This window comes from Mixta tenebrionis, assembly GCF_006517625.1.
Classification (GTDB): Bacteria; Pseudomonadota; Gammaproteobacteria; order Enterobacterales; family Enterobacteriaceae; genus Mixta; species Mixta tenebrionis.
This window is the reverse complement of sequence record NZ_VHQI01000014.1, coordinates 1-56,547: the sequence shown is the minus strand read 5'-3', so window position 1 is coordinate 56,547 and position 56,547 is coordinate 1. Positions and strand designations below refer to the sequence as shown.

At 57.1% G+C, this 56,547-nt stretch carries 53 protein-coding genes and 4 tRNA genes (1 of these 57 only partly in view); 41 read left to right on the top strand and 16 right to left on the bottom strand.

The window, feature by feature from the left end:
* The 8 genes from wzxE to FKM52_RS18590 all read left to right on the top strand — a co-directional run.
* A protein-coding gene (wzxE, locus tag FKM52_RS18625; RefSeq protein WP_141177658.1) for a lipid III flippase WzxE crosses the window boundary here: on the top strand, positions 1-177 show its final stretch. It extends 1,074 nt beyond the left edge of the window; the window shows 177 of its 1,251 coding nt (coding positions 1,075-1,251); its start codon lies beyond the left edge, outside the window; its stop codon occupies positions 175-177.
* Positions 174-1,247, top strand: coding sequence for a TDP-N-acetylfucosamine:lipid II N-acetylfucosaminyltransferase (gene wecF, locus FKM52_RS18620; RefSeq protein ID WP_141177657.1), 1,074 nt, complete (start codon positions 174-176; stop codon positions 1,245-1,247). Before wzxE ends, wecF begins: the two co-directional genes overlap by 4 nt.
* Positions 1,244-2,605: an ECA oligosaccharide polymerase gene (gene wzyE / locus FKM52_RS18615; protein ID WP_141177656.1), complete on the top strand. Its 1,362-nt coding sequence runs from the start codon at positions 1,244-1,246 to the stop codon at positions 2,603-2,605. The genes wecF and wzyE overlap by 4 nt, the downstream gene beginning before the upstream one ends.
* A gap of 6 nt (positions 2,606-2,611) precedes the next feature.
* Positions 2,612-3,358 (top strand): lipopolysaccharide N-acetylmannosaminouronosyltransferase, encoded by a 747-nt coding sequence (gene wecG / locus FKM52_RS18610; RefSeq protein ID WP_244316897.1) that lies wholly within the window; start codon positions 2,612-2,614, stop codon positions 3,356-3,358.
* A gap of 178 nt (positions 3,359-3,536) precedes the next feature.
* Positions 3,537-3,613: transfer RNA gene (locus tag FKM52_RS18605), tRNA-Arg, on the top strand.
* A gap of 60 nt (positions 3,614-3,673) precedes the next feature.
* Positions 3,674-3,749 (top strand) — tRNA-His (locus FKM52_RS18600).
* 16 nt (positions 3,750-3,765) lie between these two features.
* Positions 3,766-3,852, top strand: a tRNA-Leu gene (locus FKM52_RS18595).
* Positions 3,853-3,884: 32 nt separating this feature from the next.
* Positions 3,885-3,961, top strand: a tRNA-Pro gene (locus FKM52_RS18590).
* Positions 3,962-4,666: 705 nt separating this feature from the next.
* Here FKM52_RS18590 and hemY read toward each other — a convergent pair.
* From hemY to hemC, 4 genes are read right to left on the bottom strand one after another with little or no spacing between them, the layout of a single operon-like run.
* Entirely contained in the window at positions 4,667-5,857 is a 1,191-nt protein-coding gene (gene hemY / locus FKM52_RS18585) for a protoheme IX biogenesis protein HemY (RefSeq protein ID WP_141177655.1), read from the bottom strand.
* Positions 5,858-5,859: 2 nt separating this feature from the next.
* On the bottom strand, positions 5,860-6,996 hold the full coding sequence (hemX, locus tag FKM52_RS18580) for a uroporphyrinogen-III C-methyltransferase (RefSeq protein ID WP_141177654.1): 1,137 nt from the start codon (positions 6,994-6,996) through the stop codon (positions 5,860-5,862).
* 23 nt (positions 6,997-7,019) lie between these two features.
* Entirely contained in the window at positions 7,020-7,760 is a 741-nt protein-coding gene (gene hemD / locus FKM52_RS18575; RefSeq protein ID WP_141177653.1) for a uroporphyrinogen-III synthase, read from the bottom strand.
* Positions 7,757-8,698 carry a hydroxymethylbilane synthase gene (gene hemC, locus FKM52_RS18570; RefSeq protein ID WP_141177652.1) on the bottom strand — a complete coding sequence of 314 codons (942 nt, stop codon included), beginning with the start codon at positions 8,696-8,698 and terminating at the stop codon, positions 7,757-7,759. Before hemC ends, hemD begins: the two co-directional genes overlap by 4 nt.
* A 289-nt stretch (positions 8,699-8,987) precedes the next feature.
* Between hemC and FKM52_RS18565 the strand changes: the two genes are divergently transcribed.
* Positions 8,988-11,543, top strand: coding sequence for a class I adenylate cyclase (locus FKM52_RS18565; RefSeq protein WP_141177651.1), 2,556 nt, complete (start codon positions 8,988-8,990; stop codon positions 11,541-11,543).
* Positions 11,544-11,765: 222 nt separating this feature from the next.
* Here the strand turns inward: FKM52_RS18565 and cyaY are convergent, their stop codons facing one another.
* Positions 11,766-12,086 (bottom strand): iron donor protein CyaY, encoded by a 321-nt coding sequence (cyaY, locus tag FKM52_RS18560; RefSeq protein ID WP_141177650.1) that lies wholly within the window; start codon positions 12,084-12,086, stop codon positions 11,766-11,768.
* Positions 12,087-12,253: 167 nt separating this feature from the next.
* Here cyaY and lptM point away from each other — a divergent pair, with 167 nt between their 5' ends.
* The 9 genes from lptM to FKM52_RS18520 all read left to right on the top strand — a co-directional run bounded on the left by lptM (position 12,254) and on the right by FKM52_RS18520 (position 20,362).
* Positions 12,254-12,484, top strand: a complete 231-nt coding sequence (gene lptM / locus FKM52_RS18555; RefSeq protein ID WP_141177649.1) for an LPS translocon maturation chaperone LptM — start codon at positions 12,254-12,256, stop codon at positions 12,482-12,484.
* 29 nt (positions 12,485-12,513) lie between these two features.
* Positions 12,514-13,338 (top strand): diaminopimelate epimerase, encoded by an 825-nt coding sequence (dapF, locus tag FKM52_RS18550; RefSeq protein WP_141177648.1) that lies wholly within the window; start codon positions 12,514-12,516, stop codon positions 13,336-13,338.
* Positions 13,335-14,039 carry a DUF484 domain-containing protein gene (locus FKM52_RS18545; RefSeq protein WP_141177647.1) on the top strand — a complete coding sequence of 235 codons (705 nt, stop codon included), beginning with the start codon at positions 13,335-13,337 and terminating at the stop codon, positions 14,037-14,039. Before dapF ends, FKM52_RS18545 begins: the two co-directional genes overlap by 4 nt.
* Complete coding sequence (xerC, locus tag FKM52_RS18540) at positions 14,036-14,944, top strand: tyrosine recombinase XerC (protein ID WP_141177646.1); 909 nt, start codon at positions 14,036-14,038, stop codon at positions 14,942-14,944. Before FKM52_RS18545 ends, xerC begins: the two co-directional genes overlap by 4 nt.
* Positions 14,944-15,660 (top strand): 5-amino-6-(5-phospho-D-ribitylamino)uracil phosphatase YigB, encoded by a 717-nt coding sequence (gene yigB, locus FKM52_RS18535; RefSeq protein WP_141177645.1) that lies wholly within the window; start codon positions 14,944-14,946, stop codon positions 15,658-15,660. The genes xerC and yigB overlap by 1 nt, the downstream gene beginning before the upstream one ends.
* Before the next feature lie 57 nt (positions 15,661-15,717).
* Positions 15,718-17,880 carry a DNA helicase II gene (uvrD, locus tag FKM52_RS18530; protein WP_141177644.1) on the top strand — a complete coding sequence of 721 codons (2,163 nt, stop codon included), beginning with the start codon at positions 15,718-15,720 and terminating at the stop codon, positions 17,878-17,880.
* 178 nt (positions 17,881-18,058) lie between these two features.
* Positions 18,059-18,115 (top strand): YsgD/CorL family protein, encoded by a 57-nt coding sequence (gene ysgD / locus FKM52_RS22255; protein ID WP_377091675.1) that lies wholly within the window; start codon positions 18,059-18,061, stop codon positions 18,113-18,115.
* A gap of 144 nt (positions 18,116-18,259) precedes the next feature.
* A complete protein-coding gene (corA, locus tag FKM52_RS18525) occupies positions 18,260-19,213 on the top strand; it encodes a magnesium/cobalt transporter CorA (protein ID WP_141177643.1) in 954 nt (317 codons plus the stop codon).
* A gap of 102 nt (positions 19,214-19,315) precedes the next feature.
* Positions 19,316-20,362 (top strand): AbrB family transcriptional regulator, encoded by a 1,047-nt coding sequence (locus FKM52_RS18520; protein ID WP_141177642.1) that lies wholly within the window; start codon positions 19,316-19,318, stop codon positions 20,360-20,362.
* On the opposite strand, the gene rarD is transcribed toward FKM52_RS18520, so the two are convergent.
* Together rarD and FKM52_RS18510 are read right to left on the bottom strand one after the other, a co-directional pair.
* Positions 20,342-21,241 (bottom strand): EamA family transporter RarD, encoded by a 900-nt coding sequence (gene rarD / locus FKM52_RS18515; RefSeq protein WP_141177641.1) that lies wholly within the window; start codon positions 21,239-21,241, stop codon positions 20,342-20,344. The genes FKM52_RS18520 and rarD overlap by 21 nt on opposite strands.
* A gap of 63 nt (positions 21,242-21,304) precedes the next feature.
* On the bottom strand, positions 21,305-21,775 hold the full coding sequence (locus FKM52_RS18510; protein ID WP_141177640.1) for a thioesterase family protein: 471 nt from the start codon (positions 21,773-21,775) through the stop codon (positions 21,305-21,307).
* 180 nt (positions 21,776-21,955) lie between these two features.
* Here FKM52_RS18510 and pldA point away from each other — a divergent pair, with 180 nt between their 5' ends.
* The 3 genes from pldA (at position 21,956) to rhtC (ending at position 25,508) form a co-directional block, all read left to right on the top strand.
* Positions 21,956-22,831 carry a phospholipase A gene (pldA, locus tag FKM52_RS18505; protein WP_141177639.1) on the top strand — a complete coding sequence of 292 codons (876 nt, stop codon included), beginning with the start codon at positions 21,956-21,958 and terminating at the stop codon, positions 22,829-22,831.
* Between the two features lie 102 nt (positions 22,832-22,933).
* Entirely contained in the window at positions 22,934-24,760 is a 1,827-nt protein-coding gene (recQ, locus tag FKM52_RS18500; RefSeq protein WP_141177638.1) for an ATP-dependent DNA helicase RecQ, read from the top strand.
* Positions 24,761-24,881: 121 nt separating this feature from the next.
* Positions 24,882-25,508: a threonine export protein RhtC gene (gene rhtC / locus FKM52_RS18495; RefSeq protein WP_141177637.1), complete on the top strand. Its 627-nt coding sequence runs from the start codon at positions 24,882-24,884 to the stop codon at positions 25,506-25,508.
* 343 nt (positions 25,509-25,851) lie between these two features.
* Here the strand turns inward: rhtC and rhtB are convergent, their stop codons facing one another.
* A complete protein-coding gene (gene rhtB, locus FKM52_RS18490; protein WP_141177636.1) occupies positions 25,852-26,475 on the bottom strand; it encodes a homoserine/homoserine lactone efflux protein in 624 nt (207 codons plus the stop codon).
* Between the two features lie 100 nt (positions 26,476-26,575).
* Between rhtB and pldB the strand changes: the two genes are divergently transcribed.
* The 3 genes from pldB (at position 26,576) to FKM52_RS18475 (ending at position 29,368) form a co-directional block, all read left to right on the top strand.
* The gene (gene pldB, locus FKM52_RS18485; protein WP_141177635.1) at positions 26,576-27,568 is read left to right on the top strand and encodes a lysophospholipase L2; all 993 of its coding nucleotides are present in this window, start codon (positions 26,576-26,578) and stop codon (positions 27,566-27,568) included.
* A 48-nt stretch (positions 27,569-27,616) separates the two neighbouring features.
* Positions 27,617-28,414 carry a sugar/pyridoxal phosphate phosphatase YigL gene (gene yigL, locus FKM52_RS18480; RefSeq protein ID WP_141177634.1) on the top strand — a complete coding sequence of 266 codons (798 nt, stop codon included), beginning with the start codon at positions 27,617-27,619 and terminating at the stop codon, positions 28,412-28,414.
* Between the two features lie 378 nt (positions 28,415-28,792).
* A complete protein-coding gene (locus FKM52_RS18475; protein ID WP_141177633.1) occupies positions 28,793-29,368 on the top strand; it encodes an Ail/Lom family outer membrane beta-barrel protein in 576 nt (191 codons plus the stop codon).
* Positions 29,369-29,462: 94 nt separating this feature from the next.
* Here FKM52_RS18475 and glpT read toward each other — a convergent pair whose 3' ends face one another.
* Entirely contained in the window at positions 29,463-30,803 is a 1,341-nt protein-coding gene (glpT, locus tag FKM52_RS18470; RefSeq protein ID WP_141177632.1) for a glycerol-3-phosphate transporter, read from the bottom strand.
* Positions 30,804-31,161: 358 nt separating this feature from the next.
* Between glpT and FKM52_RS18465 the strand changes: the two genes are divergently transcribed.
* The gene (locus FKM52_RS18465) at positions 31,162-32,007 is read left to right on the top strand and encodes a carboxylate/amino acid/amine transporter (RefSeq protein WP_141177631.1); all 846 of its coding nucleotides are present in this window, start codon (positions 31,162-31,164) and stop codon (positions 32,005-32,007) included.
* Between the two features lie 38 nt (positions 32,008-32,045).
* Here FKM52_RS18465 and FKM52_RS18460 read toward each other — a convergent pair whose 3' ends face one another.
* The 3 genes from FKM52_RS18460 to metR all read right to left on the bottom strand — a co-directional run bounded on the left by FKM52_RS18460 (position 32,046) and on the right by metR (position 33,807).
* On the bottom strand, positions 32,046-32,294 hold the full coding sequence (locus FKM52_RS18460) for a hypothetical protein (protein ID WP_141177630.1): 249 nt from the start codon (positions 32,292-32,294) through the stop codon (positions 32,046-32,048).
* A 139-nt stretch (positions 32,295-32,433) separates the two neighbouring features.
* Positions 32,434-32,682 carry a hypothetical protein gene (locus FKM52_RS18455; protein WP_141177629.1) on the bottom strand — a complete coding sequence of 83 codons (249 nt, stop codon included), beginning with the start codon at positions 32,680-32,682 and terminating at the stop codon, positions 32,434-32,436.
* 201 nt (positions 32,683-32,883) lie between these two features.
* Complete coding sequence (metR, locus tag FKM52_RS18450) at positions 32,884-33,807, bottom strand: HTH-type transcriptional regulator MetR (protein ID WP_141177628.1); 924 nt, start codon at positions 33,805-33,807, stop codon at positions 32,884-32,886.
* Positions 33,808-34,033: 226 nt separating this feature from the next.
* On the opposite strand from metR, the gene metE reads away from it, so the two are divergent.
* Positions 34,034-36,304, top strand: a complete 2,271-nt coding sequence (gene metE / locus FKM52_RS18445; RefSeq protein ID WP_141177627.1) for a 5-methyltetrahydropteroyltriglutamate--homocysteine S-methyltransferase — start codon at positions 34,034-34,036, stop codon at positions 36,302-36,304.
* 111 nt (positions 36,305-36,415) lie between these two features.
* Here the strand turns inward: metE and FKM52_RS18440 are convergent, their stop codons facing one another.
* Positions 36,416-37,252, bottom strand: coding sequence for a dienelactone hydrolase family protein (locus FKM52_RS18440; protein ID WP_141177626.1), 837 nt, complete (start codon positions 37,250-37,252; stop codon positions 36,416-36,418).
* A gap of 278 nt (positions 37,253-37,530) precedes the next feature.
* On the opposite strand from FKM52_RS18440, the gene udp reads away from it, so the two are divergent.
* From udp to tatD, 9 genes are all read left to right on the top strand, one after another.
* Positions 37,531-38,295 carry a uridine phosphorylase gene (gene udp / locus FKM52_RS18435; protein ID WP_141177625.1) on the top strand — a complete coding sequence of 255 codons (765 nt, stop codon included), beginning with the start codon at positions 37,531-37,533 and terminating at the stop codon, positions 38,293-38,295.
* A 97-nt stretch (positions 38,296-38,392) separates the two neighbouring features.
* Complete coding sequence (gene rmuC, locus FKM52_RS18430; RefSeq protein ID WP_141177624.1) at positions 38,393-39,940, top strand: DNA recombination protein RmuC; 1,548 nt, start codon at positions 38,393-38,395, stop codon at positions 39,938-39,940.
* Positions 39,941-40,015: 75 nt separating this feature from the next.
* The gene (ubiE, locus tag FKM52_RS18425) at positions 40,016-40,771 is read left to right on the top strand and encodes a bifunctional demethylmenaquinone methyltransferase/2-methoxy-6-polyprenyl-1,4-benzoquinol methylase UbiE (RefSeq protein ID WP_141177623.1); all 756 of its coding nucleotides are present in this window, start codon (positions 40,016-40,018) and stop codon (positions 40,769-40,771) included.
* 12 nt (positions 40,772-40,783) lie between these two features.
* Entirely contained in the window at positions 40,784-41,389 is a 606-nt protein-coding gene (gene ubiJ / locus FKM52_RS18420; protein ID WP_141177622.1) for a ubiquinone biosynthesis protein UbiJ, read from the top strand.
* Positions 41,386-43,023, top strand: coding sequence for a ubiquinone biosynthesis regulatory protein kinase UbiB (gene ubiB, locus FKM52_RS18415; RefSeq protein WP_141177621.1), 1,638 nt, complete (start codon positions 41,386-41,388; stop codon positions 43,021-43,023). Before ubiJ ends, ubiB begins: the two co-directional genes overlap by 4 nt.
* A gap of 123 nt (positions 43,024-43,146) precedes the next feature.
* Positions 43,147-43,398 (top strand): Sec-independent protein translocase subunit TatA, encoded by a 252-nt coding sequence (gene tatA / locus FKM52_RS18410; RefSeq protein ID WP_141177620.1) that lies wholly within the window; start codon positions 43,147-43,149, stop codon positions 43,396-43,398.
* Positions 43,399-43,401: 3 nt separating this feature from the next.
* Complete coding sequence (gene tatB / locus FKM52_RS18405; protein WP_141177619.1) at positions 43,402-44,013, top strand: Sec-independent protein translocase protein TatB; 612 nt, start codon at positions 43,402-43,404, stop codon at positions 44,011-44,013.
* Positions 44,003-44,761: a Sec-independent protein translocase subunit TatC gene (gene tatC / locus FKM52_RS18400; protein WP_141177618.1), complete on the top strand. Its 759-nt coding sequence runs from the start codon at positions 44,003-44,005 to the stop codon at positions 44,759-44,761. The genes tatB and tatC overlap by 11 nt, the downstream gene beginning before the upstream one ends.
* Before the next feature lie 83 nt (positions 44,762-44,844).
* The gene (gene tatD / locus FKM52_RS18395) at positions 44,845-45,624 is read left to right on the top strand and encodes a 3'-5' ssDNA/RNA exonuclease TatD (protein ID WP_141177617.1); all 780 of its coding nucleotides are present in this window, start codon (positions 44,845-44,847) and stop codon (positions 45,622-45,624) included.
* Positions 45,625-45,682: 58 nt separating this feature from the next.
* Here the strand turns inward: tatD and rfaH are convergent, their stop codons facing one another.
* Positions 45,683-46,171, bottom strand: a complete 489-nt coding sequence (gene rfaH / locus FKM52_RS18390) for a transcription/translation regulatory transformer protein RfaH (protein WP_141177616.1) — start codon at positions 46,169-46,171, stop codon at positions 45,683-45,685.
* Positions 46,172-46,522: 351 nt separating this feature from the next.
* Between rfaH and ubiD the strand changes: the two genes are divergently transcribed.
* Positions 46,523-48,016, top strand: a complete 1,494-nt coding sequence (gene ubiD, locus FKM52_RS18385) for a 4-hydroxy-3-polyprenylbenzoate decarboxylase (RefSeq protein WP_141177615.1) — start codon at positions 46,523-46,525, stop codon at positions 48,014-48,016.
* 38 nt (positions 48,017-48,054) lie between these two features.
* Positions 48,055-48,756 carry an NAD(P)H-flavin reductase gene (gene fre, locus FKM52_RS18380; protein WP_141177614.1) on the top strand — a complete coding sequence of 234 codons (702 nt, stop codon included), beginning with the start codon at positions 48,055-48,057 and terminating at the stop codon, positions 48,754-48,756.
* A 65-nt stretch (positions 48,757-48,821) separates the two neighbouring features.
* On the opposite strand, the gene fadA is transcribed toward fre, so the two are convergent.
* Together fadA and fadB are read right to left on the bottom strand one after the other, a co-directional pair.
* Positions 48,822-49,985 (bottom strand): acetyl-CoA C-acyltransferase FadA, encoded by a 1,164-nt coding sequence (fadA, locus tag FKM52_RS18375; protein ID WP_141177613.1) that lies wholly within the window; start codon positions 49,983-49,985, stop codon positions 48,822-48,824.
* 11 nt (positions 49,986-49,996) lie between these two features.
* Positions 49,997-52,183: a fatty acid oxidation complex subunit alpha FadB gene (gene fadB / locus FKM52_RS18370; RefSeq protein WP_141177612.1), complete on the bottom strand. Its 2,187-nt coding sequence runs from the start codon at positions 52,181-52,183 to the stop codon at positions 49,997-49,999.
* Positions 52,184-52,369: 186 nt separating this feature from the next.
* Here fadB and pepQ point away from each other — a divergent pair, with 186 nt between their 5' ends.
* Genes pepQ through hemG form a run of 4 tightly spaced genes read left to right on the top strand, consistent with a single transcriptional unit; the run spans position 52,370 to position 56,345 of the window.
* Entirely contained in the window at positions 52,370-53,701 is a 1,332-nt protein-coding gene (gene pepQ, locus FKM52_RS18365) for a Xaa-Pro dipeptidase (RefSeq protein ID WP_141177611.1), read from the top strand.
* On the top strand, positions 53,701-54,318 hold the full coding sequence (locus FKM52_RS18360) for an IMPACT family protein (RefSeq protein ID WP_141177683.1): 618 nt from the start codon (positions 53,701-53,703) through the stop codon (positions 54,316-54,318). The genes pepQ and FKM52_RS18360 overlap by 1 nt, the downstream gene beginning before the upstream one ends.
* Before the next feature lie 24 nt (positions 54,319-54,342).
* A complete protein-coding gene (trkH, locus tag FKM52_RS18355) occupies positions 54,343-55,794 on the top strand; it encodes a Trk system potassium transporter TrkH (RefSeq protein ID WP_141177610.1) in 1,452 nt (483 codons plus the stop codon).
* Positions 55,795-55,808: 14 nt separating this feature from the next.
* Entirely contained in the window at positions 55,809-56,345 is a 537-nt protein-coding gene (gene hemG, locus FKM52_RS18350) for a menaquinone-dependent protoporphyrinogen IX dehydrogenase (protein ID WP_141177609.1), read from the top strand.
* Positions 56,346-56,547: the final 202 nt, after the last annotated feature.

Sequence of the window (56,547 nt, the reverse complement as noted above, 5' to 3'; positions counted from 1 at the left end):
TCGCTGCGTTTTTATATTGCCGCCGAGCTTAGCCAGTTTATTTTACTGACCGCTTTTTCTCGCTGGCTGATCCCGCTTTCCGGCGCCGCCGGGGCGGCGCAGGCCTATATGGCGACCTATATTGTCTATTTTGCGCTCTGTTTGTTTGCCTTTTTGATTTATTGCCGAAGAGTATGACGACATTGATTCATGTACTGGGCTCAGACATCCCGCATCACAATCACACGGTGCTGCGCTTTTTTAACGAGGCGCTGCACGAGGCGCAGCCCACGCGCACACCGCGCCGGTTTATGGTCGTAAGCCGCGAGGCCGCGCTGCAAAGCCGCTATCCGGGGTTACAAATCGAGGTTTTTGCCGGTAAAAAAGCGCTGGCGCAGGCGGTGCTGAAGCTGGCGCGCGATCGTCAGACGCGTTTTTTTCTCCACGGCCAGTTTAATCCCTGGCTCTGGCTGGCGCTGTTGAGCGGCGGGCTGCGTCGCCGTCAGGTTTACTGGCACGTCTGGGGCGCCGATCTCTATGAAGAGTCGCGGCGCCTTAAATTTCGCCTGTTTTATCTGCTGCGCCGGCTGGCGCAGGGAAAAGTGGCGCATCTGTTCGCCACGCGCGGCGATATCAGCCATTATCAGCAGCGCCACCGTCGCGTGCCCGCCTCGCTGCTCTATTTCCCGACGCGCATGCACCAGAAGATGCCGGCACGGCAGCGACAGGATCGGGTTTTTACCCTGTTGCTGGGCAATTCCGGCGATGCCAGCAACCGTCATATCCCGGCGCTGCAGGCGATACGCCGGCAGTTTGGCGAAGAGGTGCGGATTATCGTACCTATGGGCTACCCGGCGCATAATCAGGACTATATCAGCCAGGTGCGCGCCGCCGCGCAGTCGCTGTTTACCGCCGGTCAGGTTGAGCTGCTGACGGATAACCTGGCCTTTGACGATTACCTCCAGCTTATCGCCGACTGCGATCTCGGCTACTTTGTTTTTGAACGGCAGCAGGGTATTGGTACGCTCTGTTTGCTGATACAGGCCAATGTGCCGGTGGTGCTGAATCGCAAAAATCCCTTCTGGCAGGATATGGTTGAGCAGCAGCTGCCGGTGCTGTTTGCTACCGACGCGCTGAATCAGCAGGTTGTCGCGCAGGCGCGTCAGCAGCTGACGGGTATCGATAAAAGCAGCATCGCCTTTTTCGATCCCGCCTTTATCAGCGGCTGGCGTCAGGCGCTGACGCTGGCAGAAGGAGAAACGGCATGAGCCTGACCGAGTTCGGCGGCCTGCTGCTGGTGTGGCTGATTTCGCTGGCCTTTATCCTGACGCTGACGTGGCGCGAGTTCCGTCGGGTACGCTTTAACTTCAACGTTTTTTTCTCGCTGCTGTTTTTGCTGACCTTCTATTTTGGCTTTCCGCTCACCTGCCTGCTGGTATTTCGCTTCGATGTCGCGGTGGTGCCGCCTGCGTATTTGCTACAGGCGCAGCTGGCCGCCGCCAGCTTTTACGCGATCTATTATGTCAGCTACAAAACGCGCCTGCGCGCGCGCCGGAATAGCCAGGAGCGCAGCCTGTTTAGCATAAACCGCGTAGAGGCGCATCTGATCTGGGGGATTCTGGCGCTGCTGGCGCTGGCGACGGTGGCCATCTTTTTTATGCGCAACGGTTTTCTGCTGTTTCGCCTGCACGCCTACAGCGAAATTTTTTCCAGCGAGGTTTCCGGCGTGGCGTTGAAGCGATTCTTCTATTTCTTTATTCCGGCGATGCTGGTGGTTTACTTTCTGCAGCCGGGGCGTAAAGCGTGGCTGTTCTTCCTGGCCAGCACCGTCGCCTTCGGTCTGTTGACCTATGCCATCGTCGGCGGCACCCGCGCCAACATTATTATCGCTTTCTCGCTGTTTCTGTTTATCGGCATTATTCGCGGCTGGATTACGCTGTGGATGCTGGCCGCCGCCGGGGTATTCGGCATTGTCGGCATGTTCTGGCTGGCGCTGCGGCGCTATAACCTTGACGTAAGCGGCGAGCAGGCGCTGTACACCTTTCTTTATCTGACGCGCGATACCTTCTCGCCGTGGGAAAATCTGGCGCTGCTGCTGCAAAACTATGACAACATCCATTTCCAGGGGCTGGCGCCGATTGTGCGTGACTTTTACGTCTTTATCCCCGGCTGGCTGTGGCCGGAGCGCCCGTCAATGGTGTTGAACAGCGCCAACTACTTTACCTGGGAAGTCCTGAATAATCATTCCGGCCTGGCGATATCGCCTACGCTGCTGGGATCGCTGGTGGTAATGGGCGGCGCGGCTTTTATCCCGGTGGGCGCGATAGCGGTGGGGCTGATTATTAAATGGTTCGACTGGCTGTATGAGCGGGGCCGACAGCATCCGAACCGCTATAAGTCGGCCATTATGCAGAGCTTCTGCTTCGGCGCGGTGTTTAACATCATCGTGCTGGCGCGTGAAGGGCTGGACGCCTTCGTCAGCCGCGTGGTCTTTTTCTGCCTGGTTTTTGCCGCTTGCGTCGTTATCGCTAAACTACTTTTCTGGCTGCTGGATAGCGCCGGTTTAATCCGCCCGCGTCAGCGCGGTGCGCTGGCCTCTGAGGCGCTGCCAGCGTCGCCGGAGTAATGGAAGATGAAAATAAACGCTATGCCAAATCTGCCCCAATATGTGATTCGCGGCATTACGCTGCAGGGCTTTACCGATATGTCCGCCTGTCTTGACTACCTTTGCCCGGATGGGGAGGTACGCAGCGGTACGCTGGTCGCTATCAATGCGGAAAAAGTGCTGACCTATGAAAATAATCCCGCGCTGCGCCAGCTGATCGATGCGGCGGAGTTTAAATATTCTGACGGCATTAGCATCGTGCGCGCTATCCGTAAAAAGTATCCGCAGGCGCAGGTAGCGCGTATTGCGGGCGCCGATTTATGGGAAGCGCTGATGGCGCGCGCCGGAAAGCTGGGTATACCGGTGTTCCTGATCGGCGGTAAGCCGCAGGTGATGGAAGAGACGGTAGAGAAGCTGCGGCGTCAGTGGCAGGTTAATATTGTTGGCACCCAGCATGGCTATTTTAACGATAGCGAGCGTGACGCGCTGTTTCAGCGCGTGGCGGCAAGCGGAGCGAAGATCGTCACGGTGGCGATGGGATCGCCGAAGCAGGAGCTGCTGATGCAGGCATGTAAAGCGGTGTGCCCACAGGCGCTGTATATGGGGGTAGGCGGCACCTACGACGTGTTTACCGGCCACGTCAAACGCGCGCCGGCTGCCTGGCAGCGGCTGGGCCTGGAGTGGCTCTATCGGCTGCTTAGCCAGCCAGGGCGTCTGCCTCGTCAGCTGCGGCTGCTGAAATTCCTCGGTTACTATTACCGCGGGCAGCTGTAATTGCGCGCGGCGGATGGCGTTTAACCGGCCGCCCGCGCTATTTTTATCCATCTGACGCGTGACGGCGGCGTTTGTTTAGACGGAATGCACAAAGCCTAATCAAACGCACTTTTTTCTTAAAAAAGCACTGGACAGCTCAGGCGCAAATCCGTAGTATCCCCATCCGCAACGGCGCTACGCGCCCGTAGCTCAGCTGGATAGAGCGCTGCCCTCCGGAGGCAGAGGTCTCAGGTTCGAATCCTGTCGGGCGCGCCATTAAACCGGGCGCAAGAGCTGCGGTGGTAACATTTACCGCGTTAGTAGTAAGAAGTAATGGTGGCTATAGCTCAGTTGGTAGAGCCCTGGATTGTGATTCCAGTTGTCGTGGGTTCGAGTCCCATTAGCCACCCCAACTTTTGCTGGAACATGCGAAGGTGGCGGAATTGGTAGACGCGCTAGCTTCAGGTGTTAGTGTCTTAACGGACGTGAGGGTTCAAGTCCCTCTCTTCGCACCAGGCAAGAGTAAGTAAAGAGTAAGAGTATACGTCGGCGAGTAGCGCAGCTTGGTAGCGCAACTGGTTTGGGACCAGTGGGTCGGAGGTTCGAATCCTCTCTCGCCGACCATCTTATTAACCTGCATAACGCAGGTTTTTTTGTTTTTATCGTTCTGCTTCTGCTTCTGCTTCTGCTTCTTTCTTTCGTCTTCCATAACTTCTGCCGCCTTTAGCGTCTCATTTTTTTATCGCAGCCTCAGGCTCCGCTTTTTGCCGATTCGCGCCTCTGATAAGCCGCCCGCTGGAGAAGAGGATTAAAAACGGCAGGGAAATATTCGTGGCTTTGTCGCAAAGTGAAGACATTTAATATTTTGATAAATAACATTTTTTTACGCAAGGGCGCTTTTTGTCTCTTAACGGAGACATCGCAGGTTTATAGTTGTTGCTTCTCTGCGACAAGTCCTGAAAGTTAAAAATGGGTGTTTTTTAAAATTTACTGTTTATATTCAGTCATATAGAAAAATATTTTCAGATAAGTTCGGTTTTGGCACGGCTTATGCAATAATATGCCTGTAGATGCTCATTCCACTCCTTATGTTTGCCCCTGGCTTCATAAACCCAGGAATGATGCAGAGCCATTCAGGTACCTGTTGTCCAACCGGCCAATATCGTTCGCTTTATTGGAGTAGCAGGACACTACGTTGAGTCGGGTACCAATTCGGTTGTCTTACCGACCTGATTTTATACCTGCCCTTGTGGGCAGGTTTTTTTTTGCCTGCTTTCAGAGGGGTCAAAAAAAAGCCGGGAAGATCCCGGCTTTGCATTGCGCTTAAGCTTAGCGATTATTCTGTAACGTCAGCAGCAGGCCTTCGCGCCGCATTTGCGCCGCTTCTTCCGGGTGATGCAGGCGATCCAGCGTATCGGCGAGCCAGGCGTAATCATAACCGTCAGGACGCTGCTTAAGCGCCTCCCTGAACGCATCGCTTGCCTGCTGCCATTCGCCGTGTTTCATCAGCAGCTGCCCCAGGGTGCTGTGCAGCAACGGCGTGGCGCCGTGCTGTTTAATCTGCTGGCGCAGGGCTTTTTCCAGCTGCTCCGGATTACCGCTTTTCAGCCGCGGCATCAGCAGGATCAAACGCTCATCGTAGTGACGCTTCAGCCCGTCCAGCACGATCTGCTGGGCGGTTTCATGATCGTCGCAGGCGATCAGGTGATCCGCCATCGCCACCTGCAGCGTAGTCTCATGGCGCGTTTTGCGGCTCTGGCTTTGCCACCAGCGCTTCAGACCATCGCTGCCCTGTTCCGCCATCGCCTGATTCATCAGGCCAAGCCAGGCCTGCTGGCGTAGCGCGTTGACCTGTTCTTCACTGGCGACCTGGGTTTTTTCCATTGCCGGCAGAATATCGAGCAGGGCGCTCCATGCGCCGGTACGAACATAAGCCTGCTCTGCCAGACGCAGCACTTCAGGATGACGCGGCGCGACATCCAGCAAACGATCGATGCCGTGACGGGCCGCGTGATCTTCATTACGCGCCAGCTGAATACGCACGCGGGTAATCTCTACCGGAATCGGATCGTTCTGGGCCAGCTCGGAAGCGCGTTCCAGATGCTGATTAGCGCGCGCTTCATCGCCGCGCTGCTGGGCGGCTTCGGCGGCCAGCAGATAGTTAACCACCGGCTGTTCAGCGTGATCGGCATTGCGCGACAGCAGTTTTTCTACCTGCCGGTAATCGCCTTCCGCCAGCTTCACCAGCGCCTGATGCGTCTGGCGCCGGGCGCGGTTACGCTTACGTCCGGCAAACCAGCCGCGCGTTCGGGCGCCGGTACGAAACAGGCGGCGCAGCAGCCACTCAACGCCAAGGATCACCAGCAGCGCTACAATTAAAATAATCACCAGGCCGGTAACGCTGGTTTCAATATTCCAGCTGTCGGTCTGGATCAGCACATAGCCCTGATGGCCCGCGATCATCGGGCCGATAACGATCCCGGCGATCAACAGCAGAAACAGCACAAAGACTTTTAGCATGGTTACTCTCCCTGCTGCGGCTGCGCCGGTTCTGTCGGCTGCGCCAACAGGTTACGCACCCGCGTCTGCATCAGCTTATCCAGCAGCGGCTGGCTTTCCAGCGCTTCCGGGATCTCCATAGAGATGCTCTGCTGGCTTAAATCATCAAGCTGCGCGAGGAAAGATTTTGTGCTGGCGTCGCTGGTATCAAACCAGGCGCGCACCCAGGTAGAGACGGTATCCACCGACTGACGGTAGATCTCATCCTGATGACGCGGTACCGCTTGTGCGGCGATCAGCAGGCGCGAGCGGATATTTTCCCGCAGGTAGACATCCTGATTCGGCGCCAGCAGCGGCTCTGCGGTGTTATCGCGGCGGCGGATGGTAATGAAATCATCCATAAAATTGTGCCAGCTTTTCACCAGGTTCTGCCGCCACTCGCGCAGCGATGAAGTAAGCTCGTTGCTGTCGGCATCCATCGGCGCGCTGTCGCTGTCGTTATCCGCCAGGCGCAGATTATCGACGCCGTTAGAGAGCTGGTTGAGCTTCAGGATGATGCCGTCATAGTCCACCTGACTGACGGCGGAAAGGGCGCTGATATCCTGCGTTAGCGCCCGACGTACCGGCACCAGGCTGGGATCGTTCATATCGGCGAGGCTGGCGTCCGCGCTTTTCAACAGCGCCGCCGCGGTAGTGACGTCCTGATCGCTCCATAGCTTACGGCCCGCCAGCTTAACCAGATAGTCGGCCTGCGCCAGCAGCCAGGTGCGCGCATCGTTGCCGGAAATCGCGGCCACTTTTTCTTTTATTTCGTCCAGCTGTCGTGCCAGCGCGTCCTGCTGCTGCTGCGCCGCTTGCAATTCTTTAATTTGCGCGCTGAGGCGCTGCTCCAGCTGCGTTTTTTCGCGTTCATTTTGCTGTTGTAGTGCGGTTAGCTGCTCGCTTAGCGCCTGACTGGCCTGAGCCTGCTGCTGCGCCTGTTGATGCGCATTAACCCATAGCCCGGCGCCGACCGCCAGAGCGATAACAATCGCCAGCGCGCTGAGAGCGGTGCCGGTCTGGCCTGATTTACGCGGGGGCTTTTGAACAGGCGGTTTTTTTGTTTCTGCCGCGGAATTGGTTTCTTCAACCATGGCGGAGGAATCTTTTTGTTCCGTCATTGTGGCACATCCCATTTTCAAGTTTATTGTAACGCGCGCACCAGCGCATCGTTATCAGCACCATCAGCTACCGTGATACGGTTCCAGCCAAGTTCCCTGGCCAGGGTAGCCAAACGTTCGCTGACGACTACCAGCCGACAGCGCAACAGCCATTCCTCGCGATCGATCGCCGGAAACAGCCGATAAAGTTGTTGTAGCATCTCACCGCTGGTCACCACCAGCGTATCGATAGCGCGGTCGCGCCAGCGCTTTCCTTCGCTGGGCCCGTGATAATATTTCTCACAACGCTGATAGCATTCAAGGAAACGGACCTGCGCGCCGCGCTGCGCCAGCGTTTCACCCAGCAGCTCACGTCCGCCGTTGCCGCGCAGGATCAGCGCGTTCTTACCTTTTAAACGGCGTAATGCCGGCAGCTGCAGCAGCATTTCGCTGGTTTCGCGTTCCTGCGGCCAGGCTACCGTTAAACCACTGACGCCGTGTAGCGCCAGCGCGGTACTGCGTCCTATCGCATAATAGTTTAGCGCAGCGGGCCAGCTTAGCCCTGCCTGGCGCAGACAGGGTTGCGCATATTCAACGGCGTGCTGAGAAAGCGCAAAAACCAGATCGCCCGGCGCCAGCGCCGCAAGCTGTGCTGCCAGCTGCGCCAGCTCGCGCCCCGGCGTAAATTCAATCAGAGGAAAGCTCCATGCGGTATGGCCCAGCGCGCACAGACGCGTCACCAGCTCAACGCCTGCGGGAGAAGGGCGGGTGACGAGAATACTCATTGCGGCGGATTCCCCTGATAGACCTCATGCAGAATTTCACGCGCGCCGTTGCTCAGCAGCTCTTCCGCCAGCGAAATACCCAGCTGCTCCGCCTGATGGCGCGGACCGCGCCGCTCGCCGCGAATCATAGAAACGCCGTCCGGGGAGCCGACCAGGCCGCGTAGCCAGATATTGTCGCCTTCCAGCACCGCATAGCTGCCGATTGGCACCTGGCAGCCGCCTTCCAGGCGCGTATTCATCGCACGCTCCGCTTTTACGCGCGTTGCGGTATCCTCATCATTTAATGCCGCCAGCAGCATTATGGTTTGCTCATCGTCGAGGCGGCATTCAATGCCAACCGCTCCCTGGCCAACGGCGGGCAGGGAAACTTCAGCGGGAATCGCGTAGCGGATGCGATCCTGCAGGCCGAGGCGCTTAAGGCCGGCGGCGGCAAGAATAATGGCGTCATAATCGCCGGCATCCAGCTTCGACAGGCGCGTACCAACGTTGCCGCGCAGCGAGCGAATCAGCAGATCGGGGCGCAGCGCGGCCAGCTGGCACTGTCGACGCAGGCTGGAGGTGCCAACGATCGCTCCCGGCGGCAGAGCATCCAGCGTGGCGTAGCGGTTTGAGACAAAGGCGTCCAGCGGATCGTCGCGTTCGCAAATCGCGACCAGTCCCAGCCCCTGCGGAAATGCTACCGGCACATCTTTCATAGAATGCACGGCGATATCAGCACGGTTTTCCAGCATCGCCAGCTCCAGCTCTTTAACGAACAGACCTTTGCCGCCTACTTTCGCCAGCGGCGTATCGAGGATGATATCGCCGCGCGTCACCATCGGCACCAGCTCTACGCGCAGGCCCGGATGGCAGGCCATCAGGCGCTGCTGAACATATTGTGCCTGCCATAAAGCGAGCGGGCTTTGCCTGGTGGCAATTCTTAAAATTTTGTCTAACATGCTTGATACCGTTTTGATCGTTCACTGATTATCCTATCATTGTTACAGGAAGGCTGTCAGTTACCGCGATTTTTGAACGGGAAGGAAAAGCGTAGAAGGGAGAGGCCAGGTCAATCGGTGGATAAAGCGTGCTAAACTGTTAAGTAGCGCAACTTTCTTTACGGTCAACCAGCCAAGTGTTAAATTGATCACGTTTCCAGCAGTAATCTGCCTGAAAATTTTTCATACCATGTGGCAGGTCCGGGAAACGGGGTTATTTGTAAGCACTGGGATAATCAGGCGAGACGTCTTGTACCTCTACATTGAGACACTGAAACAGAGACTGGATGCCATTAACCAGCTGCGTGTCGATCGCGCGCTGGCCGCTATGGGTCCTGCTTTCCAGCAGGTATACAGTCTGCTGCCGACCTTATTACATTATCATCATCCGCAGATGCCGGGCTACCTTGAAGGTAACGTTCCCTACGGCATCAGCTTCTACACGCCTGATGAAAACCAGCAGCGCTACCTTACTGATATTGAGCATAAATCAGGCCAATCGGTTGCTGTGCCGCCGAAAGGAGAGATGCCGATTACCGGCGTTTACTCCATGGGGAGTACCTCTTCGGTAGGCCAAAACAGTACCTCCGATCTCGATATCTGGGTCTGTCATCAGTCGTGGCTTGATAACGAAGAGCGCCTGGCACTTCAGAAAAAATGTCAGCTGCTGCAGATTTGGTGCGCGGCGATGGGCGTTGAGGTCAGCTTCTTCCTGATTGATGAAAACCGTTTCCGTCATAATGAAAGCGGCAGCCTCGGCGGCGAGGATTGCGGCTCCACCCAGCACATCCTGCTACTGGATGAGTTTTACCGTACGGCGGTTCGCATGGCGGGCAAACGTATTCTGTGGAATATGGTGCCGGGCGAGGAAGAAGAACATTACGATGACTATGTGATGTCGTTGTATGCGCAGGGCGTGCTGACGCCGAACGAATGGCTCGATTTAGGCGGGCTCAGCACCCTTTCCGCCGAAGAGTATTTCGGCGCCAGCCTGTGGCAGCTCTATAAAAGTATCGATTCGCCTTACAAAGCGGTACTGAAAACGCTGCTGCTGGAGGCCTATTCCTGGGAATATCCGCGCACCCGTCTGCTGGCGATGGATACTAAACAGCGCCTGCACGATGGCGAGATCGTCTCGTTTGGCCTGGATGCTTACTGCATGATGCTGGAGCGCGTAACGCAATACCTGATCGGTATCGACGATCATGCGCGGCTCGATCTGGTACGCCGCTGCTTTTATTTGAAAGTCTGTGAAAAGCTGTCGCAGAATGAAAACCCGTCGCGTTCCGGCTGGCGCCGTGAAATTCTGGCGCAGCTGGTCAGTGAATGGGGCTGGGATGAAGCGCGCCTGGCGGTGCTCGACAGCCGCGCCGACTGGAAAATCGAACGCGTGCGCGAAGCGCATAATGAATTGCTGGATGCGATGATGCAGAGCTATCGTAACCTGATTCGCTTCGCCCGCCGCAACAACTTAAGCGTCAGCGCCAGCCCGCAGGATATCGGCGTGCTGACGCGTAAGCTGTATGCCGCTTTTGAGGCGTTGCCCGGCAAGGTCACGCTGGTCAACCCGCAGATTTCGCCCGATCTTTCGGAGCCGCATCTCACCTTTATTCATGTTCCGGCGGGACGCGCTAACCGGGCAGGCTGGTATCTGTATAACCAGGCGCCGGATATGAATTCCATCATCAGCCATCAGCCGCTGGAGTATAACCGCTATCTGAATAAGCTGGTGGCCTGGGCGTGGTTCAACGGGCTGATGACGGAGCGAACGCAGCTGCATATCAAAGGCAATGAGCTGTGCGATCTGGCGCTGCTGCAGGAGCTGGTGGCGGATGTATCGCATCATTTTCCGCTGCGTCTGCCGGTGCCGACGGCGAAAGCGCTCTACAGCCCTTGTGAAATCCGCCATCTGGCGCTGATTGTGAATCTGGAATATGACCCGACGGCGGCTTTCCGCAACCAGGTGGTGCATTTCGATTTTCGCAAGCTGGATGTTTTCAGCTTCGGGCAGCAGCAGCAGTGCCTGATCGGCAGCGTGGATTTACTCTACCGCAACTCGTGGAACGAAGTGCGCACGCTGCATTTCAACGGCGAGCAGGCGATGCTGGAAGCGTTAAAAACCATTCTTGGCAAGATGCACCAGGATGCCGCGCCGCCTGATGCGGTAGAGGTGTTCTGCTACAGTCAGCATCTGCGCGGCCTGATCCGCACGCGCGTGCAGCAGCTGGTTTCCGAATGTATTGAGCTGCGTCTCTCCAGTACGCGCCAGGAACCAGGACGTTTTAAAGCGCTGCGGGTCGCCGGGCAAACCTGGGGGCTGTTCTTTGAACGCCTCGGCGTTTCGGTGCAGAAGCTGGAAAACGCGGTGGAGTTTTACGGCGCGATCTCCAATAACAAGCTGCATGGCCTGTCGATTAAAGTTGAAACCGAGCAGGTACAGCTGCCGCCGGTGGTAAACGGCTACGCCAGCGAAGGGATCATTCAGTTTTTCTTTGAAGATACCAACAGAGACAGCGGCTTCAATATCTATATTCTGGATGAGGCTAATCGCATCGAGGTTTACCACCACTGCGAAGGCAGCAAAGAGGAGCTGGTGCGCGACGTCAGCCGCTTTTACTCCTCCTCGCACGATCGCTTTACCTACGGTTCCAGCTTCGTCAACTTTAACCTGCCGCAGTTCTACCAGCTGGTAAAAGTAGACGATCGTACCCAGGTGATTCCGTTCCGCAGCCAGACGATCGCCCAGCTCTGCGCTAACGTTCCGGAGAGCAACGGCGATTACCCGCAGCGCTTTCAGGTTTATTAAAGCCCGCCAGGGCGGGGTGAATGGCTTATCCGCTTTTACCCGCCGCTCAACAGGCGCACGAAGTCGCTATTCAGCACGTTTCGTTGCGGCTACAGCTTCAGCTGCGCGATTTCGTGTGATCCAGGGGGACAGCATGGCTGCTGAAGTCCGCCAGATTTTCAGGCGGACCAGTGCTGATGGCCGGCGGGTTTTAAATACTTTTATCGGCGCGCGCCGGCGTGATTAACGCAGTGATACCGCCTCGCCAGCCTGCGTGCTGCAGGCCTCCGACAGCAGCTGCCAGAAATCACCGCCGCTGCGGTTACAGATCCACTGTCCGTCGCGGTAATCAAAGTGGTAGCCGCCGCCTTTGGTCGCCAGCCAAACCTGATGCAGCGGTTCCTGGCGGTTAATAATTATTTTGCTGCCGTTTTCAAAGCTGAGCGTCATGATGCCGGCATGGATTTCATAATCAATATCGCTATCGCCGTCCCAGGCGTCGAGCTGTTCCTCAAGCTTCAGCATCAGGCTATCCGCCAGCTGGTGAAATTCACTGTCATTCATCGTTGCATCCTCTGGGTTTTGGCGCAGTATACCTGTCGCCGCATTTTACTACATCGTTCGGCAACAGTGAGAGGCAGCACGCCACATTACCTTTTCCTGTTGCTTTTCCAAAGTCAGCTGCGATGATAAGCAACCAGGTAAACGCATTAAACATAAGCAGGAAAAGCATGAAGAAAATCATTTGTCTGCTGGCAATGACGCTGGCGTTAACCAGCCTGGCCGGTTGCGGTTTGAAAGGGCCGCTCTATTTTCCGCCGCAGGATAAGCCGAAACAGAGTGCGCCGCAGCCGCCGGTAGAGCAAAGCGCGCCTTCTTCAACTTCAACGGCGACCCAGCCGGATGGCCAGCAGGAAAATAGCCTGACCAGCCCGGATGTGGACCAACAAGCGACGCAGTAACGATGATGGCCCAGCCGGCGGAGCAGAAAATGCAGTTCTCAAAAATGCACGGTCTTGGCAATGACTTTATGGTTGTTGACGCCGTTACGCAAAACGTCTATTTCTCGCCGGAGCTGATCCGCCGTCTGGCGGATCGACATCTGGGTATCGGCTTCGATCAGCTATTGATCGTCGAGCCGCCTTACGATCCCGATCTCGATTTCCACTATCGCATTTTTAACGCCGACGGCAGCGAGGTGGCGCAGTGCGGCAACGGCGCGCGCTGCTTTGCCCGCTTTGTGCGCCTGAAAGGCCTGACTAACAAAAGCGATATTCGCGTCAGCACCCAGACCGGGCGCATGGTGCTCAGCGTTACCGGTGACGAGCTGGTGCGGGTAAATATGGGCGAGCCGAACTTTGAACCGCAGCAGGTGCCGTTTCGCGCCAACAAGGCGGAAAGCCTCTACCTGCTGCGCGTTGCGGAACAGACCATTATGTTCGGCGTGGTTTCGATGGGAAATCCGCACTGCGTGATTCAGGTCGCCAGCATCAAAACGGCGGCGGTGGAAACCCTGGGGCCGGTGCTGGAGAGCCACGAGCGTTTCCCGGAGCGGGTAAACGTGGGCTTTATGGAAGTGGTGAGCGCTGACCATATTCGCCTGCGCGTCTATGAGCGCGGCGCGGGCGAAACGCAGGCGTGCGGCAGCGGCGCCTGTGCGGCGGTAGCCAGCGGCATCCAGCAGGGGCTGCTGGCGGAAAAAGTACGGGTCGATCTGCCGGGCGGCACGCTGCATATCGCCTGGAAAGGGCCAGGACATCCGCTCTATATGACCGGGCCGGCCACGCATGTTTATGACGGGTTTATTCATTTATGAAACAGGTTGGAGAACAGAGCGCCGCTGAGCTGATGCTGGACGACGACGCGGTATGCGATTATCTGCTGCGCCATCCAGATTTCTTTATTCGCCATGCGCGCCAGGTTGAGCAGATGGCGGTGCCGCATCCGGTACGCGGCAGCGTTTCGCTGGTGGAGTGGCATATGGCGCGTCAGCGCAACCATATTCACCAGCTGGAAAACGAAATCACTCAGCTGATGGAACAGGCTTCGGCAAACCATCAGCTTTTCGATCGACTGTTAAGTTTGCAGGGCCATTTAGCTTCAGCATCTTCTTTACAGGAGATGCTTAACCGGCTGCAGCGCTGGGCGCGCGAGCTTGGCCTGGCAAGCGCCGACGTGCGCCTGTTCAGCGATCGCTGGCAGCTGGGCGCGCCCTCCAGCTTTACACAGCTGGCGCTGTCGCGTCAGGCGTTCGAGCCGGTGCGTATTCAGCGGCTCGGTAAGGATCAGCATTATCTCGGCTCGCTTAACGGGCCGGAACTGCTGCTGCTGCTGCCTCAGGCGCGCGCGGTAGGATCGGTCGCGATGTCGCTGTTCGGCGAGCGCGGCGAGCTGGGCGTGCTGATCTTCAGCAGCCGCGATACGCATCACTATCAGCCTGGACAGGGCACGCTATTGCTGCACTATCTGGCGCTGATGCTGCCGGAACTGTTGAGCCGCTGGGTGGCGCGCGTATGAGTGCAAGGCTTCCGCTGCAGGCCGCCGTCGCGGACTTTCTGCGCTACCTGAAAGTGGAGCGCCAGCTTAGCCCGTTGACGCAGAAAAACTACGCGCGTCAGCTTGATACGGTTATACAGCTGCTGGGCGAGCTGAAAATCGCCGACTGGGCGCAGCTGGAGCCGGCGCACGTGCGTTCGCTGACGGCGCGCGGCCGTCGCGCCGGTTTGCAGCCTGCCAGCCTGGCGCTGCGGCTTTCCGCGTTGCGCAGCTTTCTTGACTGGATGATAGACCAGGGAGCGCTGAAGGCGAATCCGGCGAAAGGCGTTTCCGCGCCGCGCGCCGCGCGTCATCTGCCGAAAAACATCGATGTTGATGAGGTGAATCAGCTGCTGGCTATCGACCAGAGCGATCCGCTGGCGGTACGCGATCGCGCCATGATGGAAGTGATGTATGGCGCCGGGCTGCGTCTTGCTGAGCTGGTGGGAATTGACTGTCGCCACCTCGATCTTGACGCGGGCGAAGTATGGGTTACGGGTAAAGGCAGCAAAGAGCGCCGCCTGCCGATTGGCCGCACCGCGACGGAGTGGGTGCGAAAGTGGCTGGCGCTGCGTGAGTTTTTTGCTCCGCAGGATGATGCGTTGTTTATATCGAAAGAGGGGCGGCGCATTTCGCCGCGCAACGTGCAGAAACGTTTTGCCGAGTGGGGCGTGAAGCAGGGCGCCAGCAGCCATATTCATCCGCATAAGCTGCGCCATTCGTTTGCCACGCATATGCTGGAATCCAGCGGCGATTTGCGTGCGGTACAGGAGCTGCTTGGCCATGCCAGCCTCTCCACCACGCAAATTTATACCCATCTCGACTTTCAACACCTGGCGTCGGTGTATGATGCGGCGCATCCGCGCGCCAAACGAGGGAAATCCTGATGCATTTTTATCGTCGGCTCAGGCCGATCGAAGCGATCACTTTCGATCTGGATGACACGCTGTATGACAATCATCCGGTAATTATTAAAACCACGCTGGAATCGCACCGCTTTTTACAGGCTTACCACCCGGCGCTGAATGACTTCTCCACCGCGGCTTATCAGCAGCTGCGTGACCAGCTGCTGGCCCAGGAGCCGGATATCTACCACGACGTCACCGAATGGCGACGCCGTACCGTTGAGCAGGCGCTGCTGAATGCTGGTCTCTCCTGCGCTGAAGCGCGGGAAGGCGCGGACAAGGTGATGGCGGTTTTCGCCCACTGGCGCAGCCGGATCAGCATACCGCAGGAAACGCATGACACCCTGGCCGCGCTGGCGGAGAAAGTGCCGCTGGTGGCGATCACTAACGGTAACGCGGAGCCGCATCTGTTCGGCCTCGATCGCTATTTTCAGTTTGTGCTGCGCGCCGGCCCGCACGGACGCGCCAAGCCTTTTGAAGATATGTACCATCTGGCGGCGCAGCGGCTGGGCATCGCGCCGGGAAATATCCTGCACGTTGGCGACGATCTCACTACCGACGTGGCTGGCGCGGTACGCTGCGGCATGCAGGCGTGCTGGATCAACCTGCGCGCCGGCAACCTGATGCATATCCCGGATGCGCGGCTGCTGCCGCACGTGGAAATTACGCAGTTGGCATCGCTGACCGCGTTGTTATAATCTTCTGTACAAATATCCAGTGACTTTACTGGCGCATTTTCCTGACTGACGGTGCTTATGGACGTTTCTGACCTGCTAAACAGCCTGAATGATAAACAGCGCGAGGCCGTTGCGGCGCCGCGCAACAACCTGCTGGTGCTGGCGGGCGCGGGCAGCGGCAAGACACGCGTGCTGGTGCATCGTATCGCCTGGCTGCTGACGGTGGAGAACTGCTCGCCCTATTCGATTATGGCGGTCACCTTTACCAACAAGGCCGCAGCGGAAATGCGTCATCGTATCGAACAGCTAATCGGCACCAGCCAGGGCGGCATGTGGATCGGTACGTTTCACGGTCTGGCGCACCGTCTGCTGCGCGCGCACCATCTCGACGCGGGCCTGCCGCAGGATTTCCAGATCCTCGACAGCGAAGATCAGCTGCGCCTGCTGAAGCGCCTGATTAAGGCGATGAATCTGGATGATAAGCAGTGGCCCGCGCGTCAGGCGATGTGGTACATCAACGGCAAAAAAGATGACGGCCTGCGTCCGCAGCACATTGAAAGCTACAACAACCCGGTTGAGCAAACCTGGCTGCGCATCTATCAGGCCTATCAGGAGGCGTGCGATCGCGCCGGGCTGGTCGATTTTGCCGAGCTGCTGCTGCGCGCTCATGAGCTGTGGCTCAATAAACCGCACATTCTTAATCACTATCGCGAACGCTTTACCAATATCCTGGTGGATGAGTTTCAGGATACCAACAGCATCCAGTACGCCTGGATTCGCCTGCTGGCCGGCGACGGTAACCGGGTAATGATTGTCGGCGATGACGATCAGTCTATTTACGGCTGGCGCGGCGCGCAGGTCGAGAACATCCAGCGCTTCCTGAACGATTTCCCCGGCGCGGAAACCATTCGCCTTGAGCAGAACTACCGCTCTACCAATAATATTTTGAAAGCAGCTAACGCCCTGATTGCCAACAATAATGGACGCCTCGGCAAAGAGCTGTGGACCGACGGCAGCGATGGCGATCCGATTTCGATCTACTGCGCCTTTAACGAGCTGGATGAGGCGCGTTTCGTCGTCAACCGCATTAAGGTCTGGCAGGAAAACGGCGGCGCGCTGAACGACTGCGCTATTCTCTATCGCAGCAACGCCCAGTCGCGCGTGCTGGAGGAGGCGCTGCTGCAGGCCAGTATGCCGTACCGCATTTATGGCGGTATGCGCTTCTTCGAACGGCAGGAAATTAAAGATGCGCTGGCCTACCTGCGCCTGATCGCTAACCGCAACGACGACGCCGCCTTTGAGCGCGTGGTGAACACGCCGACGCGCGGCATCGGCGATCGCACGCTTGACGTGGTGCGCCAGACATCGCGCGATCGTCAGCTGACGCTATGGCAGGCGAGCCGTGCGCTACTGCAGGAGAAAGCGCTGGCCGGACGCGCCGCCGCCGCGCTGCAGCGCTTTACCGAGCTGGTGGATGCGCTGGCGCAGGAAACCGTTGAGCTGCCGCTGCACGTGCAGACCGACCGGGTGATTAAAGATTCCGGGCTGTGGCTGATGTATGAGCAGGAGAAGGGCGAGAAAGGCCAGGCGCGTATCGAAAACTTAGAGGAGCTGGTTAACGCCACGCGGCAGTACAGCTACCAGGAAGAAGATGAAGATCTGATGCCGCTGCAGGCGTTTCTGTCGCATGCCGCGCTGGAAGCGGGCGAAGGCCAGGCGGATAAATGGCAGGACGCGGTGCAGCTGATGACCATGCACGCGGCGAAGGGGCTGGAGTTCAGTCAGGTATTTATCGTCGGCATGGAAGAGGGGATGTTCCCCAGCCAGATGTCGCTTGATGAGGGCGGCAGGCTGGAGGAAGAGCGCCGCCTCGCCTATGTCGGCGTTACCCGCGCGATGAAAAAGCTGACGCTGACTTATGCCGAAACGCGTCGCCTGTACGGTAAAGAGGTGTACCATCGCCCGTCGCGCTTTATCGGCGAGCTGCCGGAAGAGTGCGTGGATGAGGTACGGCTGCGCGCCAGCGTTAGCCGCCCGGTTAACCACCAGCGTATGGGGACGCCGCTGGCGCAGAATGACAGCGGCTTTACCCTGGGCCAGCGCGTGCGCCACGCTAAATTTGGCGAAGGCACCATTATCAATCTGGAAGGCAGCGGCGATCACAGCCGTTTGCAGGTGGCTTTTCAGGGGCAGGGCATCAAGTGGCTGGTTGCCGCCTATGCGCGCCTCGAAGCGGTATAGTTTGGCCGTTGCCCCGGCGTAGCCTTGCGCTGCAGGCTACGCTCATCTGGTGAGAGGCGCGCTGCGCAACCGCTGGCGCCGCCTGGTCAGACGTTTGACGATGGCGTCCGGCGGCGCTTGACGCCTTTTTCGTCTCAGCGTAACATGCGCGCACGATTACCCTAAGAGGACTTTCGCCTTGGACACTCCCAGTCGATGCTGGCTCAATCACCTTATCAACAGGTACAACCCCTAAGGCCATCCTCTTATGCTGGTAGCCTTTGTGGTTGTCAGCGACCTCTTTTCCCGTCGCGCGAGTTAGCGTTTATCACTGACTGAAACTCAGGTTTCCGTGTTCTGGCGTATTGTCCCGTTTGAATGACAAATTGGGAGTACAGCTATGCTGAGCGCTTTTAAACTGGATCACAGCCGCCTTACCCGCCTGGAGCTGGAAGATACGCCGGAAGACCTGGTTTCTTCGGTTTGGGTCGATCTTATTGAACCGGAAGAGGCGGAGCGCGAGCGCGTACAGTGCGAGCTGGGCCAGAGCCTGGCCACCCGTCCTGAGCTGGAGGATATCGAGGCCTCGGCGCGTTTCTTCGAAGATGAGGACGGTCTGCATATCCACTCCTTCTTTTTCTACGAAGATGCCAAAGACCACGCCGGCAACGCCACCGTGGCGTTTACCATTCGCGAGGGCCGTCTCTATACGCTGCGCGAACGCGAACTGCCGGCTTTTCGTCTCTACCGTATGCGCGCCCGCAGCCAGACGCTGATTGACGGCAACGCCTATGAGCTGCTGCTGGATCTGTTCGAAACCAAAATTGAGCAGCTGGCGGATGAAATTGAAAACATCTACAGCGATCTGGAAAAGCTCAGCCGCGTAATTATGGAAGGGCAGCAGGGCGATGAATTCGATCAGGCGCTCTCGACGCTGGCGGAGCTGGAGGATATCGGCTGGAAGGTACGTCTCTGCCTGATGGATACCCAGCGCGCGCTCAATTTCCTGGTGCGTAAGGCGCGTTTGCCTGGCAATCAGCTGGAGCAGGCGCGGGAAATTTTGCGCGATATCGAATCGCTGCTGCCGCATAATGAATCGCTGTTTCAGAAGGTTAACTTCCTGATGCAGGCGGCGATGGGCTTTATCAATATCGAGCAGAACCGCATTATTAAAATCTTCTCGGTGGTATCGGTAGTTTTCCTGCCCCCGACGCTGGTTGCCTCCAGCTATGGCATGAACTTTGAGTTTATGCCGGAGCTGAAATGGAGCTTCGGCTACCCCGGCGCGATTGGCCTGATGATCCTGGCGGGACTGGCTCCCTATCTCTACTTCAAGCGTAAAAACTGGCTGTAAACCTGCGCGGCCGGGCTTTGCGCCCGGCTGGTTTAGCGCTGGCGTTCCCGGCGGGTTATGCGTAACCTTGTGGTTTTCAACCAGCTGTGACCGCGCTGCATAATGGAACACCTCTCAACCAGGCTGCAATGGGCTCTCCTGCTTGGCACATCCCTGCTGCTGGGCTTTCTGCTGCAATATTTTCACGTTCCGGCTGCGCTGTTGCTGGGACCGATGATCGTCGGCGTCACCATGGGGCTGCTGGGAAGCACGCTGCGTATCAGTAAGCGGCTGTTTATTCTCTGTCAGGCCGTGCTGGGCTGCATGATTGGCCAGAGCCTTGCGCCTGCGGTAATGGATACCTTACTTAGCGACTGGCCGGTAGTGCTGGCGGTGCTGCTGATGACGCTGGCGGCCAGCGGTCTGTCGGGTTTTCTGCTGGTGCGCTACAGCGAACTGCCGGGGCCGACCGGCGCCTGGGGCTCCTCGCCTGGCGGCGCGTCGGCAATGGTGGCGATGGCGGGCGACTACGGCGCCGATGTCCGTCTGGTGGCGTTTATGCAATATTTACGCGTGCTGTTTGTCGCGACGGCGGCGGCGGTAGTGGCGCGTATTGGGCTGGGCGACAACGCGCAGGGCGCGACCGCGCTGCAGTGGTTTCCCGCGCTGGATATGCGCTTTGCGGCTACGCTGGGGGTGATGTTGCTGGGCGCCTTTTTAGGCCAGCGCTTTCGCATTCCCTCCGGCGCGCTGCTGCTGCCGGCGCTGCTGGGCGCAACGCTGCAGAGCAGCGGTACGCTAATGCTGCAGCTGCCGGAATGGCTGCTGGCCGCCGCCTATGCGCTGATTGGCTGGACGGTGGGGTTGCGTTTTACCCGCCCGATTTTCCGCCTGGCGCTGCGCACGCTGCCGCAGATGCTGGCCGCCATCTTCGGGCTGATGCTGCTTTGCGGCGGTATGGCGTGGCTGCTGACGAAACTGCTGCCGATTGATTTAATGACCGCCTATCTGGCAACCAGCCCTGGCGGGCTGGATACCGTGGCGATTATTGCCGCAGGCAGCCGGGTCGATATGTCATTTGTGATGGCGATGCAAACCCTGCGGCTGTTTGCCATTTTAATCACCGGCCCGGCGCTGGCGCGCTTTATTTCACGCTTTGCGCGTTCGTGAACGGCGCAGCGTATACAGCGCATCGACGATAAACAGCGCCAGCGCCAGCCAGATAAAGCCGAAGGTAATCGCCTTGTCGGGCGTCATCACTTCGCCATAGAACACCACCGCCAGCAGAAACATCAGCGTTGGCCCCAGATACTGGAAAAAGCCCAGCGTTGAGAGGCGCAGGCGCGTAGCGGCGGCGGTAAACAGCATCAGCGGAATGGTGGTAACGATACCGGCAGCAATCAGCAGTAGATTGAGGGTGGCGGCGTTCTGCGTTAAATGGCTGGTTGAGCTATCGGCAATGCCGAACAGATAAAGTGACGCCAGCGGCAGCAGCCACAGCGTTTCGAACAGCATGCCGCTTTGCGCATCTACCGCGATTTTTTTGCGCGCCAGGCCGTAAAGCGAAAAGCTCATCGCCAGACCGAGCGCGATAATCGGCAGCGAACCAAACTTCCACAGCTGCACCAGCACGCCGCAGGTCGCCAGCAGAACCGCCACCCACTGCATCCGGCGAAAGCGCTCGCCTAAAAACAGCATGCCTATCACTACGTTAAGCAGCGGGTTGATAAAATAGCCGAGGCTCGCTTCCAGCATATGATGATTATTCACCGCCCAAATAAACAGCAGCCAGTTACCGCCTACCAGCGTGGCCGAAACGGCCAGCAGCAGCACCTTTTTCGGCTGGCGCACTACGGTTTTTACCCGGCTCCAGCTGCGGCTAACGGTGATCAGCATCAGCATAAACAGCGCTGACCAGATAACGCGGTGCGTCATAATTTCGCCCGCTGGGACCTGCTCAATCAATTTGAAATAGGCCGGTGCGATGCCCCAGATAAAATAGGCGCCTAACGCGCAGAAAATGCCCTGGCGTGTTTGTTGTGTCTCCATCACTTTTTTGGTCTCAGCTGTAAAAGCGCCATTTTAAAGGAAAAGCGAGCGCCGCGGTGAAAATTAGCCCACCAGGTAGGTTGCGGTGGCGCTGGCGATATGTACGCCAGCATCGTTATGCAGCTCAACGCGCGCCACGGCCACTTTATTGCCGGCGCGCAGCAAACTACTGGCGGCGATAAAATGCTCACCGCGTCCGGGACGTAAATAATCGACGCGCAAATCGATGGTGCCCATCCGCGACAGACGCTGGCGTAGCGTCTGTTCGGTAAGGTTCTCCTGGCGCGTCAGGGAACTGCTGACGCAAACCAGCCCGGCGGCCACGTCCAGAATAGAGGCAATGGCGCCGCCGTGCAGGATCTGTTGCGCCGCGTTGCCGACCAGCATGGTTTTATTGGCGAAACGCAGCTCGGCATAGTCGGATTCAAGCCGCACCAGCTCCAGCCCCAGCGCCTGGTTAAAAGGCATCTGACGGACAAAAATTTCGCCGATAAGCTGGCGGGCCGCGGTTTGCTGCAACTGAGTCTCTGACATAAAAGGTTTTTCCTGACGCAGGGAGATAAAGATGCCGTAATGTTAACAATTTGTACATTTTAAACTGCGGGAAAAGTGCTTTCTATTTTAAGAAAACAGCGCTGATCCCATTATGGGATTGTGTGTAGAATGGCCTGCTTTTTTAGTTACTATTTACACAGCGTATCACCGGAGAAGACTATGCGTATGCTAAGAGGATTAGTGGTAGCTTTGTTATTGCCCGCTTTCGCACAGGCTCAGCAAGCTACTGTCAGGGAAGTGCATGATGCGCCTGCGGTGCGCGGCAGTATTATCGCTAACCTGCTGGAAAAACATGATAATCCCTTCGTGCTTTATCCTTATGAGAGCAACTATTTGCTCTATACCTGGACCAGCGATATGAATAAGGAAGCCATTGATTCCTATGAATGGAGCAACAGCGCAAAGAAAGATGAGGTGAAATTCCAGCTTAGCCTGGCGTTTCCGCTCTGGCGCGGCATTCTGGGCGATAACTCCGTGTTGGCCGCTTCCTATACGCAGCGCTCCTGGTGGCAGCTTTCAAACCGCGGCGCCTCGTCGCCCTTCCGTGAAACTAACTATGAACCACAAATTTTCCTTGGCTGGGCGACGGATTACACTTTTGCCGGCTGGACCCTACGTGACGTGGAGCTGGGCCTGAACCATGAGTCGAACGGACGTTCCGATCCGACCTCGCGTAGCTGGAACCGCGTCTATGCGCGGCTGATGGCGGAAAACGGCAATTTCCTTGTGGAAATTAAGCCCTGGTATCGCCTGCCGGAAAGCGCGAGCGATGATGATAACCCTGACATTACCAAATACATGGGTTACTATCGCGCCAGGCTGGGTTATCGCGTAGGCGACAGCATCTTCAGCCTGCAGGGCAACTATAACTGGAACAGCGGTTACGGCGGCGCACAGCTGGGCTGGAGCTACCCGATTACCGAGCATGTCCGGTTCTATACTCAGGTATTCAGTGGTTACGGCGAATCGTTAATCGATTATAATCATCGCCAGACGCGCGTCGGCGTTGGCGTAACGTTAAACGATCTGTTCTGATTCAGGCCCGCGCGGCGGGTCTGCCACACAGCAACTGTCTCTTCGGGCGGCTATCAATCCCGCCCGTCACCATCATCAAATAGAGTGCAATACGGGGAAGACGTGTCTACGGCGGCAGTAATTAATCACGAAGCGCTGGCGGAGCAGGTATTACGCGATACCTTCGGCTATCAGCAGTTTCGCCCCGGTCAGCAAGCCATCATTCAGGCCTCGCTCAGCGGGCGGGATTGTCTGGTGGTGATGCCCACCGGCGGCGGGAAATCGCTCTGTTATCAGATTCCGGCTCTGCTGCGCGATGGCCTGACGCTGGTCGTTTCGCCGCTGATTTCGCTGATGAAAGATCAGGTGGATCAGCTGCTGGCGAACGGCGTTGCGGCGGCGTGTCTGAATTCGACGCAAACGCGCGAAGAGCAGCAGGCGGTAATGGCGGGCTGTCGTCGCGGCGAAGTGCGTCTGCTCTACATCGCCCCTGAACGCCTGATGATGGACAACTTCCTCGATACGCTGATGCACTGGCAGCCGGCAATGCTGGCGGTGGACGAAGCGCACTGTATTTCGCAGTGGGGCCACGATTTTCGCCCGGAGTATGGCGCGCTGGGCCAGCTGCGTCAGCGCTTCCCGGCACTGCCGGTCATGGCGCTGACGGCGACCGCCGATGAAACCACGCGTAACGATATTGTCCGGCTGCTGCAGCTTGAGGATCCGCTGATTCAAATCAGCAGCTTTGACCGGCCTAACATTCGCTACATGCTGGTGGAAAAATTTAAGCCGACCGAGCAGCTGCTGCGCTACGTGCAGGATCAGCGCGGCAAAAGCGGCATTATCTATTGCAACAGCCGCGCTAAGGTGGAAGATACGGCGGCGCGCCTGCAAAGCCGCGGCCTGAGCGTCGGCGCTTACCATGCGGGTATGGAAAACGCCCATCGCGCTCAGGTGCAGGAAGCTTTTCAGCGCGACGATCTGCAAATCGTGGTGGCTACCGTCGCCTTCGGTATGGGCATCAATAAACCTAACGTGCGCTTTGTGGTGCATTTCGATATTCCGCGCAATATCGAATCCTATTATCAGGAAACCGGGCGCGCCGGGCGTGACGGCCTGCCTGCCGAGGCGATGCTGCTTTACGATCCGGCGGATATGGCCTGGCTGCGTCGCTGCCTGGAAGAAAAGGCGCCGGGCCCGCTGCAGGATATCGAGCGCCATAAGCTGAATGCGATGGGCGCGTTTGCCGAAGCGCAAACCTGCCGACGTCTGGTGCTGCTCAACTATTTCGGCGAAGGCCGCCAGCAGCCGTGCGGCAACTGCGATATCTGTCTCGATCCGCCGCGACGCTATGATGGTCTGGTTGAAGCGCAAAAGGCGCTGTCCACCATCTACCGCGTCGGTCAGCGCTTCGGGATGGGCTACGTGGTTGAAGTGTTGCGCGGCGCCAGCAGCCAGCGTATTCGCGATTTAGGTCACGATAAGCTGCCGGTTTACGGTATCGGCCGCGAGCAGAGCCATGAGCACTGGATTAGCGTGCTGCGTCAGCTGATTCACCTGGGACTGGTCACACAAAATATTACGCTGCATTCGGCGCTGCAGCTCACCGAGGCGGCCCGGCCCATTCTGCGCGGCGAAGCGCCGTTGATGCTTGCCGTGCCGCGCCTGATAACGGTTAAAGCAAAATATAACAATCAGAAAAGCTACGGCGGAAACTATGACCGCAAGCTGTTCGCCAAACTGCGCAAGCTGCGTAAGGCCATTGCGGATGAAGAAAATATTCCGCCCTACGTGGTGTTTAACGACGCCACGCTGATTGAAATGGCTGAACAGATGCCGCTTACCGCTTCCGAGATGCTCAGCATCAACGGCGTAGGGCAGCGCAAGCTGGAGCGCTTCGGCAAGCCGTTTATGGTCATGATCCGTGAGCATGTCGACGGCGAAGAATAAACTTTTTCGTTGCCGCGCTGCTGCAAATAACGGATGAAACAAAAAGATTTTAGCGTAATAATCATCCTTACCTGAGAAAGCCAGCCGGCTTTCTCTCACCTTTTCCTGGCAAGGAAACAGTATGCTCGCGCTTTTTCTTACCGTGGCCGCAGTGCATTTAGTTGCGTTGATGAGTCCCGGACCTGATTTCTTTTTTGTGTCGCAAACCGCCGCCAGCCGCTCCCGTAAGGAAGCGATGCTGGGCGTAATGGGAATTACGCTGGGTATCGTTATCTGGGCGGGCGTCGCGCTGATGGGGCTGCACCTGATTCTGCAAAAAATGGCCTGGCTGCATGAAATCATCATGGTATGCGGCGGGCTCTATCTGACCTGGCTGGGCTGGCAGCTGCTGCGATCCGCGCGTCGGCAGCATCGCCAACCTGCAGTAAACGCCGAGCCGGAGGTGCAGCTGGCGAAAAAGGGACACAGTTTCCTGAAGGGCTTTCTGACCAATCTTTCCAATCCCAAAGCGGTAATCTATTTCGGCAGCGTGTTCTCGCTGTTTGTCGGCGACGATGTTGCGGCAGGGGCGCGCTGGGGATTGTTTGTGCTGATTATCAGCGAAACCTTCGCCTGGTTTACGCTGGTAGCGGCAGTGTTCGCGCTGCCGTGGGTACGTCGTCAGTATCAGCGCCTGGCGAAGTGGATTGATGGTATGGCGGGGGTGTTGTTTGCCGGATTCGGTATCCATCTGATCCTCTCCCGCTGAGGGCGGCCTGGCTTACCTGCTATTTGCGGTGAATTCCTGGCAGAGGCAGCTGCGCCAGGGAAGCGGCATGCGCTGAAGCCAGGGAGGCGGGGTCAGGCAGGGGAGTAAAGCCTCCGCGTCATGGATGACGCGGCGGAGCCTCCAGGGACGGATTAACGGCGACTTTACGGACCCGCCTGTCCCCGCTGACCGCAAACAGAAGCTGGCCAACGAGCCGCTGACCGGAAGCCGCAGCCCGCACACAGAAGCCAGCCGCCTGCCCCGCTAACCGGAATCCACAAACATAGGCAGAAGCCAAACAGCGCGCCGCTAAATGTAACCCGCTGCCGGAAGCGCAAGATCCCTACGCTACGCGCCGTGCTGATGCCAGCAGCGCACCGACGGCAATAAACAACCCGCCAAAAATGCGGTTCAGCAACTTCATCTGTTGCGGACCTTTAATCCAGGCGGCGATACGCGTTGCCAGCGCGGCATAGCCAATCATCACCATAATATCGACGACAATAGTCGTTGCACCCAACACCAGATACTGCATCGCCTGTGGCTGATGCGGTATCACAAACTGCGGAAACAGCGCGGCCAGAAAAATAATGCTCTTCGGATTGGTCAAATTCACCAGCACGGCGCGCTGAAACAGACGGCGGCGCGGCATAGCGCGCGAAACCGCATCCAGATTAATCGCTCCGGCAGCCCGCCATTGCTGAATACCCAGCCAGATAAGATAGGCCGCGCCCGCCCATTTCAGCACCTCAAACGCCAGCAGGGATCGGGAAAACAGTGCGCCCAACCCTACGCCTACCAGCATAATATGTAACCCCAGCCCCACCTGCAGGCCGGCAATAGAAGCTGCTGCGCCACGATAGCCGTGGCTGATGCCGGTACTCATGGTATTTATCGCGCCGGAGCCGGGCGACAGGCTAAGAACCAGCGTGGTTAACAAATAGGTCAGCCACCATTCGGTAGTCATGGGTAACGCTCCCTGAACGCGCAGAATTGTGCCACAATACGCCATTGCCAGCGGTTGCGCTATGGCGGCAGTTTACTGGAGGGTTTAAAGGAGTCGAGCCATGACCAGCCATATAAAACAGTGGCCAACGCGAGAGCAGGCGTTTACCGCTTTTGCCACCGGGCCGCTGCTTGATTTCTGGCGCCAGCGTGAGGAGAGCGAGTTTGCCGGCGTTGACGCTGTACCGATCCGCTACGTGCGTTTCACCTCTCCGCAGCATGATAAAGTCATTGTAATAGTGCCGGGACGTATCGAAAGCTACGTCAAATATCCAGAACTGGCCTACGATCTTTGGCACTGCGGTTATGATATCGTAATCCTCGATCATCGCGGTCAGGGCCGATCCGGACGGCTGCTGAAAGATGCGCACCTTGGTCACGTAACATGCTTTGAGCACTATGTTGATGACTTAGAAACGCTCTGCCAGCACCTTAATCTGGCCGGAAGCTACCGGCGTCGCTATGCGCTGGCGCACTCGATGGGCGGCGCGATTTTAACGCTGCTGCTGGCCCGGCAGCCGACGATATTCGATGCGGTAGTCCTCTCTTCACCCATGTTTGGCATCTACCTGCCGATGCCTGCCTGGATGGCGCACCGCATCCTCAACTGGGCGGAAAAACGTCCGGCGGTGCGCGATGGCTATGCGCTGGGAACCGGGCGCTGGCGCGCGCATCCGTTCAGCCTCAACGGATTAACCCACAGCCGCGAGCGCTATAAACGCAATCTGCGCTTCTATGCGGACGAGCCGGCGCTGCGCGTCGGCGGCCCCAGCTATCACTGGGTGCGTGAAGGTCTCCATGCGGGTCAGAGCATTCTGAGCAAGGCGGCAACCATTACCACGCCGCTGCTGCTGCTGCAGGCTGAAGAAGAGCGGGTAGTGGATAACCGCTCGCAGGATCTGTTCTGCGCGGCGATGTCCGCCGCTGGGCACCCCTGCGAGGGCGGAAAGCCCAAAGTTATTGCCGGCGCGCGTCACGAGATCCTGTTTGAAAAAGACGCCATGCGCGCCGAGGCGCTACATGCCATCGTCGATTTTTTCGAACGGCATCATTAAGTTGCACTACTCAGACCGTTACCACATCCTTCGATACCAGAGGTTTGCATGTACCACGTTGTCGCTTCCGATTTGGATGGCACCCTGCTTTCACCCGAACACCGTTTAACACCTTATACCAAAGAGACGCTGCGGCTGCTAACCGCACGCGGCGTACACTTTGTCTTTGCTACCGGACGTCATCACGTTGATGTCGCGCAAATGCGTGATAACCTGGAAATTGAGGCCTACATGATCACCTCTAACGGCGCGCGCGTACACAACACCGCCGGCGAGCTGATTTTCAGCCATAACCTGGATGAGGATATCGCCCACGATCTCTATGCTCTGAAACATGACGATCCCGATATCCTCACCAACGTCTATCGTAATGATGACTGGTTCCTTAACCGCCATCACCCGGACGAAGAGCGTTATTTCCAGGAATCGGTATTCCGCTATCAGGTTTATCAGCCGGGTCTGCTGCCAACCGATGGCATCAGCAAAGTCTTTTTTATTAGCGACGAGCCGGAAAAACTGGTGCCGCTGGAAGAGGCGATCGTGGCGCGCTGGGGCGATCGGGTTAACGTTAGCTTCTCTTTGCCAACCTGTCTGGAAGTGATGGCGGGCGGCGTTTCCAAAGGCCATGCGCTGGAAGAAGTGGCAAAACTGCTGGGTTATTCGCTGCAGTCCTGTATTGCCTTTGGCGACGGCATGAATGATAAAGAAATGCTGATTATGGCGGGAAAGGGCTACATTATGCGCAACGCGCATCAGCGCCTGAAAGATCTGCTGCCGGAGATGGAAGTTATCGGCAGTAATCTTGAGGATGCCGTACCCCATAAGCTGCGCGAGCTGTTTCTCTGATAACTGTGCCGGGCGGCATGGCACGCCGCCTGCTACCTGCGTCGCTAACGAGAGGTTATCTGCCGTTTGCGCCGGCGCGCTGTACATTATGAATAATGCATTATAGTCTAACCGCCAGCACGAAAATATTTATTTGCCTGCCAGCTAATAAATACGTACTTTATGATCGGTATTAAAAGCTTCTATTAAGTATCGAATATAATCTCTGCGAGGATTTCCCGAATAAAATAGTAATTCTTCTATTGAGCTGTTTTATAAGGTATCGGCGTGATGTATCAATCTGGCGCGGAACGCTAAGGTTTTGTGTTTTATTTAATGATGATAGCAGCGCGTCTGTTTTAATTATGTACAATTTAAACTTTTGATAAGGAATTCAAAATGAAAAAGTTATCTTTAGCTCTCTTGCTGGCGGCTGCGACGTTAAGCGGCTCAGCGCTGGCCGAATACCAGTCGGTAACGGTAGGCTACGCGCAAAGCAAAGTAGAAGATTTCAAAAACATTCGCGGTGTCAACCTGCAATATCGCTATGAATTCGATGATATGGTCGGCGTAATGGCCTCTTTTAGCTATATGAAAAATAGCGAGCTTAAAGGAGGTAAAGATACAGGCTATGAGCAGGGTTATGAGATTTCCCGCAGCCGCAACGCCGATATGAAATATTATTCCGTGCTGGTTGGTCCAACATTTCGTCTGAATGATTATGTCTCACTGTACGCGCTGGGCGGGCTGGCCCATACCAAAGCAGAATTAAATGATACGTGGAATATTATCAATATTTATGAATTAGAATCAAAAAGCTCTGAAAAATCGTCCGCTTTTGCCTATGGGTTAGGCGTAATCATTAATCCGACGGCAGCGCTTTCAATTAGTCTGGGCTATGAAGGCACAGAAACTGACTTCGGAAAAAAGTATTCCATCAATGGGTTTAACATTGGGTTAGGATACAATTTCTGATAATGAAGGAGAGCGGTTGCGCTCTCCCCGTCATACCGCTTTCCCCATCATCGGCTGGCTGAATATCTTCAGTCGCGATGATGGATGCCTGGGTTTATGTTAGCTGCTGCTTGTGCTGCTTTTCACTCAGCATGGTTAACAACAGCAGAATAACCGCCAGCACGCAGCCGCCGATCATCACCAGAAAACCACCGTCCCAGCCGAAATAGTCGACGGTGTAGCCGACAATGGCGCTGGCCGCGACGGAGCCGCCAAGATAACCAAACAACCCGGTAAAACCGGCAGCGGTGCCTGCCGCTTTTTTCGGCGCCAGCTCCAGCGCGTGCAGCCCTATCAGCATTACCGGGCCATAAATCAGAAAGCCGATAACGATCATACAGGCCATATCGATGCCGGGGTTACCCACCGGATTGAGCCAGTAAATTACGGTAGCAATGGTCACCAGCACCATAAAGAAAACGCCGGTTGCGCCGCGATTGCCCCGAAATACCTTATCCGACATCCAGCCGCAGAGCAGCGTGCCGGGAATACCGGCATATTCATAGAGGAAGTAGGCCCAGGAGGATTTATCCAGCGCGAAATGTTTCACCTCTTTCAGATAGGTCGGCGACCAGTCCAGAATACCGTAGCGCAGCAGGTAGACAAAAACGTTGGCCAGCGCGATATACCATAGCAGCCTGTTCGGCAGAATATAGTGCATAAAAATCTGCTTCGCGGTGAGCTCCTGCTCGTGCGCTTCGCTGTAATCGGGCGGATAATCCTCTTTGTATTCTTCTACCGGCGGCAGGCCGCAGGATTGCGGCGTGTCGCGCATTAAGGCAAAAGCAAACAGCGCCACAAGGATGGCGGCAAAAGCGGGCATATAAAATGCCGCCCTCCAGTCATTAAACCAGGCCATACCCAGCAGAAACAGCAGGGGAGGAATGCCGCCGCCAACGTTGTGGGCGCAGTTCCAGACGGAAACAATGCCGCCGCGCTCTTTTTGCGACCACCAGTGCACCATAGTGCGTCCGCAGGGCGGCCAGCCCATGCCCTGAAACCAGCCGCAGATAAACAGCAGCGTAAACATCACCATAATGCTGGAGGTGGCCCAGGGCACAAAGCCCATTACCAGCATCACCGTCGCGGCCAGGATCAGACCTGCCGGCAGGAAAACCCGTGGATTGGAGCGATCGGAAACCGAACCCATAATAAATTTAGAAAAGCCGTAGGCAATAGAGATGCCGGAGAGGGCAAAACCTAAATCGCCGCGTGAAAATCCCTGCTCTACCAGGTAGGGCATAGCGAGAGCAAAATTTTTACGTACCAGGTAGTAAGCGGCATAGCCAAAAAATATCCCGAAAAAAATCTGCCAGCGCAGGCGGCGATAGAGCGGATCGATACTCTCCTCTGCGATACGAGATCGATGTTGTGCCGGCTTAAAAATGCTAAGCATAGAAAGGCCTCCGAAAGCGCGATGAATAAGTCCTTAATACTACGAAAAAAGCTTTTCCATCAGGTTATTGTGGAGCGCAAAGGATAACTAACGCCGTGCGGGCGGGTTGTGAAGAAAAACGCAAATGTTTCAATTTTATGACAGAGAGATCTTGTTCCTGTCACAAAAACGCTTTTTTAGTCAGGCATTCCCGCCTCCGGCTGCGAGCGACGGCAGAGCGCTATTCTCATTTTCGTATCTGGCGTGGATAAAGCACGCGCTAAATGGTCAAAATAAATACAGATGTCAACTAAATACGCGCGGAGGATCGCTGTCGTTCCGTTACAATAGGGGACTGTTTAACCATCAGGTGCGTTACGTGACATTACTGATTATCACCACCGTTTTGTGGGCTTTCTCTTTTAGCCTGATTGGCGTTTATCTGGCGGGCCAGGTTGATAGCGTCTTTGCCGTACTGGTGCGTCTGGGGCTGGCCGCGTTGGTTTTTCTGCCATTTTTACGCTGGCGCGGCTATCGGATTTCCACGCTGCTGCTTTATATGCTGGCGGGCATGATGCAGCTGGGCATTATGTATTTGCTCAGTTTTGAAGCCTATCTCTATCTCAGCGTACAGGAGCTGCTGCTCTTTACCGTTATGACGCCGCTGTATATCACGCTGATTTACGATCTGATGAGCCGGCGAGGCATTCGTCCTGGCTATGCGCTTAGCGCGCTGCTGGCGGTAGTGGGCGCGGCGATCATTCGCTACGATCATCTGAGCGAACACTTCTGGACGGGCCTGATCCTGGTTCAGCTGGCTAACCTCAGTTTCGCTATTGGCATGGTGGGCTATAAGCGGCTGCAGGAAACGCGGCCGATGCCGCAGCATACCGCCTTTTCATGGTTTTATATCGGCGCGCTGCTGGCGGCGGTTATTGCCTGGTTTTTATGGGGAAATCCGCAAAAGCTTCCCGTCACGTCCGTGCAATGGGGAATTCTGGTTTGGCTGGGGATAGTTGCGTCCGGGCTGGGTTATTTCATGTGGAACTATGGCGCGACGCAGGTTGACGCCGGAACGCTGGGGATTATGAATAACATGCATGTACCAGCAGGCCTGTTGGTAAATCTGGCTATCTGGCAGGAACAGCCGGACTGGCCGCCTTTTATTATCGGCGGAGGGCTGATCATCGCGTCACTGTGGTTTCATCGACGCTGGGTGCGCTGAACAAATACCGGACTTTTCAAGGTCCGGTATTTTTTTAATTAGCCGAGAAGACGGCTCTGCAGATCACCAAAAGCTTTAGTGATGAAATCTTCGTAAGCTTTACCGATACGGCTGCCGAAATCTTTACCTACTTCTTTCGCAGTTTCGACATCATAACCTGTGTTGAATACTTTATTCAGCGCAGCAGTCATTTCACCGAAATACTGACTAAAAGCGTTTGAATACGCGTCCTGAATTTTACCAGCGCCGCTAACTTCCTGAACTTCAACAATTGATAATTCTTTCATTATTTATCCCTCTAAAAGTTAATACTTCCTTTGTGGGGAAATTTTTTCCCCGCAGGCAATTATGCTTTTTAACATTAAATGATCAATTAACTAAACTTCACGAAATAGTTAATGTTACAGACCCATTTAGTGCTGTAAATCAATTAAGAATACGGTCGCGAGCGCTGTCTAAAGCATCTTTAATCCAGTATTCTACGGCCTGTCCCAGATGGCTGCCGATGGTTTTACCCTGCTGTAAAGCTTCATCGTAGCTTTCTTCCAGCCCGATCTTACCAGCCATTTTTTTATTGAAATCACCAAACAGATCGCCAAATACTTTTGATAAGGCGTCCTCAATTTTTCCTGCACCGCTAACTTCGCTGATATCAACGATAGTTAATTCTTTCATTAATAATTCTCCATAACCGGTAGTTGTGTAAGGGAGAAAACTTTTCTCCATGAGGGATTATGCGGTACAAAAGATAAGGGTCAATTAATAAAGGGTTAGGGTTTAATTAATTTTGTTGAAGAAAAAAAATGGCATTTTTTCTAATAAGCAAAAGAATATCTTAACTTTCCCGCGGGCTCAGCTGCCATCGGGAAAGTAATTTTAGCTTACCGGCAATGGGTGGCATGAAGCATCGCGTACAAAAGGCAGGTGGTTACAGGCATGCAGGCGCGCTGAGCGAATAAAGGCGTCGATTACCGGCTGCCGCTGTTCTCCTTCGCGTACCGCTGCATACAGACGGCTCCATAAGCCGTCGCCAGGGGTTTTCGTCACAATCAGCCCCTGGCGTTCAAAGCTTTCCACCACCCAGTGCGGCAGCGCGGCAATGCCCATGCGCGCCGCCGCCATCTGTACCAGCAGCAGCGTATTATCCACGCTTTTCAACGTCGGGCTGACGCCGGCCGGCTGCAGGAAGTGCCGCCAGATATCCAGCCGCTGTCGCTGTACCGGATAGATCATTAACACTTCCTGCGCCAGATCCTCCGGGGTGATGGTTTTAGCCTGCGCCAGCGGATGATCCGGCGCCAGTACCAGACGCACTTCAAAATCGAACATCGGCACATAGTGCAGCCCGCTGCGCGGCAGGATATCGGAGGTCAGCACAATATCCAGCTCGCCCTGCTGCAGGGCAGGCTGCGGATCGAAGGTTACGCCCGATTTAAAATCCATCGCCACCTGCGGCCAGCTCTGGCGGAAGATATCCAGCGCAGGGGTCAGCCACTGAATGCAGCTGTGGCATTCAATAGCGATGCGTAGCGAGGTCTGGTGCGGCTCGTGGCAGGCCTGTAGCGCCTGCTGAATCTGCGGCAGTACCTGCTCTGCCAGCTGCAGCAAAATCTCGCCCTGCGGCGTAAAACGCAGCGGCTGGCTTTTGCGCACGAACAGGCGAAAACCGAGGCGCTGCTCCAGATCGCTGAACTGATGAGATAACGCCGATTGCGTCTGATGAAGCTGCGCCGCCGCCGCGGCCAGCGAGCCGGTATGCCTGAGAGCCTGCAGCGTTCGCAGATGCCTGATTTCGATCATGAGAGTCCTTCACATCGACAATGAACAATTTGCGCTTGAGGAATATACACTACCTGCAGATTATAGCGGTGTAAACATCTGGACGGCTAAACATCTTTACGTTTCGTCATTTTACGTTTGGGCGGCGTTTACGATTGATGAACCACGCCCGGTAGCGCAAGGCTGGCCGTACGTAAAATGACGGCGCCGTTAGCGCCAAATTAACAGGATTTGATGGAGAAACCGCATGACCATACTGAACCATACGCTTGGCTTCCCCCGCGTCGGCCTGCGCCGCGAACTGAAAAAAGCGCAGGAGAGCTACTGGGCCGGCAATATCAGCCAGCAGGAACTGCTGGCGGTGGGCCGCCAACTGCGCGCTCGTCACTGGCAGCAGCAGAAAGAAGCGGGCGTGGATATTGTGCCGGTGGGCGATTTCGCCTGGTACGATCATGTCCTGACCACCAGCCTGCTGCTTGGCAACGTCCCGGCGCGCCATCAGAATCGCGATGGTTCTGTCGATCTTGATACGCTGTTCCGCATCGGCCGCGGACGTGCGCCGACCGGCGAGCCCGCGGCGGCGGCGGAAATGACCAAATGGTTTAACACCAACTATCACTACATGGTGCCGGAGTTCACCAAAGGGCAACAGTTCCGTCTGGCGTGGCGGCAGCTGCTTGATGAGGTGGATGAAGCGCTGGCGCTGGGTCATAAAGTGAAGCCGGTGCTGCTGGGGCCGGTTACCTGGCTGTGGCTCGGCAAGGTAAAAGGCGAGCCGTTCGATCGTCTCAGCCTGCTGGAGGCGATCCTGCCGGTTTACCAGCAGGTGCTGGCGGAGCTGGCGCAGCGCGATATCGAGTGGGTGCAGATCGATGAACCGGCGCTGGTGCTGGAGCTGCCGCAGCCGTGGCTGGCCGCTTTCAGGCGCGCTTACCAGGCGCTGCAGGGTCACAGCAAGCTGCTGCTGACCACCTATTTTGACAGCATCGGACAGAATATCGACACCATCCGCGAGCTGCCGGTGCAGGGGCTGCATGTCGATCTGGTACACGGTAAAGATGATATCGCCAGCCTGAATGCGCAGCTGCCGGATTGCTGGCTGCTTTCGCTCGGCGTGATTAACGGACGCAATGTCTGGCGCGCCGATCTGAGCAGCTGGTTTGAGCGCCTGCAGCCGCTGACGACGCAGCGTCGGCAGCTCTGGATCGGCTCCTCCTGCTCGCTGCTGCACAGCCCGATCGATCTCAGCGCGGAAACCCGCCTGGATGATGAGGTAAAAAGCTGGTTCTCCTTTGCTCTACAGAAGTGCGGCGAGCTGGCGCTGCTGAGCAGGGCGTTAAATAACAACGATGCGGCCTCGCTGGAAGCCTGGAGCGCGCCGGTTCGCGCCCGCCGCCGCTCTTCACGCGTGCACAATGTCACGGTAGCGCAGCGTCTGGCGGCGATTAGCGCGCAGGACAGCAGACGTCAGAGCGGCTATGCCGAGCGCGCCAAAGCGCAGCGTCAACGCTTTAAGCTGCCGGACTGGCCGACCACCACTATCGGCTCCTTCCCGCAGACCACGGAGATTCGCGGCCTGCGCCTCGATTTCAAACAGGGGCGGCTGGACAGCAGCCACTATCGCACCGGCATCGCCGAACATATTAAGCAGGCGATCGTTGAGCAGGAGCGTCTGGGGCTGGACGTGCTGGTGCATGGCGAAGCCGAACGTAACGACATGGTGGAGTATTTCGGCGAGCATCTCGACGGCTTCGTCTTTACGCAAAACGGCTGGGTGCAGAGCTACGGCTCCCGCTGCGTGAAGCCGCCGGTTATTATCGGCGACGTCAGCCGTCCTGAGCCGATCACCGTGGAATGGGCGACATATGCGCAGTCGCTGACCGATAAGCCGGTTAAAGGGATGCTCACCGGGCCGGTCACCATTCTCTGCTGGTCTTTCCCGCGTGAGGATGTTTCACGCGAAACCATCGCCAGACAGATTGCGCTGGCGCTGCGTGACGAGGTGGCGGATCTGGAGAAAGCGGGTATCGGCATCATTCAGATTGATGAACCGGCATTGCGCGAAGGTCTGCCGCTGCGCCAGTCCGACTGGGCGGCCTATCTGAACTGGGCGGTGGAGGCGTTCCGGCTGAACGCGGCGGTGGCGCAGGATGAAACCCAGATCCATACCCATATGTGTTACTGCGAGTTCAACGACATTATGGATTCGATTGCCGCGCTGGATGCCGATGTGATTACTATTGAAACCTCGCGTTCCGATATGGAGCTGCTGGAATCGTTCGAAGAGTTTGACTATCCGAATGAAATCGGCCCCGGCGTATATGACATTCACTCGCCGAACGTGCCCGACGTTGAATGGATTGAGGCGCTGCTGCGCAAGGCGGCGAAGCGTATTCCGGTTGAGCGGCTGTGGGTTAACCCGGACTGCGGTCTGAAAACCCGCGGTTGGACCGAGACGCGCCTGGCGCTGGCGAATATGGTGCAGGCGGCGCGTAAGCTGCGGGCGGAAAAGGTGTAATTCACCCTGTGACCGCAGCGTTATTGACGGCGGATCGTTTTGCTCCGCCGTATGCCCGGCGCTGTCGGTTTGCCTGTTGTTCTGGGGCGTAATGCGCCCCTTTTCGCCGCCTCAGCGCGCAGGCTTAACGCCGTAGCGATGAAACCAGGCCAGCATCCGTCGCCAGCCGTCTTGCGCCGACGCCTGGTGATAGCTGGGCCGATAATCGGCGTTAAAGGCGTGACCCGCTTCCGGGTAAACCACGATTTCCGCCGTGGCGTCGGCATCCTTCAGCGCCTGACGCATGGTTTCCACGCTTTCTAATGGAATCCCTTCATCTTTCGCCCCGTACAGCCCCAACACCGGCGCAGTTAAATCGACGGCAATATCTACCGGATGGGAGGGCTGCTGCATGGTTTTTTCGCCGGTCAAACGCCCATACCAGGCGACGCCCGCTTTCAGCTGCGGATTATGCGCTGCATAAAGCCAGACAATGCGTCCGCCCCAGCAAAAACCGGTCATCGCCAGATTGCGCATATCGCCGCCGTGACGCGCCGCCCAGTTGGCAACGTGATCGAGATCGGCCAGCACTTGCGCATCAGGCACCTTGCTCACCAGCTGCTGAAACAGCTGCCCGATATCACTGTAGTCGTTGGGATCGCCCTGGCGGAAATAGAGTTCCGGCGCTACCGCCAGATAGCCTTCGGCCGCCAGCCGCCGGCAGATATCGCGGATGTGCTCATGCACGCCGAATATCTCCTGCACTACCAGCACCACCGGCAGCGGGCCTGCGGCGTTTTTAGGGCGGGCAAACCAGGCCGGCATATTTTCGCCCTGGGTATTGATAATGGCGTCGCCGCCTTCGATCGCCTCGCTGTCGGTGATGATAGCGGTAGCGGCGGCGGGCGATGCCGCAGGAGCGAACCCGCGATGACGCTCTTGCTGAGCCAGATGGTCTTGGTTTTTCATCGTTCTCTCCGTGCTGGTAGTAGCGCAATTCGCTAACTATAGTCAAAATCAGCTAAAGGCTCCGGCATGCGCCTTTGTCTTTTGTTTATATTTCTGTTGAATAAAACCGCACGGCAGGCGGCGGCAACGCGGCCACACGATCGATTTTAATGTGACTAAAATCACGTTATTTTATTTGTTAAATGTAATTTTCATTTTCACTAGTGATTCTCTTCACATATTTCCCGTAATGCTTGCCGTAGAGTAGGGAAATTAAACGATTTTTCTCAGGGGGATTAATGGCTCAGTCAGATGTGTTTCATTTAGGACTTACTAAAGCGGACCTGCAGGGCGCCACGCTGGCTATCGTGCCGGGCGATCCTGAGCGCGTAAAACGCATCGCCGCGCTGATGGATAATGCGCAGCATCTTGCCTCGCACCGTGAATTTACCAGCTGGCGCGCCGAGCTGGACGGTAAACCAGTGATTGTTTGTTCCACCGGCATCGGCGGCCCGTCAACCTCTATCGCCGTGGAAGAGCTGGCGCAGCTGGGCATCCGTACTTTCCTGCGCGTCGGCACCACCGGCGCTATTCAGCCCGATATTCAAGTGGGTGACGTGCTGGTAACCACGGCGGCGGTACGCCTGGATGGCGCCAGCCTGCACTTCGCGCCGATGGAGTTTCCTGCCGTCGCCGATTTCGCCTGTACCACCGCGCTGGTGGAAGCAGCGAAAGCCTCCGGCGCGACGCCGCATATCGGCGTTACCGCCTCCTCCGATACCTTCTATCCGGGGCAGGAGCGTTACGACACCTTCTCCGGCCGCGTCGTCAGCCGCTTCCAGGGTTCGATGAAAGAGTGGCAGCAGATGGGCGTGCTCAACTATGAGATGGAATCCGCTACGCTGCTGACTATGTGCGCCAGCCAGGGGCTGCGCGCCGGCATGGTGGCCGGAGTGATCGTGAACCGTACCCAGAAAGAGATTCCGGATGCGGCGACCATGAAGCAGACCGAAAGCAACGCGGTGGCGATTGTAGTTGATGCCGCGCGTCGCCTGCTGGCGTGATCCTCAGGGCCGACGCGCCGTCGGCCCGTTTTTAGCTGGACATTCCTGAGGTGCGCCTCTACCGTGGCTCTGTTTGCGACAGTAAGGAGAGAGGGCGGTGGAGATTCAACTGATCGTCGGCGTAAGTTTCGCGCTGGCCGGCGGGCTGGCGGGCTGGCTGTTCGCCCATTTTCGCGCGCAGCGCGAGCAGGCGATGCAGGAAACCGAACGGCGGCTGCTGGAACAGGCGTTGGATCAGGCGCAGCAGCAGGAAGCCCGACTGGAACAGCAGCTGCAGACGGAACGGCAACAGCGACAGCTGTGTGAAAAAGAGCTGTTACAGCTGCATGGCGCGCTTACCGCCGCGCAGGAAAAGCTTCAGCACTTCGATTACTGGCGCAACGAAAGCGAACAGCTGAGCCGTGAGCTACGCAACCAGCTGGAGGTAAACAGCGCCCAGGAAGCTGAACTGCGCGAAGTCACCATCCGTCTGGAAGAAACGCGTCTCGCTGCCGAAGAGAAACAGCGCCTGCTGACCAATAGCGAACAGCGTCTCAGCGCCCAGTTTGAAAACCTTGCCAACCGTATCTTTGAACAGAGCGGACGCCGCGTGGATGAGCAGAACCGCCAGAGCCTGAACGGCCTGATTGCGCCGCTGCGCGAACAGCTGGACGGCTTCCGCCGTCAGGTGCAGGAGAGCCTGGGCCAGGAAGCGCGCGAACGCCACACGCTGGCGCATGAAATCCGCAACCTGCAGCAGCTGAACGCGCAAATGGCGCAGGAGGCGATCAACCTTACCAAAGCGCTGAAGGGCGATAATAAAACCCAGGGCAACTGGGGCGAGGTGGTGCTGAGCCGCGTGCTGGAAGCGTCCGGCCTGCGCGCCGGCCATGAATATGAAATCCAGGTCAATATACAGGTGGATGCGCAAAGCCGGATGCAGCCGGATGTGATTGTGCGTCTGCCGCAGGGCAAAGATGTGGTGATTGATGCCAAGATGACGCTGGTGGCCTATGAGCGCTATTTTAACGCCGATGATGATATCCAGCGCGAGCGGGCGATCGGCGAGCATATTTCCGCCATCCGCAATCATATTCGCCTGCTCAGCCGCAAAGATTATCAGCAGCTGCCCGGCCTGCGTTCGCTGGATTACGTGCTGATGTTTATCCCCATCGAACCGGCGTTTTTGCTGGCTATCGATCGGCAGCCGGAGCTGATTAGCGAGGCGCTGCAGCACAATATCATGCTGGTCAGCCCCACCACGCTGCTGGTGGCGCTGCGCACCATTACTAATCTCTGGCGCTATGAGCATCAAAGCCGCAACGCGCAGCGCATCGCCGATCGCGCCGCCCGGCTCTATGACAAAATGCGGCTGTTTGTCGATGATATGACCAGCGTCGGCCAGCACTTCGATCGCGCGCAGGAGAGCTACCGCCAGGCGATGAAAAAGCTGTCGGAAGGACGCGGCAATCTTATCGCCCAGAGCGAAAGTTTTCGCCACTTAGGCGTGGAGGTCAAACGCAGTATTAACCCCCGATTAGTGGAGCAGGCGCTGCCGGAAGAAGCCCGCTCCGAAGAGGAACGACAGGCGCCCGCCGAGCCGGACGACACGCAGCAGCAGGGGGCTTCAGCCTGGCATGATACCCTGCGCCGCATACATGAATAACGCCAGGCCAACGTGCCTGACTACGGGGACTCTGTTACACTGCAAAGATATTTGATTGTGGAGCAGGTGAAGTAGATGGCAGATGAATCCAGGGAAACGACACATTTCGGCTTTCGTACCGTAGCAAAAGAGGAAAAGGCGGAAATGGTAGCGGGGGTGTTCCACTCCGTTGCGGCGAAATATGATCTGATGAACGATTTGATGTCCATGGGCATCCATCGTATCTGGAAACGTTTTACCATTGACTGCAGCGGCGTGCGCCGTGGGCAGCGCGTGCTGGATTTAGCCGGCGGCACCGGCGATTTAACGGCAAAATTCTCCCGTCTGGTAGGCGATACCGGGCAGGTGGTGCTGGCGGATATCAACAGCTCCATGTTGAAAATGGGGCGTGAAAAACTGCGCAACAGCGGCGTGATCGGCAATGTCAGCTATGTCCAGGCCAATGCCGAAGCGCTGCCCTTTCCGGACAACTACTTCGATTGCATTACCATTTCCTTCGGCCTGCGTAACGTCACCGATAAAGAGAAAGCGCTGGCCTCGATGTTTCGCGTGCTGAAGCCGGGCGGACGTCTGCTGGTGCTGGAATTTTCCAAACCGATAGTGGAACCTCTGAGCAAAGTGTACGACGCTTATTCATTCCACGTGCTGCCGCGTATCGGCGAGCTGGTGGCGCAGGACGCGGAAAGCTACCGCTATCTGGCGGAGTCGATTCGTATGCATCCCGATCAGGAGACGCTAAAGTCTGTGATGATGGATGTCGGTTTCGAAAATACTTCGTATTACAACCTGACGGGCGGGATTGTCGCTCTGCACCGTGGGTTCAAGTTTTAAGCAGGAAAGCGAATGACGTTAACCCCGTTGTTAACCGCCGGTCTGGAGACCGCGCTGAATCGAATTCTTTACCGCGATCGCGGCCTGAAAGCGGCCCGGCAGCGCCTGAACGGACGCGTGCTGCAGCTGCAGTTACTGGAGCTGACACAGCCGATCACGCTGGTGTTCAGCGAACAGCAGGTGGATGTGCTGGGCGACTGGCAGGATCGCTGCGACTGCACGGTGAAAACGCGCCTGGCGCTGCTGCCGAAGCTGCGCGATCGCCAACGGCTCACCGGCATGATCCGCAGCGGCGAGCTGGAAGTGGAAGGCGATCTGCAGGTGGTGCAGCAGTTTTCTGCGCTGATGGATATGGCCGAGTTCGATCCGGCTGAATATCTGGCGCCGTGGGTGGGCGATATCCTGGCCGAAAGCATCAGTAAAGCGGCGCGGCGCGGCCTGCAGCTGCTGCGCAGCGATATCGATCGCAAACAGCGTTATCTGGCGGAAACCCTGACCGAAGAGTGGCGCGTCGCGCCCGGCGCGCTGGAAATGGCCTGGTACGGCGAAGAAGTCGATGCGCTGCAACGCCAGGCCGACCAATTTGAACAACGGCTGCGACAGCTGGAGACGAAATGACGCCTGGAGAAATTCGCCGCCTCTACTTCATCATCAAAGTGTTTTTAAGTTATGGCCTGGATGAGCTGATCCCCCGCCTGCGTATTACGCTGCCGATCCGCCTCTGGCGCCGCGGCGTTTTCTGGCTGCCCAACCGTCATAAAGATCTGGCGCTGGGCGTGCGCCTGCGTATGGCGCTGGAAGAGCTGGGGCCGGTGTGGATCAAATTCGGCCAGATGATGTCTACCCGCCGCGATCTTTTTCCGCCGCAAATTGCCGATCAGCTGGCGATTTTACAGGACCGCGTGGCGCCATTCGACGGCGCGCGCGCCAAAGAGCAAATTGAGAAATCGCTGGGCGGCCCGGTAGAGTCCTGGTTCGATGATTTTGATATTACGCCGCTGGCCTCCGCCTCTATTGCGCAGGTGCATACCGCCACGCTGAAGGAGAACGGCAAAGAGGTAGTGATTAAAGTTATCCGCCCCGACATTCTGCCGGTTATCAAAGCCGATATGCGCCTGATTTATCGTCTGGCGCGCTGGCTGCCGCGCCTGTTGCCGGAAAGCCGTCGTCTGCGTCCGGTTGAAGTGGTGGCGGACTACGAGAAAACGCTAATCGATGAGCTGAATCTGCTGCGGGAAGCGGCCAACGCTATCCAGCTGCGGCGTAACTTTGACAACAGCAACCTGCTCTACGTGCCGGAGGTTTACTCCGATTACTGCAGCGAAGCTATGCTGGTGATGGAGCGTATCTACGGTATTCCCATCAATGACGTAGCGGCGCTGGAAAAGCATGGCGTTAATCTGCGCCTGCTGGCGGAGCGCGGCGTTCAGGTCTTTTTTACCCAGGTGTTTCGCGACAGCTTTTTCCATGCGGATATGCACCCCGGCAATATCTTTGTCAGCTATGAGCATCCGCACGATCCGCTCTATATCGGCATCGACTGCGGCATTGTCGGTTCGTTGAATAAAGCGGATAAACGTTACCTGGCGGAGAACTTTATCGCCTTTTTTAACCGCGACTACCGCAAGGTGGCCGAGCTGCACGTCGATTCAGGCTGGGTGCCGCCGGATACCAACGTGGAAGATTTCGAGTTTGCGATTCGCACCGTGTGCGAACCGATTTTCGAGAAGCCGCTGGCGGAAATTTCCTTTGGTCATGTGCTGCTGAACCTGTTCAATACCGCGCGCCGTTTCCATATGGAAGTGCAGCCGCAGCTGGTGCTGCTGCAGAAAACGCTGCTCTATATCGAAGGCGTGGGGCGCCAGCTCTATCCGCAGCTCGATCTGTGGAAAACGGCGAAGCCGTTCCTTGAAGAGTGGATTAAAGACCAGGTGGGCATTCCGGCAATAATTCGCGCGGTGAAAGAGAAGGCGCCGTTCTGGGCTGAACGACTGCCGGAGCTGCCGGAGCTGTTTTACGACAGCCTGCGGCAACATAAGCGGCTACAGCACAGCGTCGATCGCCTGGCGAATGACATGAGCGTACAGCGTGAAAGGCAGCATCAGTCGCGCTATCTGTTCGGCGTCGGCGCCACGCTGCTGCTGAGCGGCACGGCGCTGTTGATTGCGCGCCCCGGCCTGGAGGCGGTGCCGACCATGATGATCGTGGTGGGGCTGTTGTGCTGGCTGGCCGGCTGGCGACGTTCCGGCTGATTGTCAGGAAAGGTAAAATCGCATTTTGTGGCTGGGGCGACAGGCTAACGCATCGTCACCGGCCATTAAGCTGAGGTATACTGCCTCTCCACCTTTTTCTTATTTTTGTTCAGGGGCATACTCATGGGCGGTATCAGCATTTGGCAATTACTTATCATTGCCGTAATCGTAGTTCTTCTCTTCGGCACTAATAAACTGCGTACTCTCGGTTCAGACTTAGGCTCATCTATCAAAGGCTTTAAAAAAGCGATGAGCGATGACGAAAAAGAGACGCCTAAACAGCAGGATGCGGAATTTGACGCGCGGCCGCTGACCGATAAGCAGGCGACTACGGCAAGTAAAGAAGAGGCAAAAAAAGATAAAGAGCAGGTATAAAACGTGTTCGACATAGGTTTTAGCGAACTGGTTCTGGTGTTTATCATCGGGCTGGTCGTTTTAGGTCCGCAGCGTTTGCCGATAGCGGTAAAAACGGTGGTGGGCTGGATTCGCGCAATGCGCTCTTTGGCGGCTAACGTACAAAACGAACTGGCGCAGGAGCTGAAGCTGCAGGAACTGCAGGATAGCCTGAAAAAAGTCGAGCAGGCCAGCAAAGATACGCTTTCGCCGGAGCTTAAGGAATCGATGGAGGAGCTGCGCAAAACGGCAGACTCGATGCGCCGTTCTTATCTTGGTGAAAATGAGCAGGCTGACGACGAAGCGCATACGATTCATAATCCGCTGATAAAGCATCCGCAGGATGAGCACACCGGCGTTACGCCGGCCAGTGCCGATCAGCAGGCCAGCGCGCCGGCGCAAAAGCCGCAGGTCGCCGCCGCGGAAGCCGCGCCAGCCAGCGCCGCGCCGCAGCCTGCCGTTCAGCCTGAAGAGGGCGCCGCGTCGCCTGCGACGCCCGTCGCTCAGGGCGCCGCCTCCGTTTCCGCGCCTGGCGCAGCAGAGGAAAACCTCGCCGCTTCCCCTCAACCAACAATGAATGATAAACATGGCCGTTGAAGATACCCAACCGCTTATCAGCCACCTGATCGAGCTGCGGAAACGGCTGCTTAACTGCATTATCGCCGTGCTGGTCATTTTTCTCGCGCTGGTCTATTTCTCTAATGATATTTACCAGCTGGTGGCGCAGCCGTTAATCAGGCAGATGCCGGCAGGCGCCAGCATGATCGCTACCGACGTCGCTTCGCCGTTCCTGACGCCGATTAAGCTGACCATTATCGTCTCCGTGTTTCTCGCCGTTCCGGTGATCCTTTACCAGATCTGGGCCTTTGTCGCGCCGGCGCTTTATCGCCATGAGCGTCGTCTGGTGATGCCGCTGCTTTTCTCCAGTACGCTGCTGTTCTATCTCGGCGTGGCGTTTGCCTATTTCATCGTCTTCCCGATGGCGTTCGGTTTTTTCGCCAAAACCGCGCCGCAGGGCGTGACGATGGCGACCGATATCACCAGCTATCTGGACTTCGTCATGACGCTGTTTATGGCGTTCGGCGTGGCGTTTGAAGTGCCGATCGCCATAGTGCTGCTCTGCTGGACCGGCGTGACCACGCCAGAAGCGCTGCGCCAGAAGCGGCCTTATATGCTGGTTGGCGCCTTTGTGGTGGGAATGCTGCTGACGCCGCCTGACGTTTTTTCGCAAACTTTGCTCGCTATTCCGATGTACTGCCTGTTTGAGGTTGGCGTATTCTGTTCACGCTTCTATGTAGGCAAAGGGCGTCAGGATCGCGACGAAGAGCAGGACATCGACTCCTGACGCGCGCCGCAGGGCCCGCCAGAGCGGGAAAATATCCATCGCTAACCGCCCATTCGGGCGGTTAATATTTTCAGGACATCCCCATGTTTGATATCGGTGTAAACCTGACCAGCACGCAGTTTGCGAAAGATCGTGCGCAGGTAGTGACGCGCGCGCGCGAAGCAGGCCTCACCGGCATGCTGATTACCGGCACCAACGCGCTGGAGAGCCAGCAGGCGCAGAGCCTGGCGCAGCGCCATCCTGATTTTTGCTGGTCGACCGCCGGCGTACATCCTCACCATGCCAGCGAATGGTCAGCGGATACCGCCGCCACGCTGCGTCGTCTGGCGGAAAAGCCGCAGGTGGTGGCGCTCGGCGAATGCGGGCTTGATTTTAACCGCAACTTTTCCGCCCACGATCAGCAGGAGTATGCGTTTGACGCGCAGCTGGCGCTGGCGGCAGAGCTGCAAATGCCGGTATTTCTGCACTGCCGCGATGCCCATCAGCGCTTTATCGCGGTGCTGAAGCCGTGGATTGCGCGCCTGCCCGGCGCGGTGGTGCACTGCTTTACCGGCACGGCGGAGGAGCTGGCGGAATGTTTAAGCCTGGGGCTGTCGGTAGGCATTACCGGCTGGGTATGCGATGAACGGCGCGGTATGACGCTGCGCGAGCTGCTGCCGCAGATCCCGATCGAACGGCTGCTGTTGGAAACGGACGCGCCCTGGCTGCTGCCGCGTGATATGCGCCCGCGTCCGACATCGCGCCGCAACGAGCCTTGCTTTCTGCCGCATATCGTGCGGCAGGTGGCGCTGTGGCGCGGCGAGGATGCCGCCTGGCTGGCGCAGCAAACCGACGCCAACAGCCGACGTCTGTTCCGCCTGTAACAGGCGGCAGCGGAAGCATAAAGGAAGAGGGCAACGGCGGCGGCTGCCGATGCCAGCGTCAGGCTTTGCGGAACGAACCGTTTTCAACGCTTTGCCTGACCTGCTTATTCAACAGGGTAAGCAGCAGCATAGAACGCGCTTCGCCATCCGGCTCGGTAAAGATCGCTTCCAGTCCTTCCAGCGCGCCCTTAACGATCACCACCCGGTCGCCCGGACGGGGCACATCAGGATCGATCATTTTCTCCGGCGTGTTGGTGCTGAGCGCGTCGATCACCTCTGGCGGTACGATTGCCGGGTGCGCGCCAAAGCGCACAAAGTGGCTGACGCCGCGCGTTGCGCTCACCGTGGTGGTGTGAATCGCTTCCGGATCGAATTCAATGAACAGGTAGTTAGGAAACAGCGGCTCTTCTACGGTGGTGCGTTTGCCGCGCACGATTTTTTCCATGGCGATCACCGGGCTCAGGCAGTGTACCGCCTGCCGTTCCAGATGCTCTTTCGCGCGTAATAGCTGACCACGTTTGCAGTAGAGGAGGTACCAGGATTCCATAATGTCGCTTTCCAGTTTATGAAGGTTAAGAATAGCAAAACTGTTATCAAATCGGTAGCGGCATCACGCGTGCGGTGAATATCGCTCAGCCCAGGTATTTAGCGCCATTCAGGCGATAACGGCCCCCCTGAAAAAAAGTTAGCAACGCAGCGATCGCGGTAAATTACATCATTGTGAATTGACGAATACCGCATCCCTGGTTCAGACTCGCAGCGCGATCTTTTAACAAAAAAGAAAACTATTAACCACAGGATTGCGCTACAGGTGTTTTGTCCTCGCTGGCGGGGACAGCACAAAACTCAGCATATCCGCCGAATCCTCCTTATAATGGCTGATTCTGCGGCCTGAATAATGAAACTGATGAAATACCACGATTTACGCGAGTTCCTTACGCTGCTTGAACAGCGTGGCGAGTTAAAACGTATAACGCTGGAGGTCGATCCGCTGCTGGAGATGACCGAGATCGCCGATCGCACCCTGCGCGCCGGCGGCCCGGCCCTGCTGTTTGAAAATCCGAAAGGCTACGCTATGCCGGTGCTGTGCAACCTGTTCGGTACGCCGAAGCGCGTGGCGCTGGGCATGGGGCAGGAAGAGGTCAGCGCGCTGCGGGAAGTCGGCAAGCTGCTGGCGTTTCTCAAGGAGCCGGAGCCGCCGAAAGGTTTTCGCGATCTGTTCGATAAAATGCCGCAGTTCAAACAGGTGCTGAACATGCCGACCAAACGGCTGCGCAGCGCGCCATGTCAGGAGCAGGTGTGGCAGGGCGACGAGGTGGATCTGTCGCGCATTCCGGTGATGCAGTGCTGGCCGGACGATGCCGCGCCGCTGATTACCTGGGGATTGACGGTTACGCGCGGGCCGCATAAAGAGCGTCAGAACCTTGGCATCTATCGCCAGCAGGTAATCGGTAAAAACCGTCTTATTATGCGCTGGCTGTCGCATCGCGGCGGCGCGCTCGATTTTCAGGAGTGGTGCAAGGCGCATCCCGGCGAGCGTTTCCCGGTCGCGGTGGCGCTGGGCGCCGATCCGGCCACTATTCTCGGCGCGGTGACGCCGGTACCGGATACGCTGTCAGAATATGCCTTTGCGGGCCTGCTGCGCGGCACTAAGACCGAAGTAGTGAAGTGTCTCTCCAGCGATCTTGAGGTGCCAGCCAGCGCTGAAATAGTGCTGGAAGGCTATATCGAACCGGGCGATATGGCGCCGGAAGGGCCGTATGGCGACCATACCGGCTACTATAATGAGGTCGACGACTTCCCGGTATTTACCGTGACCCATATTACCCAGCGCCGCAATGCTATTTACCATTCCACCTACACCGGCCGTCCGCCGGATGAGCCTGCGGTGCTGGGCGTGGCGCTTAATGAAGTGCTGGTGCCGATTCTGATTAAACAGTTTCCTGAGATTGTCGATTTTTACCTGCCGCCGGAAGGCTGTTCCTATCGTCTGGCCGTAGTGACGATGAAAAAGCAGTACGCCGGCCATGCCAAACGGGTAATGATGGGCGTCTGGTCTTTCCTGCGTCAGTTTATGTACACCAAATTCGTGATTGTTTGCGATGACGATGTGAACGCACGTGACTGGAATGATGTAATCTGGGCGATCACTACGCGCATGGATCCGGCGCGCGATACGGTGCTGATTGAAAATACGCCGATCGATTATCTCGATTTCGCCTCGCCGGTTTCGGGGCTGGGCTCTAAGATGGGCCTGGACGCCACCAATAAATGGCCGGGCGAAACGCAGCGCGAGTGGGGACGTCCGATTGTCAAAGATCCGGCGGTCACGGCGCGCGTCGATGCTATCTGGGATCGGCTGGGAATTTTTAACGATTTGCCGTCATCCTGATGCAGCAAATTACGAATGACGACCCGACAGAGGGAACGATGACAACGTTAAGCTGTAAAGTGACTTCGGTAGAGGCGATTACCGACACGGTTTATCGCGTACGTCTGGTGCCGGCGGCGGATTTCACCTTCCGCGCCGGACAGTATCTGATGGTGGTGATGGATGAACGGGATAAGCGCCCGTTTTCCATGGCCTCTACGCCGATGGAAAAAGATATTATTGAGCTGCATATCGGCGCCTCTGAGCTTAACCTCTATGCGATGGCGGTGATGGAACGCATCCAGCAGCAGCGCGAGGTGGTGGTGGATATTCCACACGGCGACGCCTGGCTGCGGGAAGAGAGTACGCGACCGATGATTCTGATTGCGGGCGGCACCGGCTTCTCCTACGCGCGCTCTATCCTGCTGACCGCACTGGCGCAGCAGCCGAATCGCGAAATTGCGATTTACTGGGGCGGACGCGAGGCGCATCATCTTTACGATCTGGCCGAACTGGACGCGTTGGCGATTCGCCATCCGAAGCTGAAGGTGGTGCCGGTGGTCGAACAGCCGGAAGCGGGATGGCAGGGCAGAAACGGAACCGTGCTGACGGCGGTAATGCAGGATTTCGGCTCGCTGGCTGAGCACGATATCTATATCGCCGGACGCTTTGAGATGGCCAAGATCGCCAGAGAACGTTTCTGTGCCGAACGCGGCGCGCAGGAAGCGCATATGTATGGCGATGCCTTCGCCTTTATCTGAGCCGAACCTGCGTCGTCAGGAAAAACCCGCCCCTGACAGGCGGGGAGTTCCACCAGCATAGCGTATCAGAGGCGTTCAAAAACGGTGGCGATGCCCTGGCCCAGGCCGATGCACATAGTAGCAAGGCCGAACTGGACGTCACGCCGTTCCATCAGGTTAAGCAGCGTGGTGCTGATGCGCGCGCCGGAGCAGCCCAGCGGATGGCCTAATGCAATTGCGCCGCCGTTAAGGTTAACTTTCTCATCAATCCGCTCCAGCAAGCCCAGATCTTTAATACAGGGCAGCGTCTGAGCGGCGAAAGCCTCGTTCAGTTCAAACAGGTCGATATCGCTGACCGTTAGTCCGGCGCGCTTCAGCGCCAGCCTTGTGGCGGGCACCGGCCCGTAACCCATAATCGAGGGATCGCAGCCGACTACCGCCATAGAACGGATGCGCGCGCGCGGCGTCAGGTCGAGCTCATGCGCCCGTGATTCGCTCATCACCAGCATCGCCGCCGCGCCGTCCGACAGCGCCGACGAGCTGCCTGCGGTTACCGTGCCGTTCACCGGATCGAATGCGGGCTTCAGGGTTGCCAGGCCCGCGGCGCTGGTATCGCTGCGGATCACCTCATCAAAATCGTAACGCTTCAGGACGCCGTCGGCATCGTGTCCGCCGGTCGCCACGATCTCGTTGCGGAAATGGCCCGCCTGCGTGGCGGCCCAGGCGCGCTGGTGCGAGCGGGCGGCGAATGCATCCTGCATGTCCCGGCTGATATGGTGCATACGCGCCAGCATCTCGGCGGTCAGCCCCATCATACCCGCCGCTTTAGCGACCGTGCGGCTCAGGCCTGGATGAAAATCGACGCCGTGATTCATCGGCACGTGTCCCATATGCTCCACGCCGCCGATCAGGCAGGCCTGGGCGTCGCCCACCATAATAGCGCGCGCGGCGTCATGCAGCGCCTGCATTGAGGAACCGCAGAGACGGTTCACCGTGGTTGCCGGTACGCTGTGCGGAATTTCCGCCAGCAGCGCGGCATTGCGCGCGATATTAAAGCCCTGTTCCAGCGTTTGCTGTACGCAGCCCCAGTAAATGTCATCCAGCGCCGCCGGCTCCAGCTGCGGATTACGGCTGAGCAGGCTGCGCATCAGATGGGCAGAGAGATCCTCCGCCCTGACATGGCGGAACGCGCCGCCTTTAGAGCGCCCCATAGGGGTACGAACAGCATCAACGATAACGACCTTTTCCATTCTTTTGCTCCTCACGCCGTCGCCAGCGCGATATCAGTAATCGGTTCGGCGGGCGGATACCAGCTTTCATGCTGCCGCGCCTTCGCCAGCAGGGAGTCGGGCAGCGCGTAGAGCGGGCCAAGTTCCTGATAGCGCTGCGCCAGTTCGACAAAGGCCGCGTTGCCGCAGGTATCAAGATAACGGAAGGCGCCGCCGTGGAAGGGAGGGAAGCCCAGGCCGTAAACCAGCGCCATATCCGCTTCCGCCGGGCTGGCAATGATCTGTTCTTCAAGGCAGCGCGCCACTTCGTTAATCATCGGGATCATCATCCGGGCAACGATCTCTTCATCGGTAAAGACGCGTCCGGGGGCGCTAACGCTTTGCAGCAGCGTATCGGTTTCGCTATCCGCCGCTTTCTTCGTTTTGCCTTTGCTGTCTTTTTCCCAGGCGTAGAAGCCGCGCTGGTTTTTCTGACCAAAACGCTGCGCCTCAAACAGCACGTCGATGGCATCGCGCCCCTCTTTACGCATGCGCGCAGGAAAACCATCGGCCATCACGCGTTGAGCATGGTGCGCGGTATCGATGCCGACCACGTCCAGCAGCGTGGCAGGTCCCATCGGCCAGCCAAACTGCTTCTCCATAACCTTATCGATCTGGCGGAAATCGGCGCCGTCGCGCAACAGTAAACTGAAGGCGGCGAAGTAGGGGAACAGCACGCGGTTAACGAAAAAGCCGGGGCAGTCGTTCACCACGATCGGCGTCTTGCCCATTTTACTGGCCCAGGCGACCACCTTCGCCAGCGTCGCTTCCGACGTTTTTTCGCCGCGAATCACCTCAACCAGCGGCATACGATGTACCGGGTTAAAGAAATGCATACCGCAAAAGTTTTCCGGACGCTTCAGGGAGCGCGCCAGCAGGCTGATGGGGATGGTTGAGGTATTGGAGGCGAGGATGGTATTTTCACCCACCTGCGCTTCGGTTTGCGCCAGCACCTGCGCTTTGACCTGCGGATTTTCTACCACCGCTTCCACCACGATATCCGCACGCTCAAAGCCGGAAAATGAAAGGGTCGGCTGAATAGTGGAAAGTATCGTCGCAAGCTGCAGCCCATCGATTTTGCCGCGCTCCAGCTGTTTATTCAGCAGCTTGCCCGCTTCGCTCATGCCCAGCGTCAGCGCTTTCTCGCTGATATCTTTCATCAGTACCGGTACGCCTTTCCAGGCTGACTGAAAGGCGATGCCGCCGCCCATAATGCCTGCGCCCAGCACCGCGGCCTGCTGCGGCGCGGAGGCCTGCTGCGCCAGCTTTTTCGCTTTGCTTTTAAGGTATTGATCGTTCAGAAAGATACCGACCAGCGCGCGCGCCTCTTTCGACTGCGCCAGCGGGACAAAGGCCGCGGTTTCCAGCCTGAGCGCCTCGTCACGGCCTGAAGCCGCCGCCGCTTCAATAGTTTTCACTGCCTTAAGCGGCGCCGGATAGTGTTTGCCTGCGGTTTGCTGCACCATGCTTTTCGCCACGTTGAAGCACATCGCCGCTTCGATGGGGCTAAGTTTCAGCGGCTGGAGCTTGGGCTGACGACGTTGACGCCAGCTTTCGCCATCGGCGATGGCCATTTTTAGCATGGCGATCGCGCCGGAGCGCAGTTTCTCCTGCGGCACAACCGCATCCACCAGTCCCAGCGCCAGCGCGCGGTCGCCATCCACATCTTTGCCTGCGGCGATAATTTCCAGCGCGCTGTCGGCGCCCAGCAGACGCGGCAGGCGTACCGAGCCGCCAAAGCCGGGCATGATGCCCAGCCGGGTTTCCGGCAGCCCGATGCGCGCGTCCGCCGTGGCGATGCGATAGTCGGTAGCAAGAATACATTCGCAGCCGCCGCCTAGCGCATAGCCCTGTACTGCGGAAATGGTCGGCACCGGCAGATCTTCCAGACGATTAAAGATGCTGTTAGCGAAGGCGAGCCAGGCCGCCAGTTTTTCCGGCGGCGCGTTAAACAGCGATAAAAACTCGGTGATATCTGCGCCAACAATAAATGCTGACTTAGCTGAGCTAAGCAGAACGCCTTTCAGCGCCGTCTGCTTCTCCAGTACCGCGATGGCTTCGCCGAGGCTGGCTACGGTTTGCGTATCCAGCTTATTTACCGAGCCGGGCGCGTTGAAAACCAGCTCGGCGATGCCATCGTCCAGCCAGTCAAGGGAAAGGGTGTCGCCTTGATAGAGCATGTCCGTCTCCTGAAACCGCAATAGGGGATCTGGTCGTACCAGATGATCGAGAGTGTGGGATTTATGTTAATTATTTGCAAACGAAAGTTTGATCATTTGCAAACAAGATCACAGGAGGCGGCGACACGGCATCCTCCCCTTCGCTGTGATAAGATGCGGGCAATTTTGCAGATACGGAGTACGACAATGGATACGCTGGCTACCTTGTACAAAGATCACATCGCAACATTACAACAGCGCGCGCAGCAGGTGCTGGCGCGTTGCCAGCTGGACGCTATGCTGATTCATTCCGGCGAGCTGCTGACGGTGTTTCTTGACGACCACGATTATCCTTTCAAAGTGAACCCGCAGTTTAAAGCCTGGGTGCCGGTAACCCAGGTGCCTAACTGCTGGCTGTGGGTGGATGGCGTTAATAAGCCGAAGCTTTGGTTCTGGTCGCCGGTAGACTACTGGCACAGCGTTGAGCCGCTGCCGCACAGCTTCTGGACCGATGAAATAGAGATCGTCGCGCTGAAAAAAGCGGATGAGATTGGCAGCCTGCTGCCCGCGCAGCGTCAAAACGTCGCCTATATCGGCCCGGCGCCGCAGCGCGCTATGCAGCTGGGTATCAGCGCTGAACGCATTAACCCGCAGGGCGCGCTCGATTTTCTGCACTACCATCGCTCTTATAAAACCGATTACGAGCTGGCCTGCATGCGTGAAGCGCAAAAGCTGGCGGTAGCCGGGCATCGGGCGGCGCAGGAAGCCTTTCTCTCAGGCATGAGCGAATTTGATATCAACCAGGCTTATCTGACCGCTACCGGCCATCGCGATACCGATGTGCCCTACGGCAATATCGTCGCCCTTAATGAGCACGCGGCTGTGCTGCATTACACCAAACTCGATCATCAGACGCCGCCGCAGCGCCGCAGTTTCCTGATCGATGCCGGCGCCGAATATAACGGCTACGCCGCCGATCTGACGCGCACCTACGCTGCGCAAAATGATTCGCTGTTCGCGCAGATCGTGCAGGAGATGAATCATCATGAATTAGCCTTAATCGATACGTTAAAAGCAGGCGTGCGCTATACCGACTACCATCTGCAAATGCATCAGCGTATCGCCGAACTGCTGCTGAAATTCGATCTGGTACGCGGCATCAGCGCGGAAGCGATGGTGGCGGAAAACCTGACCGGGCCTTTTATGCCGCACGGCCTGGGCCATCCGTTGGGATTACAGGTGCACGATGTCGCCGGCTTTATGCAGGATGATAAAGGGACGCATCTGGCCGCGCCGCAGCAGTACCCGTTCCTGCGTTGCACCCGTGTGCTGGAGCCGCGTATGGTGCTGACCATCGAGCCGGGCTTCTATATCATTGCATCTCTGCTGGCGCCGTGGCGTGACGGCAACCACAGCCAGCACTTCAACTGGCAGGCGATTGACGCCTTACAGCCGTATGGCGGCGTTCGCATTGAAGATAACGTAGTGATATATGCGGATCGTATTGAGAATATGACGCGTAACCTGCACCTGGCATGATGGATGTTTATGATATTCCCGCTGAGCCGCTCAGCATCAGCGAAGAGACGATAAAAAAGAGCCGCTTTATTACCCTGCTGGCGCATACCGAGGGCGCAGAAGCGGCGCGGGCGTTCGTCCAGCAGATAAAAGCGGAGCATCCGACGGCCCGCCATCACTGCTGGGCGTATGTAGCGGGTCATCCGGATGACTCGCAGCAGCTCGGCTTTTCTGATGACGGCGAACCTTCCGGCACGGCGGGAAAACCGATGCTGGCGCAGCTAATGGGAAGCCGGATTGGTGAAATTACCGCAGTAGTGGTGCGCTACTACGGCGGCATTATGTTGGGCACCGGCGGACTGGTAAAAGCCTATGGCGGCGGCGTACAGCTGGCTTTAAAGCAGCTGGCGCGCAAACAGAAAATACCGATGCGCCGTTTTCGGCTACGCTGCGATTACGCGCAGCTGGGCGATATCGAGCGGCTGGTGCAACGTTTTGAAGGAGAACTACTTAAGACGGATTTTCTGGATGTCGTCTCGATCATATTGGCGTTGCCCCATGCGCAGATTGCGGGATTTACGCAAAATTTGACGGACGTTAGCCGGGGAGCGTTAACGCTCGAACCGGTAGACCCCTAATTTTTATCTTAAGGAAACGGCAGAATGCATTTTCGTGCCATTACCCGTATCGTCGGGTTGCTGGTCATTCTGTTCTCCGGAACGATGATCGTGCCCGGCCTGGTGGCGTTGATTTACCGCGATGGCGCGGGGCGCGCATTCAGTCAGACATTTATTATGGCGCTGCTTATCGGCGCCGTGCTCTGGTGGCCGAACCGCAAACAAAAGAATGACCTGAAGCCGCGTGAAGGATTTTTAATCGTCGTGCTATTCTGGACGGTGCTGGGCAGCGTCGGGGCGATGCCGTTTATTTTCGCTGAGCATCCGAATCTGTCGATTACCGACGCTTTTTTCGAGTCCTTTTCCGGCTTAACTACTACCGGCGCGACCACGCTGGTAGGGCTGGATTCGCTGCCGAAAGCGATTCTGTTTTACCGCCAAATGCTACAGTGGCTGGGCGGTATGGGCATCATCGTTCTGGCGGTGGCGATCCTGCCGATACTGGGAGTAGGGGGAATGCAGCTTTACCGGGCGGAAATGCCCGGACCGCTAAAAGATAACAAAATGCGCCCCCGCATTGCCGAAACCGCTAAAACGCTGTGGCTTATCTATGTATTATTGACCGTGGCCTGCGCCGTATCGCTCTGGCTGGCGGGCATGCCGCTGTTTGATGCGATAGGGCATAGTTTTTCTACCATCGCCATCGGCGGTTTTTCAACCCATGATGCCAGCGTAGGCTATTTTAACAGTCCGACGATCAATACCATCATCGCCGTGTTTCTGTTGATTTCCGGCTGTAATTACGGGCTGCATTTCTCTTTGTTGAGCGGGCGCAACCTGCGCGTTTACTGGCGCGATCCTGAGTTTCGCATGTTTATTGGCGTACAGTTTACGCTGGTGGTTATCTGCACCCTGGTACTATGGTTTCACAACGTTTATGCCAGTAGCTGGCAGACGTTGAACCAGGCTTTTTTCCAGGTTGTCTCGATGGCGACCACGGCAGGATTTACCACTGACAGTATCGCGCGCTGGCCGCTGTTTTTGCCGGTGCTGCTGCTTTGCTCCGCCTTTATCGGCGGCTGTGCCGGTTCAACCGGCGGCGGCCTGAAGGTAATCCGTATTTTGCTGCTGTTTAAGCAGGGATCGCGCGAGTTGAAGCGTCTGGTGCATCCGAATGCGGTTTATACCATCAAGCTGGGACATCGCGCCCTGCCGGAGCGTATTCTGGAGGCGGTCTGGGGCTTCTTCTCCGCCTATGCGCTGGTGTTCCTGTTAAGTATGCTGGCGATTATCGCCACCGGCGTTGATGACTTTTCCGCCTTTGCCGCGGTGGCCGCAACGCTGAATAACCTCGGTCCAGGTCTGGGCGTGGTGGCTGATAACTTCACCTCAATGAATGACGTTGCAAAATGGATTCTGATTTCGACTATGCTGTTCGGTCGTTTGGAAGTGTTCACGCTGTTGGTGCTGTTTACTCCAACGTTCTGGCGTGAGTAAAAAAGGAGAGGACAATGAAGGCGTTGATTCTGTATTCCAGCCGCGATGGACAAACCCGCGAAATCGCTTCTTATATGGCTAATACCATCAAACCGCATCAGGAATGCGACGTGATGAACATCCTGCACGTTCAGCACCTTGACTGGGAGCAGTACGATCGCGTACTGATTGGCGCATCGATTCGCTATGGCCATTTCCATCCGGCGTTAGGCCGCTTCGTGAAAAAACACCTTGCCCAGCTGCAGCAGCGTATTAGCGGTTTCTTTTCCGTAAACCTGACCGCGCGCAAGCCGGAAAAGCGGACGCCGCAGACCAACGCTTATACGCGGAAGTTTCTACTGCATTCGCCCTGGCAGCCCGACAGCTGCGCCGTGTTCGCCGGCGCGCTGCGTTATCCGCGCTATCGCTGGTCAGATCGCGTAATGATCCAGCTGATTATGCGTATGACCGGTGGAGAGACTGACACCAGTAAAGAGGTGGAGTACACCGACTGGCAGCAGGTAGAGAGATTTGCCGAAGAATTTGTGCAAATGAGCGGCAAATTGCGCTAAAAAAAGCCTCTTTGCCGAAAAATGAACCTAACGGTCATATTTTTGCAATAAACGCTTGTCAGGCCCGAATTACTCCCTATAATGCGCCTCCATCGACACGGCACGGCGGCTTACGCCACGCGGCGTTGAGCGGTTCAGCGGTTCTGAATCGCCGGAGAAAAACTTCCTGAAAAAGGGGGTGACTCTGAAAGAGGAAAGCGTA

What these genes read in the sequence shown, in the direction of transcription:
- wecF (WP_141177657.1), top strand. Translation starts at nt 174, where the DNA reads ATGACGACATTGATTCATGTACTGGGCTCAGACATCCCGCATCACAAT.
- wzyE (WP_141177656.1), top strand. Translation starts at nt 1,244, where the DNA reads ATGAGCCTGACCGAGTTCGGCGGCCTGCTGCTGGTGTGGCTGATTTCG.
- wecG (WP_244316897.1), top strand. Translation starts at nt 2,612, where the DNA reads ATGAAAATAAACGCTATGCCAAATCTGCCCCAATATGTGATTCGCGGC.
- hemY (WP_141177655.1), bottom strand. Translation starts at nt 5,857, where the DNA reads ATGCTAAAAGTCTTTGTGCTGTTTCTGCTGTTGATCGCCGGGATCGTT.
- hemX (WP_141177654.1), bottom strand. Translation starts at nt 6,996, where the DNA reads ATGACGGAACAAAAAGATTCCTCCGCCATGGTTGAAGAAACCAATTCC.
- hemD (WP_141177653.1), bottom strand. Translation starts at nt 7,760, where the DNA reads ATGAGTATTCTCGTCACCCGCCCTTCTCCCGCAGGCGTTGAGCTGGTG.
- hemC (WP_141177652.1), bottom strand. Translation starts at nt 8,698, where the DNA reads ATGTTAGACAAAATTTTAAGAATTGCCACCAGGCAAAGCCCGCTCGCT.
- cyaY (WP_141177650.1), bottom strand. Translation starts at nt 12,086, where the DNA reads ATGAATGACAGTGAATTTCACCAGCTGGCGGATAGCCTGATGCTGAAG.
- lptM (WP_141177649.1), top strand. Translation starts at nt 12,254, where the DNA reads ATGAAGAAAATCATTTGTCTGCTGGCAATGACGCTGGCGTTAACCAGC.
- dapF (WP_141177648.1), top strand. Translation starts at nt 12,514, where the DNA reads ATGCAGTTCTCAAAAATGCACGGTCTTGGCAATGACTTTATGGTTGTT.
- FKM52_RS18545 (WP_141177647.1), top strand. Translation starts at nt 13,335, where the DNA reads ATGAAACAGGTTGGAGAACAGAGCGCCGCTGAGCTGATGCTGGACGAC.
- xerC (WP_141177646.1), top strand. Translation starts at nt 14,036, where the DNA reads ATGAGTGCAAGGCTTCCGCTGCAGGCCGCCGTCGCGGACTTTCTGCGC.
- yigB (WP_141177645.1), top strand. Translation starts at nt 14,944, where the DNA reads ATGCATTTTTATCGTCGGCTCAGGCCGATCGAAGCGATCACTTTCGAT.
- uvrD (WP_141177644.1), top strand. Translation starts at nt 15,718, where the DNA reads ATGGACGTTTCTGACCTGCTAAACAGCCTGAATGATAAACAGCGCGAG.
- corA (WP_141177643.1), top strand. Translation starts at nt 18,260, where the DNA reads ATGCTGAGCGCTTTTAAACTGGATCACAGCCGCCTTACCCGCCTGGAG.
- FKM52_RS18520 (WP_141177642.1), top strand. Translation starts at nt 19,316, where the DNA reads ATGGAACACCTCTCAACCAGGCTGCAATGGGCTCTCCTGCTTGGCACA.
- rarD (WP_141177641.1), bottom strand. Translation starts at nt 21,241, where the DNA reads ATGGAGACACAACAAACACGCCAGGGCATTTTCTGCGCGTTAGGCGCC.
- FKM52_RS18510 (WP_141177640.1), bottom strand. Translation starts at nt 21,775, where the DNA reads ATGTCAGAGACTCAGTTGCAGCAAACCGCGGCCCGCCAGCTTATCGGC.
- pldA (WP_141177639.1), top strand. Translation starts at nt 21,956, where the DNA reads ATGCGTATGCTAAGAGGATTAGTGGTAGCTTTGTTATTGCCCGCTTTC.
- rhtC (WP_141177637.1), top strand. Translation starts at nt 24,882, where the DNA reads ATGCTCGCGCTTTTTCTTACCGTGGCCGCAGTGCATTTAGTTGCGTTG.
- rhtB (WP_141177636.1), bottom strand. Translation starts at nt 26,475, where the DNA reads ATGACTACCGAATGGTGGCTGACCTATTTGTTAACCACGCTGGTTCTT.
- pldB (WP_141177635.1), top strand. Translation starts at nt 26,576, where the DNA reads ATGACCAGCCATATAAAACAGTGGCCAACGCGAGAGCAGGCGTTTACC.
- yigL (WP_141177634.1), top strand. Translation starts at nt 27,617, where the DNA reads ATGTACCACGTTGTCGCTTCCGATTTGGATGGCACCCTGCTTTCACCC.
- FKM52_RS18475 (WP_141177633.1), top strand. Translation starts at nt 28,793, where the DNA reads ATGAAAAAGTTATCTTTAGCTCTCTTGCTGGCGGCTGCGACGTTAAGC.
- glpT (WP_141177632.1), bottom strand. Translation starts at nt 30,803, where the DNA reads ATGCTTAGCATTTTTAAGCCGGCACAACATCGATCTCGTATCGCAGAG.
- FKM52_RS18460 (WP_141177630.1), bottom strand. Translation starts at nt 32,294, where the DNA reads ATGAAAGAATTATCAATTGTTGAAGTTCAGGAAGTTAGCGGCGCTGGT.
- FKM52_RS18455 (WP_141177629.1), bottom strand. Translation starts at nt 32,682, where the DNA reads ATGAAAGAATTAACTATCGTTGATATCAGCGAAGTTAGCGGTGCAGGA.
- metR (WP_141177628.1), bottom strand. Translation starts at nt 33,807, where the DNA reads ATGATCGAAATCAGGCATCTGCGAACGCTGCAGGCTCTCAGGCATACC.
- metE (WP_141177627.1), top strand. Translation starts at nt 34,034, where the DNA reads ATGACCATACTGAACCATACGCTTGGCTTCCCCCGCGTCGGCCTGCGC.
- FKM52_RS18440 (WP_141177626.1), bottom strand. Translation starts at nt 37,252, where the DNA reads ATGAAAAACCAAGACCATCTGGCTCAGCAAGAGCGTCATCGCGGGTTC.
- udp (WP_141177625.1), top strand. Translation starts at nt 37,531, where the DNA reads ATGGCTCAGTCAGATGTGTTTCATTTAGGACTTACTAAAGCGGACCTG.
- ubiE (WP_141177623.1), top strand. Translation starts at nt 40,016, where the DNA reads ATGGCAGATGAATCCAGGGAAACGACACATTTCGGCTTTCGTACCGTA.
- ubiJ (WP_141177622.1), top strand. Translation starts at nt 40,784, where the DNA reads ATGACGTTAACCCCGTTGTTAACCGCCGGTCTGGAGACCGCGCTGAAT.
- ubiB (WP_141177621.1), top strand. Translation starts at nt 41,386, where the DNA reads ATGACGCCTGGAGAAATTCGCCGCCTCTACTTCATCATCAAAGTGTTT.
- tatA (WP_141177620.1), top strand. Translation starts at nt 43,147, where the DNA reads ATGGGCGGTATCAGCATTTGGCAATTACTTATCATTGCCGTAATCGTA.
- tatC (WP_141177618.1), top strand. Translation starts at nt 44,003, where the DNA reads ATGGCCGTTGAAGATACCCAACCGCTTATCAGCCACCTGATCGAGCTG.
- tatD (WP_141177617.1), top strand. Translation starts at nt 44,845, where the DNA reads ATGTTTGATATCGGTGTAAACCTGACCAGCACGCAGTTTGCGAAAGAT.
- rfaH (WP_141177616.1), bottom strand. Translation starts at nt 46,171, where the DNA reads ATGGAATCCTGGTACCTCCTCTACTGCAAACGTGGTCAGCTATTACGC.
- ubiD (WP_141177615.1), top strand. Translation starts at nt 46,523, where the DNA reads ATGAAACTGATGAAATACCACGATTTACGCGAGTTCCTTACGCTGCTT.
- fre (WP_141177614.1), top strand. Translation starts at nt 48,055, where the DNA reads ATGACAACGTTAAGCTGTAAAGTGACTTCGGTAGAGGCGATTACCGAC.
- fadA (WP_141177613.1), bottom strand. Translation starts at nt 49,985, where the DNA reads ATGGAAAAGGTCGTTATCGTTGATGCTGTTCGTACCCCTATGGGGCGC.
- fadB (WP_141177612.1), bottom strand. Translation starts at nt 52,183, where the DNA reads ATGCTCTATCAAGGCGACACCCTTTCCCTTGACTGGCTGGACGATGGC.
- pepQ (WP_141177611.1), top strand. Translation starts at nt 52,370, where the DNA reads ATGGATACGCTGGCTACCTTGTACAAAGATCACATCGCAACATTACAA.
- FKM52_RS18360 (WP_141177683.1), top strand. Translation starts at nt 53,701, where the DNA reads ATGGATGTTTATGATATTCCCGCTGAGCCGCTCAGCATCAGCGAAGAG.
- trkH (WP_141177610.1), top strand. Translation starts at nt 54,343, where the DNA reads ATGCATTTTCGTGCCATTACCCGTATCGTCGGGTTGCTGGTCATTCTG.
- hemG (WP_141177609.1), top strand. Translation starts at nt 55,809, where the DNA reads ATGAAGGCGTTGATTCTGTATTCCAGCCGCGATGGACAAACCCGCGAA.